At 72.4% G+C, this 57,671-nt stretch carries 52 protein-coding genes (2 of these 52 cut by a window edge); 30 read left to right on the plus strand and 22 right to left on the minus strand.

Going from position 1 to position 57,671, the window contains the following annotated elements; translation table 11 throughout:
- The 3 genes in view from ABD987_RS04790 to ABD987_RS04800 are tightly spaced (at most 20 nt apart) and all read right to left on the minus strand, a layout consistent with a single transcriptional unit that may run on beyond the window.
- Positions 1-341: the 5' end (the start) of an LLM class F420-dependent oxidoreductase gene (locus tag ABD987_RS04790; protein WP_345387322.1), read on the minus strand. The gene continues 616 nt to the left of window position 1, outside the view; only the first 341 of its 957 coding nucleotides appear in the window; its start codon is at positions 339-341; its stop codon lies off the left edge, out of view.
- Entirely contained in the window at positions 338-2,452 is a 2,115-nt protein-coding gene (locus tag ABD987_RS04795) for a S9 family peptidase (protein ID WP_345387324.1), read from the minus strand. Before ABD987_RS04795 ends, ABD987_RS04790 begins: the two co-directional genes overlap by 4 nt.
- 20 nt (positions 2,453-2,472) lie before the next feature.
- Positions 2,473-3,333, minus strand: coding sequence for a PPK2 family polyphosphate kinase (locus ABD987_RS04800; protein ID WP_345387326.1), 861 nt, complete (start codon positions 3,331-3,333; stop codon positions 2,473-2,475).
- A 241-nt stretch (positions 3,334-3,574) separates the two neighbouring features.
- Between ABD987_RS04800 and rocD the strand changes: the two genes are divergently transcribed.
- The 4 genes from rocD to ABD987_RS04820 all read left to right on the plus strand — a co-directional run bounded on the left by rocD (position 3,575) and on the right by ABD987_RS04820 (position 8,333).
- A complete protein-coding gene (gene rocD, locus ABD987_RS04805; protein WP_345387328.1) occupies positions 3,575-4,777 on the plus strand; it encodes an ornithine--oxo-acid transaminase in 1,203 nt (400 codons plus the stop codon).
- Between the two features lie 102 nt (positions 4,778-4,879).
- Positions 4,880-6,247, plus strand: a complete 1,368-nt coding sequence (locus ABD987_RS04810; RefSeq protein WP_345387330.1) for a DUF2252 domain-containing protein — start codon at positions 4,880-4,882, stop codon at positions 6,245-6,247.
- A gap of 90 nt (positions 6,248-6,337) precedes the next feature.
- Positions 6,338-7,717 carry a glycoside hydrolase 5 family protein gene (locus ABD987_RS04815; protein WP_345387332.1) on the plus strand — a complete coding sequence of 460 codons (1,380 nt, stop codon included), beginning with the start codon at positions 6,338-6,340 and terminating at the stop codon, positions 7,715-7,717.
- A gap of 19 nt (positions 7,718-7,736) precedes the next feature.
- A complete protein-coding gene (locus tag ABD987_RS04820; protein ID WP_345387334.1) occupies positions 7,737-8,333 on the plus strand; it encodes a phosphatase PAP2 family protein in 597 nt (198 codons plus the stop codon).
- Here the strand turns inward: ABD987_RS04820 and zapE are convergent.
- Positions 8,287-9,312 carry a cell division protein ZapE gene (gene zapE / locus ABD987_RS04825; RefSeq protein WP_345387336.1) on the minus strand — a complete coding sequence of 342 codons (1,026 nt, stop codon included), beginning with the start codon at positions 9,310-9,312 and terminating at the stop codon, positions 8,287-8,289. The two genes, ABD987_RS04820 and zapE, sit on opposite strands and share 47 nt — an antisense overlap.
- Positions 9,313-9,522: 210 nt before the next feature.
- Between zapE and ABD987_RS04830 the strand changes: the two genes are divergently transcribed.
- Positions 9,523-10,599, plus strand: a complete 1,077-nt coding sequence (locus ABD987_RS04830) for an ATP-dependent DNA ligase (protein WP_345387338.1) — start codon at positions 9,523-9,525, stop codon at positions 10,597-10,599.
- Between the two features lie 68 nt (positions 10,600-10,667).
- Positions 10,668-12,230: an alpha/beta hydrolase gene (locus ABD987_RS04835; protein WP_345387340.1), complete on the plus strand. Its 1,563-nt coding sequence runs from the start codon at positions 10,668-10,670 to the stop codon at positions 12,228-12,230.
- A gap of 8 nt (positions 12,231-12,238) precedes the next feature.
- Here the strand turns inward: ABD987_RS04835 and ABD987_RS04840 are convergent, their stop codons facing one another.
- Positions 12,239-12,481, minus strand: a complete 243-nt coding sequence (locus tag ABD987_RS04840; protein ID WP_345387342.1) for a DUF2630 family protein — start codon at positions 12,479-12,481, stop codon at positions 12,239-12,241.
- Positions 12,482-12,592: 111 nt separating this feature from the next.
- Here ABD987_RS04840 and trxA point away from each other — a divergent pair, with 111 nt between their 5' ends.
- Positions 12,593-12,961, plus strand: a complete 369-nt coding sequence (trxA, locus tag ABD987_RS04845; RefSeq protein ID WP_345387345.1) for a thioredoxin — start codon at positions 12,593-12,595, stop codon at positions 12,959-12,961.
- A gap of 209 nt (positions 12,962-13,170) precedes the next feature.
- On the opposite strand, the gene ABD987_RS04850 is transcribed toward trxA, so the two are convergent.
- The gene (locus ABD987_RS04850; protein WP_345387348.1) at positions 13,171-14,100 is read right to left on the minus strand and encodes a proline dehydrogenase family protein; all 930 of its coding nucleotides are present in this window, start codon (positions 14,098-14,100) and stop codon (positions 13,171-13,173) included.
- A 27-nt stretch (positions 14,101-14,127) separates the two neighbouring features.
- Positions 14,128-15,756, minus strand: coding sequence for an L-glutamate gamma-semialdehyde dehydrogenase (gene pruA / locus ABD987_RS04855; protein WP_345387350.1), 1,629 nt, complete (start codon positions 15,754-15,756; stop codon positions 14,128-14,130).
- Positions 15,757-15,896: 140 nt separating this feature from the next.
- On the opposite strand from pruA, the gene ABD987_RS04860 reads away from it, so the two are divergent.
- From ABD987_RS04860 to ABD987_RS04870, 3 genes are all read left to right on the plus strand, one after another.
- Positions 15,897-17,483 (plus strand): PucR family transcriptional regulator, encoded by a 1,587-nt coding sequence (locus ABD987_RS04860; RefSeq protein ID WP_345387352.1) that lies wholly within the window; start codon positions 15,897-15,899, stop codon positions 17,481-17,483.
- 176 nt (positions 17,484-17,659) lie between these two features.
- Positions 17,660-18,316, plus strand: coding sequence for a maleylpyruvate isomerase N-terminal domain-containing protein (locus ABD987_RS04865; protein ID WP_345387354.1), 657 nt, complete (start codon positions 17,660-17,662; stop codon positions 18,314-18,316).
- On the plus strand, positions 18,313-18,831 hold the full coding sequence (locus ABD987_RS04870; protein ID WP_345387356.1) for a P-loop nucleotide/nucleoside kinase family protein: 519 nt from the start codon (positions 18,313-18,315) through the stop codon (positions 18,829-18,831). The genes ABD987_RS04865 and ABD987_RS04870 overlap by 4 nt, the downstream gene beginning before the upstream one ends.
- A gap of 151 nt (positions 18,832-18,982) precedes the next feature.
- Here ABD987_RS04870 and ABD987_RS04875 read toward each other — a convergent pair whose 3' ends face one another.
- The 4 genes from ABD987_RS04875 to ABD987_RS04890 form a co-directional block, all read right to left on the minus strand.
- The gene (locus ABD987_RS04875; RefSeq protein WP_345387358.1) at positions 18,983-19,987 is read right to left on the minus strand and encodes an MsnO8 family LLM class oxidoreductase; all 1,005 of its coding nucleotides are present in this window, start codon (positions 19,985-19,987) and stop codon (positions 18,983-18,985) included.
- Between the two features lie 36 nt (positions 19,988-20,023).
- Positions 20,024-20,416 carry a DUF6221 family protein gene (locus tag ABD987_RS04880; protein WP_345387360.1) on the minus strand — a complete coding sequence of 131 codons (393 nt, stop codon included), beginning with the start codon at positions 20,414-20,416 and terminating at the stop codon, positions 20,024-20,026.
- A gap of 134 nt (positions 20,417-20,550) precedes the next feature.
- A complete protein-coding gene (locus ABD987_RS04885) occupies positions 20,551-21,564 on the minus strand; it encodes a DNA polymerase domain-containing protein (RefSeq protein ID WP_345387362.1) in 1,014 nt (337 codons plus the stop codon).
- Between the two features lie 20 nt (positions 21,565-21,584).
- Positions 21,585-22,142 (minus strand): GNAT family N-acetyltransferase, encoded by a 558-nt coding sequence (locus tag ABD987_RS04890; protein WP_345387364.1) that lies wholly within the window; start codon positions 22,140-22,142, stop codon positions 21,585-21,587.
- Between the two features lie 68 nt (positions 22,143-22,210).
- Between ABD987_RS04890 and ABD987_RS04895 the strand changes: the two genes are divergently transcribed.
- The 8 genes from ABD987_RS04895 to ABD987_RS04930 all read left to right on the plus strand — a co-directional run bounded on the left by ABD987_RS04895 (position 22,211) and on the right by ABD987_RS04930 (position 29,623).
- A complete protein-coding gene (locus ABD987_RS04895; protein WP_345387366.1) occupies positions 22,211-22,882 on the plus strand; it encodes a TVP38/TMEM64 family protein in 672 nt (223 codons plus the stop codon).
- 116 nt (positions 22,883-22,998) lie between these two features.
- Complete coding sequence (locus ABD987_RS04900) at positions 22,999-24,669, plus strand: serine/threonine-protein kinase (RefSeq protein WP_345388249.1); 1,671 nt, start codon at positions 22,999-23,001, stop codon at positions 24,667-24,669.
- A gap of 684 nt (positions 24,670-25,353) precedes the next feature.
- A complete protein-coding gene (locus ABD987_RS04905; protein ID WP_345387368.1) occupies positions 25,354-25,653 on the plus strand; it encodes a hypothetical protein in 300 nt (99 codons plus the stop codon).
- A 45-nt stretch (positions 25,654-25,698) separates the two neighbouring features.
- Positions 25,699-26,121, plus strand: coding sequence for a peptide-methionine (R)-S-oxide reductase MsrB (gene msrB, locus ABD987_RS04910; protein ID WP_345387370.1), 423 nt, complete (start codon positions 25,699-25,701; stop codon positions 26,119-26,121).
- A gap of 91 nt (positions 26,122-26,212) precedes the next feature.
- Positions 26,213-27,124 (plus strand): TIGR04222 domain-containing membrane protein, encoded by a 912-nt coding sequence (locus tag ABD987_RS04915; RefSeq protein WP_345387372.1) that lies wholly within the window; start codon positions 26,213-26,215, stop codon positions 27,122-27,124.
- Between the two features lie 133 nt (positions 27,125-27,257).
- A complete protein-coding gene (locus ABD987_RS04920; protein WP_345387374.1) occupies positions 27,258-28,175 on the plus strand; it encodes a TIGR04222 domain-containing membrane protein in 918 nt (305 codons plus the stop codon).
- Positions 28,168-28,971 carry an MbnB/TglH/ChrH family RiPP precursor modification enzyme gene (locus ABD987_RS04925; RefSeq protein ID WP_345387376.1) on the plus strand — a complete coding sequence of 268 codons (804 nt, stop codon included), beginning with the start codon at positions 28,168-28,170 and terminating at the stop codon, positions 28,969-28,971. Before ABD987_RS04920 ends, ABD987_RS04925 begins: the two co-directional genes overlap by 8 nt.
- A gap of 265 nt (positions 28,972-29,236) precedes the next feature.
- Positions 29,237-29,623, plus strand: coding sequence for an SCO6045 C-terminal-like domain-containing protein (locus ABD987_RS04930; protein ID WP_345387378.1), 387 nt, complete (start codon positions 29,237-29,239; stop codon positions 29,621-29,623).
- Here the strand turns inward: ABD987_RS04930 and ABD987_RS04935 are convergent.
- The 4 genes from ABD987_RS04935 to hemE form a co-directional block, all read right to left on the minus strand.
- A complete protein-coding gene (locus tag ABD987_RS04935) occupies positions 29,594-30,952 on the minus strand; it encodes a CoA transferase (RefSeq protein ID WP_345387380.1) in 1,359 nt (452 codons plus the stop codon). The two genes, ABD987_RS04930 and ABD987_RS04935, sit on opposite strands and share 30 nt — an antisense overlap.
- 4 nt (positions 30,953-30,956) lie before the next feature.
- Complete coding sequence (gene hemQ, locus ABD987_RS04940) at positions 30,957-31,649, minus strand: hydrogen peroxide-dependent heme synthase (RefSeq protein WP_345387383.1); 693 nt, start codon at positions 31,647-31,649, stop codon at positions 30,957-30,959.
- Positions 31,650-31,749: 100 nt separating this feature from the next.
- Positions 31,750-33,165 carry a protoporphyrinogen oxidase gene (gene hemG / locus ABD987_RS04945; protein WP_345387385.1) on the minus strand — a complete coding sequence of 472 codons (1,416 nt, stop codon included), beginning with the start codon at positions 33,163-33,165 and terminating at the stop codon, positions 31,750-31,752.
- The gene (hemE, locus tag ABD987_RS04950) at positions 33,162-34,256 is read right to left on the minus strand and encodes a uroporphyrinogen decarboxylase (protein WP_345387387.1); all 1,095 of its coding nucleotides are present in this window, start codon (positions 34,254-34,256) and stop codon (positions 33,162-33,164) included. The genes hemG and hemE overlap by 4 nt, the downstream gene beginning before the upstream one ends.
- A gap of 87 nt (positions 34,257-34,343) precedes the next feature.
- Between hemE and ABD987_RS04955 the strand changes: the two genes are divergently transcribed.
- From ABD987_RS04955 to ABD987_RS04965, 3 genes are all read left to right on the plus strand, one after another.
- The gene (locus ABD987_RS04955; protein ID WP_345387389.1) at positions 34,344-34,907 is read left to right on the plus strand and encodes a DUF3000 domain-containing protein; all 564 of its coding nucleotides are present in this window, start codon (positions 34,344-34,346) and stop codon (positions 34,905-34,907) included.
- A 662-nt stretch (positions 34,908-35,569) separates the two neighbouring features.
- The gene (locus ABD987_RS04960; protein WP_345387391.1) at positions 35,570-36,286 is read left to right on the plus strand and encodes a response regulator; all 717 of its coding nucleotides are present in this window, start codon (positions 35,570-35,572) and stop codon (positions 36,284-36,286) included.
- A 69-nt stretch (positions 36,287-36,355) separates the two neighbouring features.
- On the plus strand, positions 36,356-37,612 hold the full coding sequence (locus tag ABD987_RS04965) for an HRDC domain-containing protein (protein WP_345387394.1): 1,257 nt from the start codon (positions 36,356-36,358) through the stop codon (positions 37,610-37,612).
- 294 nt (positions 37,613-37,906) lie between these two features.
- Here ABD987_RS04965 and ABD987_RS04970 read toward each other — a convergent pair whose 3' ends face one another.
- Entirely contained in the window at positions 37,907-38,569 is a 663-nt protein-coding gene (locus ABD987_RS04970; protein WP_345387396.1) for a TetR/AcrR family transcriptional regulator, read from the minus strand.
- 189 nt (positions 38,570-38,758) lie between these two features.
- Here ABD987_RS04970 and ABD987_RS04975 point away from each other — a divergent pair, with 189 nt between their 5' ends.
- The 8 genes from ABD987_RS04975 (at position 38,759) to ABD987_RS05010 (ending at position 51,424) form a co-directional block, all read left to right on the plus strand.
- Positions 38,759-40,258 (plus strand): amino acid permease, encoded by a 1,500-nt coding sequence (locus tag ABD987_RS04975; RefSeq protein WP_345387398.1) that lies wholly within the window; start codon positions 38,759-38,761, stop codon positions 40,256-40,258.
- A gap of 51 nt (positions 40,259-40,309) precedes the next feature.
- Positions 40,310-41,140: an urea amidolyase associated protein UAAP1 gene (locus ABD987_RS04980; protein ID WP_345387401.1), complete on the plus strand. Its 831-nt coding sequence runs from the start codon at positions 40,310-40,312 to the stop codon at positions 41,138-41,140.
- Entirely contained in the window at positions 41,140-41,769 is a 630-nt protein-coding gene (locus ABD987_RS04985) for an urea amidolyase associated protein UAAP2 (RefSeq protein ID WP_345387403.1), read from the plus strand. Before ABD987_RS04980 ends, ABD987_RS04985 begins: the two co-directional genes overlap by 1 nt.
- Positions 41,766-45,323, plus strand: coding sequence for an urea carboxylase (gene uca / locus ABD987_RS04990; protein WP_345387405.1), 3,558 nt, complete (start codon positions 41,766-41,768; stop codon positions 45,321-45,323). Before ABD987_RS04985 ends, uca begins: the two co-directional genes overlap by 4 nt.
- Before the next feature lie 108 nt (positions 45,324-45,431).
- Positions 45,432-47,138 carry an allophanate hydrolase gene (atzF, locus tag ABD987_RS04995; protein WP_345387407.1) on the plus strand — a complete coding sequence of 569 codons (1,707 nt, stop codon included), beginning with the start codon at positions 45,432-45,434 and terminating at the stop codon, positions 47,136-47,138.
- A gap of 155 nt (positions 47,139-47,293) precedes the next feature.
- The gene (locus ABD987_RS05000; RefSeq protein ID WP_345387409.1) at positions 47,294-47,959 is read left to right on the plus strand and encodes a DUF998 domain-containing protein; all 666 of its coding nucleotides are present in this window, start codon (positions 47,294-47,296) and stop codon (positions 47,957-47,959) included.
- A 162-nt stretch (positions 47,960-48,121) separates the two neighbouring features.
- Positions 48,122-49,312, plus strand: coding sequence for a thiolase family protein (locus ABD987_RS05005; RefSeq protein ID WP_345388251.1), 1,191 nt, complete (start codon positions 48,122-48,124; stop codon positions 49,310-49,312).
- Positions 49,313-51,424 carry a 3-hydroxyacyl-CoA dehydrogenase NAD-binding domain-containing protein gene (locus ABD987_RS05010; RefSeq protein ID WP_345387411.1) on the plus strand — a complete coding sequence of 704 codons (2,112 nt, stop codon included), beginning with the start codon at positions 49,313-49,315 and terminating at the stop codon, positions 51,422-51,424.
- Between the two features lie 141 nt (positions 51,425-51,565).
- Here ABD987_RS05010 and ABD987_RS05015 read toward each other — a convergent pair whose 3' ends face one another.
- Positions 51,566-52,099, minus strand: coding sequence for a permease-like cell division protein FtsX (locus ABD987_RS05015; protein ID WP_345387414.1), 534 nt, complete (start codon positions 52,097-52,099; stop codon positions 51,566-51,568).
- Positions 52,100-52,203: 104 nt separating this feature from the next.
- On the opposite strand from ABD987_RS05015, the gene ABD987_RS05020 reads away from it, so the two are divergent.
- On the plus strand, positions 52,204-53,823 hold the full coding sequence (locus ABD987_RS05020) for a PHP domain-containing protein (RefSeq protein WP_345387416.1): 1,620 nt from the start codon (positions 52,204-52,206) through the stop codon (positions 53,821-53,823).
- Positions 53,824-54,356: 533 nt separating this feature from the next.
- On the opposite strand, the gene ABD987_RS05025 is transcribed toward ABD987_RS05020, so the two are convergent.
- The 5 genes from ABD987_RS05025 to ABD987_RS05045 all read right to left on the minus strand — a co-directional run.
- Positions 54,357-54,770: a PIN domain-containing protein gene (locus ABD987_RS05025; protein WP_345387418.1), complete on the minus strand. Its 414-nt coding sequence runs from the start codon at positions 54,768-54,770 to the stop codon at positions 54,357-54,359.
- Positions 54,755-55,042, minus strand: a complete 288-nt coding sequence (locus ABD987_RS05030; protein WP_345387420.1) for a type II toxin-antitoxin system Phd/YefM family antitoxin — start codon at positions 55,040-55,042, stop codon at positions 54,755-54,757. The genes ABD987_RS05025 and ABD987_RS05030 overlap by 16 nt, the downstream gene beginning before the upstream one ends.
- Before the next feature lie 43 nt (positions 55,043-55,085).
- Positions 55,086-56,228: a sensor histidine kinase gene (locus tag ABD987_RS05035; protein ID WP_345388253.1), complete on the minus strand. Its 1,143-nt coding sequence runs from the start codon at positions 56,226-56,228 to the stop codon at positions 55,086-55,088.
- Positions 56,229-56,236: 8 nt separating this feature from the next.
- A complete protein-coding gene (locus ABD987_RS05040) occupies positions 56,237-56,914 on the minus strand; it encodes a response regulator transcription factor (RefSeq protein WP_345387422.1) in 678 nt (225 codons plus the stop codon).
- Positions 56,915-56,989: 75 nt separating this feature from the next.
- On the minus strand, positions 56,990-57,671 hold the final stretch of the coding sequence (locus ABD987_RS05045; RefSeq protein ID WP_345387424.1) for a PucR family transcriptional regulator. Its footprint extends 827 nt past the window's final position; only the last 682 of its 1,509 coding nucleotides appear in the window; its start codon lies beyond the right edge, outside the window — the gene reads right to left on this strand; it ends in the stop codon at positions 56,990-56,992.

Here is a 57,671-nt window from a genome sequence, read left to right on the forward strand (position 1 = left end):
AACGGCGCCTCGAAGGACGCGGCGTTCCAGTTCTCCACGATCACCGGCGACGACGCGCCGATGCCCAGCACGAAGCGGCCCGGCGCCAGCTCCGCCACCGTCGACGCCTGCATCGCCAGCAGCCCCGGCCCGCGCGTGTACACCGGCACGATCGCGGTCCCGAGCCGCAGCGAAGGCGCCCACTGCGACGCGAGCACGAGCGGCGTGAACGCGTCGGTACCCGCGGTCTCGGCCGACCACACGTCGGTGTAACCCAGGTCGGGCAGCCGCTCGACCAGCTCACGGTGCGCGGGCAGCGGCACCCCGGTCAGCGGAATCGTCAGACCCCAGCGGCTCCTCATGAGGCGTCCTCCTTCACGGCGGCGACAGCGGACAGCTCACGCAAGATCCACTCGACCTGCGTGCGCATCATGTTCTCCGCGACCTCCTCGGCCTGCGGCGTCATGTGGGTGGCCCCGGCCAGCGGCAGGAACACGTGCGGGCGCCCCTTGGCCAGCAACGCCGAGGAGAGCCGCAGCGCGTGCGCGACGAACACGTTGTCGTCGGCGAGCCCGTGGATGATCAGCAGCGCCCGGCTCAGCTCCCCGGCGTCCGCGATCAGCGAGTTCTGCTCGTAGCTGTGCGGATTCTCCTGCGGCGTCCCGAGATACCGCTCGGTGTAGTGCGTGTCGTAGAGCGCCCAGTCGGTCACCGGGGCACCCGCGACGGCCGCGTGGAAGACGTCCGGGCGGCGCAGCACCGCCAGCGCGGACAGGTACCCGCCGTAGGACCAGCCCCGGATCGCGACCCGCTCGGTGTCCAGCTCCGGATGCCGCTCGGCGGCCGCGCGCAGCGCGTCGACCTGGTCGGCCAGCGTGACGTCGGCGAGGCGGCCGGAGATCGCCTTCTCCCACTCCGGGCCCCGGCCCGGAGTACCGCGCCCGTCCGCGACGAGCACCGCGAAACCCTGGTCCGCCAGCCACTGCGAGGTCAGGAAGGCGTTGCGGCTCTGCAGCACGCGCTGCGCGTGCGGCCCGCCGTACGGGTCGAGCAGCACGGGCAGCCTGCCCTCGCTCTCCTCGTACCCGCGCGGCAGCAGCAGCGCGGCACGCAGGCCCCGCTCCCCCAGCGTCAGCCAGGTCAGGTTCGGCACCACCTCAGGGTCCACAGTGGACGAAACGACCTCCGCGACGCGCTCGCCGTCACGCAGCACGCACACCTTCGGCCCGCTGTACTCGAGGCTCCACGAGGCGAGCACCGTCAGCGCGGCGGTACCGGCGCCGTGGTGCACACCGTCCGCGGTGGACAGCCGACGCACGGTGCCGTTTTCGGTGCGATACACGTGGATCTGCGTCGGGTCGTCCTCGGACGCGCTGAACAGCACCTCGTCCCCGACGTGCAGCACCGACCGGACCTGCATCCCCGGCGGCGTCACCGCGACCCCGTCGATCACCAGCCGGTGGTCGCCGTCGGCCGCGCTCTCCCGCACCAGTTTCCCGTCCGGCGTCCACGCCGGGACGCCCTGGGTGATCTCCACCCAGCGGCCGTCCACCTCGGCGTGCAGCGTGGCGACCGACCCGTCCGCGACGTCGAGCGCGAGGATCTCCATCCGGCGCTGGTCCCGCGTCTGCACGGTCAGCAGCGGACTGCCCGCGGCCGACCAGTGCACCGAGACCAGGTACTCCCAGTCCCCGCGCGCGACGTCGACGCGGCTGCCGTCCAGCCCGAGCACCGCCAGCGACACCTCGGCGTTCGGGGTGCCCGCGGCCGGGTACGCGACGACGTTGGCCGGATTCTGCGGGTTGGCCGGGTCGGCGATGGTCCAGCGCGGCACCGGCCCCCGGTCGGAGCGCTCGACGAGCAGGCTCCGCCCGTCCGGCGCCCACCAGTAGCCGCGGACGCGGTCCATCTCCTCGGCGGCGATGAACTCCGCGAGGCCCCAGGCGACGTCCTCGCCGTCCTCTTCGACCAGCGCGCGGTCCTCGCCGGTGGCCAGCTCGATCACGCGCAGGCGGCGGTCGCGGACGTAGGCCACGTGTGTCCCGTCCGGGCTGGGCCTCGGGTCGATCACCGAGCCCTCGACCAGCACCGACACGGCGCCGGTGCGCAGGTCGAGCGTGTGGAGCTTGCCCGAGAGCGAGAACGCCGCGACGGTGAACGCGTCGTCGACGGCGTAGCCGACCACCCCGCCGCCCGTCTCGCGGCTGCGCTCGCGCCGCGCCCGCTCCTCGGCGGGCAGCTCCTCCTCGCCGGGCAGCAGCTCGGCGGCGTCGACCAGCTTCGTCTCCTCGCCCGAGGCCAGGTCGAGCGACCACAGGCTGTGCCGGGGATCGGTGCCGGACCCGGCGCGCAGGAAGAGCACGCGCGAACCGTCCGGGGCGACCCGGAACTCCTTGGGCGCGCCCAGGGTGAAGCGCTGGGTACGGGACTGGCGGCGGAGGAACGGGAGGGTGTCAAACGAGCTGTCGGTCACGCCCGCACTCTTTCAGATGGTCAGCCGCCGACGCCAACAGCGGCCAGTTTCGCCAGCTCCGCGTCGACGTCGTAACCCGGCTCCGGGAACTTCGGCGCCATCTCGGCGATGGTCTCGATCAGCAGCTCCGCGACCGCCCAGTTGCGGTACCACTTGCGGTCGGCCGGGACGACGTACCAGGGCGCGGCGGCGGTCGAGGTGCGGCGCAGGACGTCGGCGTAGGCGGCCTGGTAGGCGTCCCACGCGGCACGGGCTTCGAGGTCGGAGGGGTCGAACTTCCAGCGTTTCTCGGGTCGCCGCAACCGGGCGGTGAGCCGTTTGAGCTGTTCTTCCGGCGAGATGTGCAGGAACACCTTGACCACCGTCGTGCCCTCGTCGGCCAGTTCGCGTTCGAAGGCGTTGATCTCGGCGTAGCGCTTGCGCCACTCGGCGGCGGGCACGAGCTTCTGGACGCGCGGGACCAGGATGTCCTCGTAGTGCGACCGGTCGAACACGCCGATCAGCCCCGGCGACGGCAGCTGACGCCGCACGCGCCAGAGGAAGTGGTGACGGCGTTCGGCGGCGGTGGGCTTCTTGAACCCCGCGTAGCGCACCCCCATCGGGTTCACCAGGCCGAGCACGTGCCCGACGGTGCCGCCCTTGCCGGAGGTGTCCATGCCCTGCAGCACGAGCAGCACACTGCGGCCGCCACCGCCGGCGCCCTCGGCGTAAAGCGCTTCCTGCAGTGCCGACAACCGCTCGCCCGCGTTGTCGAACTTCTTCTCCGCCTTGAGTTTCTTCTCCGGCCCCACCGGGGACGAGCCGGGCGCGGGCAGGGTCACGTCCTTGGTCACGCGCAACGCGTCCCGCACCCGGCTCACCGGGTCCTGCTTCTTCGCCATTCCGGGGACGATAACCATGTTCGTGGCCGATCGCCCGGCGAAAGGTGCCAGACCGGCCACGCAGCGTTTCGCTGGTTCCGGGCCGTGACTGCGCAACGATCGAATGGTGGAAGCAACGTTTCCCGGATGAACTCTCCGGGTTCAACGCTTAGCCTGAACGCATGAGCGACGCTTGCGAGCGAATCGAGGACGTCATGCGCCAAAGAGGATTGAACACAGTCTCGCGAAGCGAGGCGACCGCATGAGTACCGCCGACTTCATCGCGCTCGACGAGCAGTGGAGCACGCACAACTACCATCCCCTGCCGGTCGTGATCGCCGAGGCCGAAGGCGCGACGGTCACCGACGTCGAGGGCCGCCGCTACCTCGACTTCCTCTCCGGATACTCCGCGCTCAACTTCGGGCACCGGCACCCGGCGCTGATCGCCGCCGCCACCGAGCAGCTGGGCCGCGTCACGCTGACCTCCCGCGCGTTCCACCACGACCAGCTGGGGCTGTTCTGCCGCGAGCTGGCCGAGCTGACCGGCACCGAGATGGTGCTGCCGATGAACTCCGGCGCCGAGGCCGTCGAATCCGCGGTGAAGGTGGCGCGCAAGTGGGCCCACCAGGTCAAGGGCGTGCCGGACGGCACCGCCGAGATCATCGTGGCCGGCTCGAACTTCCACGGCCGCACCACCACGATCGTGTCGTTCTCGACCGACGAGACCGCGCGGGCCGGGTTCGGCCCGTTCACGCCGGGGTTCGTGACGGTGAAGTACGGCGACGCGGCCGCGCTGCGCGACGCGGTCACCGAGCGCACCGCCGCCGTGCTGCTGGAGCCGATCCAGGGCGAGGCGGGCGTCAACGTGCCGCCCGCCGGGTACTTCGCCGAGGTCCGGCGGCTGTGCGACGAGCACGGCGTGCTGCTCATCGCCGACGAGATCCAGTCCGGTCTGGCCCGCACCGGCACGGTGCTCGCGCTCGACCACGAAGGGGTCCGCGCCGACGTCTACACGCTCGGCAAGGCGCTCGGCGGCGGGATCTTGCCGGTCTCGGCGGTGGTCGGCAGCCGGGCGGTGCTCGGCGTGCTGCGGCCGGGCGAGCACGGATCGACCTTCGGCGGGAACCCCGTCGCGTGCGCGGTCGGGCGCGCGGTGGTGAAGCTGCTGGGGACCGGCGAATTCCAGCAGCGCTCGGCGGAGCTCGGCGCACACCTGCACGAGCGGCTCGGCGCGCTGGTCGGGAACGGGCTGGCCGAGGTCCGCGGCCGGGGCCTGTGGGCCGGGATCGACATCTCCCCCGGCGGCCCGTCCGGCCGCGAGGCGTCCGAGGCGCTGACCGGGCTGGGCGTGCTGTGCAAGGAAACCCACGGCTGCACGCTGCGGCTGGCGCCCCCGCTGGTGATCGGCCGCGCCGACCTGGACCGCGGCGTCGACGCCATCGCCCAGGTGATCCGCGCCTCCTGACCCGGCGTGGTCCGTGAATGCCACATTGAGGGACTCTGAATCCCTCAATGTGGCATTCACGGACTTTGGAACCCGGTGTCCGGTGTGGACGTTGGGGAGGGCATGGGAGCAGGGGAACGGGTGGAGCGGCCGCTGGTCGCCGGGAGTGAGACGCCGGACGAGGCGTACGCGCGGGGCAAGGCGCTGCGGGAACGGGCGCCGGCACGGACCCACGACCACGCGGCGGCCGCCGAAGACCGGCCGACGCCCGACGAGTACTTCGAGGCGAGCAACGCCGGACGGCTGCCGGAGCTGATCGAGCTGCGGCGCGAGCGGATGTCCGCCTCGCCGTTCACGTTCTACCGCGGTGCCGCGGGGCTGATGGCCGCCGACCTGGCGCACACCCCGGTTTCCGGTGTCACGGCGCAGCTCTGCGGCGACGCGCACGCGGCCAACTTCGGGCTCTACGGCACGCCAGAGGGCGGCATCGTGATGGACATCAACGACTTCGACGAGACCGTGCCCGGTCCCTGGGAGTGGGACCTCAAACGGCTCTCGGCGAGCCTCGTGCTGGCCGGGCGCGAGGGCGGGATCGGTGAGTCCGGCTGTCGCGAAGCCGCCGAGGACGCCGTCAAGTCCTACCGGCGGACCATCCGCGCGCTGGCCGAGCTGCCCTTCCTGCGGTCGTGGAGCGCGCTGCCCGACTCGTCGGTGCTGAGCAAGGCGCGGGCGCACGAGCTGATCGACGACTTCGCCGACGCCGCCGAGAAGGCCCGCAAGAACACGAGCAAGAAGGTCGTCGCGAAGTGGACACGGCGCATCGACGATCACGAGACCGGTCTGAGCAGGCACCGGTTCGTCGAGGACCCGCCGGTGCTCACCCACGTCGACGCGGCGACCGCGGCGGCGGTCGCCGCCGGACTGGTGTCCTATGTGGACACCCTGCGTGCGTCACGGCGGACACTGGCCGCCCGCTACCGCGTCGCCGACGTCGCGTTCCGGGTGGTGGGCACGGGCAGCGTCGGGCTGCGCAGCTACGTCGCGCTCCTGCACGGCAACGAGGACGAAGACCTTGTGCTGCAAGTGAAGCAGGCCCAGCCTTCCGCGCTGACCCGGTATCTCGGGCTGCCCGCGCCCGAGCACGAGGGCCGCCGCGTCGTCGAGGGCGCGCGGCTCGTCCAGGCGGAGACCGACATCCTGCTCGGCTGGACCACCATCGAGGGCAGGCCGTTCATCGTGCGCCAGTTCCGGAACCTCAAGGGCGACCTCGACCCCACCGAGCTGGACAAGGGCCACCTCGACGACTACGGCCGCCTCGCGGGCGCGCTGCTCGCCCGCGCGCACACCCGCTCGCTGCACCCGCGCCTGCTGGCGGGCTACTTCGCCGAGGACGAGGATCTCGACGAGGCGATCGGCGCCTACGCCGTCCGCTACGCCGACCAGACCGAAGCCGACCACGCCGCCTTCACCCGTACCCGAAACGCGAGTTGACCGGAACGGGACAGAAATCCCGTCAAGGCTGGAGAACGAATTCCCCGCCGTGCTAGATCTTCGTCAGCGGTTACCGGCGAAGGAGGCGGCATGGCGGACGTTCGGCGGCGCTCGGTGCTCGGCGGCGCGGTGGGCGCGGCACTGGCGGGCACGGCACTGAGCGGCCTCGCGGCACCGGCCGCGGCCGCGCAGGGCACGGCGACACCGGACGCGACGACGTCGGCCGCGGCGGATCCGGTGGCACAGCGGGGAAGGCGGCGCGCGTTCCGGCTCGGCGTCAACTACACGCCCTCGACACGCTGGTTCCACATGTGGCAGGACTGGCGCGAACGCGACCTGCGCCGCGACCTGGACGACATCGCGAAGCTGGGCCTCGACCACATCCGGATGATGCTGCTGTGGTCGGACTTCCAGCCCGAGCCGAACCTGATCAGCGGCGAAAAGCTCGACCGCCTGCACACCTTCCTCGACTACGCCGACGACGCCGGGCTCGACGTCGAGATCACCGTGTTCAACGGGCACATCTCCGCCCGCTACTGGACACCCAACTGGCTTCAAACCACCCCCGAACCGGTCAACTGGTTCGCCGACCCCGCCGCGCTCGAGGCCCAGCGCGCGCTCCTGCGCGCGCTCGCCGAGCGTATCGGGCGGCACCGACGTTTCCTGGGCTTCGACCTGTCGAACGAGCCGTACTACTACTGGGACTCGTTCGCCGGCCTCGACGTCACCGTCGCGCAGGCCGACAACTGGGCGAAAACCCTGCTCGGCACGGCGGAGGAGGTCGCGCCCGGCAAGTGGCACACCGTCGGCTGTGACCGCGCGCCCTGGGACACCCGCGGCGACCGGTACTTCGGCCGCACCACCCTCGCCACGGCGGGCGCGGTCACCGCGATCCACCCGTGGACCTCGTTCTTCGGCATCCTCAAGACCGATCCGCTCGGCGCGTTCGCGACACACAACGCCGAACGTCTCGTGCAACTCGCGCAGGCGTACGCGAACGACCCGGCCTGGCCGTGCTGGATCCAGGAGGACGGCGCCGCGCCGTCGATCCACTTCAGCGACCAGACGCGGCCACAGCTGGGTGAGTGGATCAAGCGCTCGGTGCGCAACGTCGCGAGCGGCGCGCACACCCACGGGTTCACCTGGTGGTGCTCGCACGACGTCTCGCCGTCACTCGTCCCGAAACTGAATCCGCTCGAATACGACCTCGGCCTGTACACGAACGACCGCGAGCTCAAGCCCGCGGGCCGGGCGATCCGCGAGATCGCCGCCGAGTTCGACCGGAATCCCCCGAAACCCGCTTCGCGGACAACGGGAATCGTGATCCCGGACGACGATCCGCAGCGCGGGACGGACACCTTCTTCGCCCTCGCGTCGGAAGGGACACGCGCGGCTTTCGTGCTCCACAGCAGGGCGGGCGACCAGGCCCACCTCAAGGCACGCGGCATCACGAAGCTGGTGACTCCCTAGCCCGCGTTAGAGTCCGGCCATGCGTTCCCGGTGGCCGACGATCATCGCCCTCGCCTGCGCGGTGCTCGCCCTCGCGCTCGGGCTGGTGTACGCGGGCGGCCACGGGCCCGGCGCTCTCGACGCCGCCGCGGAGTCGGCGATCACCGGGTGGCCGCACGGTCTCCTGCGTGCCCTGGTCCTGCCGACCGAGCCGTACGTCCTGCTCCCCGTGCTGGCACTGCTGACCGCCTGGTGCCTGGCCACGCGACGGCGAGGGGACGCGCTGTTCGCCGTCCTCGGGCCCGCCGTCGCGGTTTCCGCGAACACGTGGGTGCTGAAACCGCTGTTCGACCGGTGGAAGGGCGAGACACTCGTCTATCCCAGCGGGCACACGGTGAGCATGGTCGCGACACTCGCCGTGCTGGTCCTGCTGGTCCACGGCCGGGCCAGGACCGTCACCGCGGTCACGGGCGCGGTCGCGCTCGTCGCCGTCGCGCTCGGGATGATCGGGCTCGACTACCACTACCTCACCGACGTCGTCGGCGGAACGTTCTTCGCGATCTTCGCCGTCCTCGCGGTCCGCGGACTGCTTACGCGGCTTGCACCGCGTCTCGCGCGAGCGCGGTCAGACGGCTGACCGCGCGCAGGTACTTCTTGCGGTAACCACCGTTGATCATCTCCTCGGTGAACAGCTCGGGCAGCGGGCGGCCCGAGACGACCACCGGGATGGCGCGGTCGTAGAGCCGGTCGGCGAACGCGACGAGCCGCAGCGCGACGCTCTGGTCGGGTGCCGGGTGGATACCGCGCAGGTGGACGCGGGTGACGCCGTCGAGCATCCGGCCGTACCGCGAGGGATGCAGCTTGCCCAGGTGCGCGCACAACGCGTCGAAGTCGTCCACAGTGGACCCTTCGTGCCGCTCGGCGGACGCGGTGAGCACGTCGTCGGCGACCGGCGGCGGCGCCTCGGGCAGGCCGCGGTGCCGGTAGTCGGGCCCGTCCACGCGCACCACGGTGAACCGCGAGGCCAGCGACTGGATCTCGCGCAGGAAGTCCTCCGCGGCGAAGCGGCCCTCGCCGAGCTTGTCGGGCAGCGTGTTCGACGTCGCCGCGACGTACACCCCGGCCTCGGTCAGCTCGCGCAGCAGGCGGCCGATCAGCATGGTGTCGCCGGGGTCGTCCAGCTCGAACTCGTCGATCGCGAGGAGCCGGTGCCCGGACAGCCGCCGCACCGCCTCGGCGAAGCCGAGCGCGCCGACCAGGTGGGTCAGCTCGACGAAGGTGCCGTACGCCTTGGGGCCGGGCGTGGCGTGCCAGGTCGAGGCGAGCAGGTGGGTCTTGCCGACGCCGAACCCGCCGTCGAGGTAGAGCCCCATCGGCCCGGACGGCGCCTGCGCGCCGCCGAACAGCGACCGCAGTTTCGACTTCTTCGCCGGGGCCTCGATCTTCGCCGCGAACGCCGCGCACGAGGTGACCGCGGCCGCCTGGCTCGGCTCGTCCGGGTTGGGGATGTAGTTGGTGAAGCGGACCGCGTCGAACCGCGGCGGCGGGACCAGGGTGCCGATCAGCTCGTCGGCGCTGAGCTGCGGATCGCGGTCGGTGAGGTGCGCGGCGGGCATGGTCGGGAAGCCTAACGGCCACTTCACGTGACCTGCCCGCTGCCGGGCGAGAGTGTGCCGCACGCCGCTTTCCCCGCTGGCGAGGCCAAGATCCGTGAATGCCACATTGAGGGACTCAGAGTCCCTCAATGTGGCATTCACGGACCACGGAGTAGCCCACGGAATCGCCATTGACGTGCGCGGACGCCGGATTTTCCGCAGAATGCGGGCATGACACCTCCGCGGCCGCCGCTCAAGCCCATGCTCGCCAAACCGGCCAAGACCATCCCGGACTCGGGCGGGCTGCTGTTCGAGCCCAAGTGGGACGGCTTCCGCTGCCTGGTGTTCCGCGATGGCGACGAGCTGATCCTGCAGTCCCGCGCGGAGAAGCCGCTCAACCGGTACTTCCCCGAGGTCGTCGCGCGACTGACGGAGACCCTGCCCGAGCGGATCGTGCTCGACGGCGAACTGGTCGTCGCGCGGGGTGGCAAACTCGACTTCGACGCGCTGACCGAGCGCATCCACCCCGCCGCCAGCCGCGTCACCCTGCTCGCCGAGGAGCAGCCCGCCGAGTTCGTCGCGTTCGACCTGCTCGCCCTCGACGACGAGTCCTTTGTCGACGAACCGACCGCGAAGCGCCGCGAACGGCTCGAACAGGTCGCGGGCGAGGGTATCCACCTCACCCCGGCGACCACCGACCCGGACACCGCGCGGGGATGGTTCGAGCTGTTCGAGGGCGCCGGTCTGGACGGGGTCATCGGCAAACCGCTCGACGAGCCCTACTCCCCCGGCAAGCGCGTGCTGCTCAAGTACAAGCACAAGCGCACGGCCGACTGCGTGCTCGCCGGGCTGCGCTGGCACGTCGACGGCGAGCCCGGCGAGATGGTCGGCTCGTTCCTGCTCGGGCTCTACGACACCGGCGGGCTGCTGCACCACGTCGGCGTCGTCGGCTCGTTCCCGGTCAAACGCCGCCGCGAGCTGGCCGAGGAGCTGGCCCCGCTGGTCACCGACGGCACCGGGCACCCCTGGATCGGCGACGCCGTCCGCGAGGGCCAGCGCATCCCCGGTGGCATCACCCGCTGGCGCGCGACCGAGCAGCCGTGGGTGCCGCTGCGGCTGGAACGCGTCGTCGAGGTGTCCTACGAGCACACCGAGGGCGGTGACCCGGCACGCTTCCGGCACACCGCGCAGTTCGGGCGGTGGCGCCCGGACCGCGAGCCGTCCTCCTGCGGGTACGCGCAGCTCGACGAGGTCGCCCGGTACGACCTGGACGCGGTGTTCCGCGGCGAGGTCCGGCGGACCCGCTAACCACGCCGTCACACCCGCCGTGCCAAGCTCACCGGTGACCCCGGACCCGATCACGTGAGGACCCCGCCGTGCACCGCCGTTCCCGCCGAATTCGCCCGCGATCCCGGCTGGCACTGGCCGTCCTCGCCGCGGCGGCGCTCGCGGGCTGCACGACCGGGCCCTCGGCGCGGCCCGCGGTGGTGGACAACGACGGCTCGAAACAGCCGAAGCCCGCCACCAGCGCCCCCGCCGTCCCGCTGCCGCCGCTGGGCGAGCCCCAGTCGCCCTCGCTCCGGTGGGCCGACTGCGACGAGGAGACGCGCCGGCGGCTCGGCACCCCGGGTGTCCCGGACACCCTGCGCTTCGGCTGCGCCCGGCTGACCACCGCGCTCGACGCGCCGGACCAGCCCCGCCGCGCCATGGTGCGCAGCCTCGTGCTCAAGGTGGGCACCGGGCCGGTGCCGCTGGCCGTGGTCAACGACGTCGAGGGCGAACCCGGCTCGCTCTACGCCGCGCGGCTCGCGGCGAGCCTGCCCGCCGAGTTCCTGCAGAAGTTCACGCTCGTCGGCCTCGACCGGCGCGGGACCGGGATGTCCGGCGCCGCGCAGTGCGTCCCCGGCGACGTGCGCCGCGCCCTGATCGGCGCGGACCCCGCGCAGGGCGACCTCGCGGGCGTGCTGGACGCCGCGCGCACGGCGGGCCAGCAGTGCGCGATCGACCTGGACATCGCGCAGACCGGGCTGGACAGCTGGCGCGCCGCGGGCGACCTCGACGAACTGCGCAAGCAGCTCGGGATGGAACGGCTGTCCGCGCTCGGGCACGGCGACGGGTCGAAGGTGCTCTCGGAGTACGCGGTCCGCTTCCCCGCCCAGGTCGGCAGGATGGTGCTGGACGGGATCCCCGATCCCGGCCAGGACACCGCGGCCGTGCTGGACGCGGTCGCCGCGGGCGCGCAGTCCACACTGGACGCGTTCGGCGCGGACTGCGCCAACCGGCACTGCGCGCTCGGCGATCCGAAGGCCGCGCTGCGGGCGGTCACCGACCGGCTGCGGACGCCGGTCATCACCCCCGACGGCATCCCGGTGAACGCGGGCGTCGCGAGCTACGCGGTCTACTCCGGGCTCGCCCAGCGCGCGCGGTGGCCGGAACTGGCCGACGCGATCGTCGCGGCCCGCGACGGGAACCTCGCCCCGCTCGCGGTGTTCGCCGCCCCCGCGCTGCACGACAGCAGGACCGTCCCGTCCCGTTTGGACGGTGCGATCGCGACGCGCTGCAACGACAGCGCGACCCGGCTGCCCGCCGACGAGATCGACAAGGTCGGCACCGCGATGCGCGGCAAGTACCCGCAGTTCGGCACCGTGGTGGCCCAGCAGCTCGCGTGGTGCGCGCCGTGGCCGACGCGCCGCGAGCCCCTGCCGAAGCCCGGCGTGGCCGGGGTGCCGCCGATCCTGGTCGCCTCGACCGCCGCCGACCCGGTGACCCCGGAGCAGGGCACCACCCGCGCGGCCGACCAGATGCCGACCGCGGTGACGGTCTCGTGGCAGGGCGCCGGACACGGCGCGGTCGGCTCGTCGCCGTGCGTGACCGACGCCGTGCGCGCGTTCCTCGCCGACGGCAAGGTCCCCGGCGACGGGACGCTCTGCCCCGCCTGAGTGAGGCCCTACTGCCGGTAGGACTCGACCTCGTCCTCGGCCCGGACCCGCGCGCCGGACGGGTCCTCGCCGAACTCGGTGTGCGCGCGGCGCTGGCGCAGCAGGTCCCAGCACTGGTCGAGCTGCCGTTCGAGGTCGCCGAGGCGTTCGCGGTCGGCGCTGTTCAGGCCGACGCCGACCGCGCGCGAGCGCAGTTCGTGTTCCTCGGCGACCAGCCGGTCGATGTGGCTGAGAATGTCTCCGTCGGCCATGGCACGTCCTCCTGTGCTCGACGTTCTCCTCGGCTGCCGGATGACGACCCTACGCCGTGCCGGGGGTCACGGCGCGGGAATCTTGGCCGGGTCCCGGCCGTTGACCCCCGTATGAGCACCGTAGAACTGACCGCGGCCACCTTCGACCAGACCGTGACCGACAACGACTTCGTCCTGATCGACTTCTGGGCGAGCTGGTGCGGTCCGTGCCGCCAGTTCGCGCCGGTGTACGAGAAGGTGTCCGAAAAGCACGACGACATCGTGTTCGCCAGCGTGGACACCGAGGCCGAGCAGCAGCTGGCCGCCGCCTTCGACATCCGGTCGATCCCGACGCTCGCGGTGATCCGCGACAAGACGGTGATCTACGCCCAGCCGGGCGCGCTGCCCGAGGCGGCGCTGGAGGATCTGATCCGGCAGGCCCGCGAGGTCGACATGGACGAGGTGCGCCGCGAGGCCGAGCAGGCCGAAAACCAGGCCTGAGCCCACGATGGAAAAGGTCCGTGAATGCCACATTGAGGGACTCTGAATCCCTCGATGTGGCATTCACGGACCCGCGGCTCCCGCAGGACCGCCCGGTTCCGGCGGGAGCCGAGTTCGGTGCCCCAGTGCCGTCAAGACCGTCCCGCGTCGGGGTGCTTCGCCGCGCCCGGCTCCTGGGCGGGCGACCGCGGGACGGTCTTGACGGACCTTTAGCTCTTCGTGGCGAGGCCGCGCAGGAAGAACGTCAGGTTGGCGGGGCGCTCGGCGAGCCGGCGCATGAAGTAGCCGTACCACTCGTCGCCGTAGGGAACATACACGCGCATGGTGTTCCCCTCGCCGGCGAGCCGCCGCTGCTCCTCGGGCCGGATGCCGTACAGCATCTGGAACTCGTGGTCTTCGGCCGTGCGACCCGCGTCCGCGGCCAGCTTCGCCGCGATCGCGATCATCCGGGGGTCGTGCGAGGCGACCATCGGATATCCCTTGCCCGCCATGAGGATCCGCAGGCAGCGCACATAGGACTTGTCCACTTCGGACTTGCCTTGGTAGGCCACCTCCTCCGGTTCCGCGTAGGCGCCCTTGCACAGCCGCACCCGCGAGCCGGGGCCGGACAGCTCGCGGCAGTCCTGCTCGGTGCGGCGCAGGTAGGCCTGCAGGACCGCGCCCACCCACGGGTACTCGGCGCGCAGTTCCCGGAGGATGCCGAGCGTCGAGTCCGTGGTGGTGTGGTCCTCCATGTCCAGGGTGACCGTGGCGCCCACCGCGTCGGCCGCGGCGCAGATCTTCCGCGCGTTCTCCAGCGCGACGTCCTCGCCGTTCGACGGCAGGAACTGCCCGACCGCCGACAGCTTCACCGAAACGTCCGCGCCGGTGGCGAGGCCCTCGGCGCCGAGCGCGTTCAGCAGCGTTTCGTAGGCGCGGACGGTGGCCGACGCCTGTGCCGCGTCGGTGGTGTCCTCACCGAGGTGGTCGAGGGTGATCCGCCTGCCGTCGGCGGCCAGTTCCCTGGCCACCCGCACGGCGTCGGCGGTTTCGGCACCGGCGACGAAGCGGCGCACCACGGATCGCGTGGCGGGCACCGCCTCGACGAGCGAACGCATCCGCCGCGATCGGGCGGCGGCGAGGAGAGAGGCTCGCAACATGGGGATCTCCCGGTGGGGACGAGGGACTCAGCCCTGGTGGGGGTAACGGACGCTGGTCGGCGGCACGAAGGTCTCCTTGACCGAACGCGGGCTGGTCCAGCGGAGCAGGTTGAAGATCGAGCCCGCCTTGTCGTTGGTGCCCGACGCGCGGGCACCGCCGAAGGGCTGCTGGCCGACGACGGCGCCGGTCGGCTTGTCGTTGACGTAGAAGTTGCCCGCGGCGAACCGCAGCGCCTCGAACGCCTTCGCCACCGCGGTACGGTCGTTCGCGATGATCGCGCCGGTCAGCGCGTAGTCGGCGGTCTCGTCGACGAGCTTGAGGACGTCGTCGAACCGGTTGTCCTCGTACACGTGGATCGACAGGATCGGCCCGAAGTACTCGGTGCGGAAGATCTCGTGCTTCGGGTTGTCCGAGACCAGGATCGTCGGCCGGACGAAGAAGCCGACGCTGTCGTCGGCGGTGCCGCCGGTGAGGATCTCCACCTCGGCGTCGGCCTTGGCCCGCTCGAACACCGCGGCGTGCTTGTCGAACGCGCGCCGGTCGATCACCGCGCCGCCGAAGTGGCTCAGGTCGGTGACGTCGCCGTAGCTCAGCGCCTCGGTCTCGGCGACCAGGCCGTCCTTGAGCTTCGTCCAGAGGCTGCGCGGGACGTAGGCGCGCGACGCGGCCGAGCACTTCTGGCCCTGGTACTCGAAGGCGCCGCGGACCAGCGCGGTGCGCAGCACGTCGAGGTCGGCCGAGGGGTGCGCGACGACGAAGTCCTTGCCGCCGGTCTCGCCGACCAGCCGCGGGTAGCTCCGGTAACCGGCGATGTTCGCGCCGACGGTGCCCCACAGGTGCTGGAACGTCGGGGTGGAGCCGGTGAAGTGGATGCCCGCGAGGTCGCGGTGGGTCAGCGCCACCTCGGAGATGTCCTTGCCGTGGCCGGGCAGCAGGTTGATCACGCCCGGCGGCATGCCCGCCTCTTCGAGCAGCCGCATGGTCAGCTGCGCGGCGAAGCTCTGGGTCGGGGACGGCTTCCACACGACGGTGTTCCCCATCAGCGCGGGCGCGGTCGGCAGGTTGCCGGCGATGGCGGTGAAGTTGAACGGCGTGATCGCGTAGACGAAGCCCTCCAGGGGGCGGTGCTCCATCCGGTTCCACACACCGGGCGAGCTGTTCGGCTGCTCGGCCAGGACGCGGCGGCCGTAGTCGACGTTGAAGCGCCAGAAGTCGGCGAGCTCGCAGGCGGAGTCGATCTCGGCCTGGGTCGCGGTCTTGGACTGCCCCAGCATGGTCGCGGCGTTGAGGGTGGCGCGCCACGGGCCGGTGAGCAGGTCGGCGGCGCGCAGCAGGACGGCGGCGCGGTCGTCGTAGGACAGCGCGCGCCACGCCGGGGCGGCCTCGCGGGCCGCGGCGATCGCGTCGGTGGCGTCCTGCTGGGTGGCGCTGTGGATCACGCCGAGCACCGACGCGTGGTTGTGCGGCTGGACGACGTTGATCCGCTCGCCGCCACCGGCGCGCTGCTTGCCGCCGATGGTGGCGGTGATGTCGACGGGATCGGCGTCACCCAGCCGCTTCAGCGCACCCTCGAGCTCGGCGCGCTCGGCGCTGCCCGGTGCGTAGGTCAGCACCGGCTCGTTCTTCGGGGCGGGGGTCTGGGTCACGGCATCCACGGCGGCTCCTCCACGGTGAGACGGCTGACGGGCGAGGGTCTCTCTCTGCCACGAACCGTAACCCCACGATCAGCCCAGCGGTTTGTCCTGACGGATAGAATCAGGCCAGGTACCTTGTCCAACCGACCAATAAGGCGACCATGACCACGGGAACGTCGTTGCGGCACGTGCTCGCGACCCTCGGCGAACCACTCGTCCGGGTGCTGGTCGCCCCGCGTGGGCTCGGCGTGCCGGTGGCCGACGTCGTGCTCCTCGACCCCGAGGACCCGCCCGAGGCGCATCCGGGCGACCTCGTGCTGGTGACGGTCGCGCGGGCCCGCGCGGCCGGGGCGGCGATCCGCGCGGCCGGGCGCGGCGGGGCGGCCGCGGTCGCGGTCAAGGGCGAGCCCGGCGCGGCCGAGGGCATCGCGGCCGACGCCGGCGTCGCGCTGCTGGCCGTCGGGGACGAGGCCCGCTGGGAGCAGGTCGAGGCGCTGGCACGCGGCGTCGTCGACGCGGCGCGCGCGGGCGGCGAGGCGGAAAGCGGCGAGGTGCTGGGCGATCTGTTCTCCCTCGCGCAGACGATCGCGACGCTGACCGGTGGTCTGGTGAGCATCGAGGACACCGCGAGCCGGGTGCTCGCCTACTCGCGGTCGTCGGACGAGGTCGACGAGTTGCGGCGGCTGTCCATCCTCGGCCGCGAGGGGCCGGAACGGTATCTCGCGATGCTGCGCGAATGGGGCGTCTACCAGCGGCTACGCGCGGGCGAGGGCATCGTCCGGATCGACGAGCGGCCCGAGCTCGGGATCCGGCGGCGCATCGCGGCCGGCGTGCACGCGGGATCCCAGCCGCTGGGCACCATCTGGGTCCAGGAGGGCGCGGCCCCGCTGACCGAACAGGCCGAGGTCGCGCTGCTCGGCGCGAGCCGGACGCTGGTACCCCGGCTGATCCGCGCGCGGACGTTGCCGACGCCGGAACTGCGGCTGCGCGAGGACCTGCTGGTCAGCCTGCTCGACGGGCGCCTGGACGCGGAGTCGGTCGCCGACGACATCGGCGCCGACCCCGCCAGGGCCGCGGTGGTGGTCGCGTTCGCGCTGACCGGGGAGCGGACCCAGGCCGACCGGCAGCTGCACCGCGCGGAGCTGGTGCACCTCATCGCGGTGCACACCGCGGCGTACCGGCGCAGCGCGCTGGTGAGCGTCGTCGGCGGCCGCGTGTACGCGCTGCTGCCGGATCTTCCCGGGACCACCGGGCACGCCGAGGGCCGGATCGTCGCGCTGGCCAAGGAAATCGTGGCCGCGGCGCGGCGTCATCTCGACGTCGGCGTGCGCGCGGCACTGGGCGGGGTGGTCCCCCGGCTGTCGGACGCGGCGGCCTCGCGCGGCGACGCCGACCGCGTCCTGGCGGCGATGGTGCGCGGCCGATGGGACTCCGACATCGCGTCGCTGGCCGACGTCCGCGCCGAGGTCCTGCTGTCGGAGATTCTGGCCTATCTCACCGAACAGCCGCGTATCCGCGACCCGCGGCTGGCCGTGCTCGTCGCGCACGACGCCGAGCACGGCGGCATTCTCGTGCCCGCGGTGCTGGCCTACCTCGACGCCTTCGGCGACGTCCGCGCCGCCGCCCGGGCGCTGAACATCCACCCCAACACCGTCCGCTACCGCGTCCGCCGCGCCGCCGAGGTCTCCGGCCTCTCCTTCGCCGACCCCACCGAACGCCTCCTCACCCACCTGCTGTTACGCCTCTGATCACGCGAGTTCTCCGCCTGATCACGCGAGTTCCGCGTTCAATCACGGCGAACCGACCCTCCAGGCACACGAGTCGTCCCTCCAGGTACGCGAGCCGACCGTCTGGGTACGCGAGTCGTCCCTCCAGGTACGCAAATCCGCTTGTCCCCCTCCCGGCCCCTCGCTACCTTGCCGCTGTGGATCTCTTCTCCCGTTCCTGGGCGGCGTTGCGCGAAGCGGTCGCCGGACTCGCCGACAAGGACTTCGAGCAGCCGTCGGGCTGCACCGGCTGGCTCGTGCGCGATCTGGCGTGTCACCTGGTCATCGACGCGCAGGACGTCCTGATCACCCTCGTCACCCCCGCCGAAACCGCGCCGACCGTGGACGCGGTGAGCTACTGGAAGGTCGCGGAGACCCCGCCGACCGGCGACGACCCGCTCGACGCGCTGATCGTCCGGCTCGCCGCCGCGTACGAGGACCCGGCCCTGCTCAAGTTCCACCTCGACGACGTCGGTGCCGCCGCCGGGCGCGCCGCCGAGCTCGCGGACCCGGCCACCAGGGTCGCCACCCAGGACATGGTGCTCACCGCGGGCGACTACCTGTCCGCGTACGTCCTGGAATGGACGCTGCACCACCTCGACCTCGTCGCCCACCTCCCGCACGTGGCCGGGCCGCCCGCCGAAGGGCTCGCCCGCACGCGCGCGATGCTGGAGCGGATCGCGGGCACCGCGTTCCCCGCGTCGTTCACCGACACCGACGCGCTGCTGGTCGGCACCGGACGTCGCGCGCCGACCGGCACGGAGAAGGCCGAGCTGGGCGAGTTGGCCGCGAAACTCCCGCTCGTCCTCGGGTGATCGTCTGGCTGAACGGCACCTTCGGCGCGGGCAAGACGACGACCGCGCGGGAGCTCGTCGCCCGGCTCCCCGAAGCGCGGATCTTCGACGCCGAACACGTCGGATTCCTCTTGCGCACCGTGCTTCCCGAACCGCCGGGCGACTTCCAGCACCTGCCGCCGTGGCGGCCGCTCGTGGTGGAGACGGCCACCCGGATCCTGCGGTACGCGGGCGGCACGCTGATCGTGCCGCAGACCGTGCTCGTCGAGGCCTACGCGCGCGAGATCTTCGACGGGCTGGCGGAAAACGACGTCCCGGTGCGGCATTTCGCGTTGCACGCCGACCGGCCCGAACTCGTCCGCCGGATCGAGGGCGACACCGTCGAACCCGAGCACGCGCGGCAGTGGCGGCTGGAGCATCTCGACCGCTACACCGAGGCACTGCCCTGGCTGCGCCGGTCGGCCACGATCGTGGACACACAGGGAAAAACGGCCGAGGTCGTCGCGGCGGAGATCGCGGCACAGCTCATCGGATGAGGTCCGCCCGGGCGGGCTCGCGTACCTGGACGGGCAACTCGCGTACCCGGACGGTCGGCTCGTGTACCGGGATGGACGACTCGCGTACCTGGACGGTCGGCTCGCGTGATTGGGCGCGGAACTCGCGTGATGGGACGGCGAACTCGCGTGATCAGGCGGAGAACTCGGGGGTTCCGGCGAGGGCTCGGTAGGTGGCGAGGCGGTCGGCGGGGTCGTGGGTGGCGGTGGTGAAGAGGAACTCGTCGGCGCCGGTGCGGGCGGCCAGGCCCGCGAGCCGGGACCGGACCTCGGCGGCGGTGCCGTGGACCTGGGCGTCCAGGGCCGCGTCGAGGCGTTCGCGTTCGCGGGCGGTCATCGGGAGCGCGAGGATCTCGTCCGGCGGGGACAGCGGCGGGAAAACGCCGTGGCCGCGCGAATAGACCGTCGACCACGCCTCGGGCACGAGCAGCCGCCGGGCCGCCGCGGCCGTCTCGCCCACCGCGACCGCGGTCGACACCACGACGTAGGGCGCGGGCGCGAAATCCGAGGGGCGGAACCCGTCCCGGTACCGGGTGATCGCGTCGATCATCGCCGCCTCGCCCCGGATCTGCCCGATCACCAGCGGTAACCCCAGTTCCGCGGCGAGGCCGGCGCCCGCCCCGGTCGCCAGCAGGAACGGCGGCACCCGCAGCCCCTCGGCCGGGACCGCGTGCACCCCGGGATACGCCCGCTGCGTGCCGTCGAAGAACCCCAGCAGTTCCCGGACCCGCGCCCCGAACTCCGCCGCGGCCTCCTTGCCCTGCCCGAGCGCGTGGCGGACGCCGTCGGTGAACCCGACCGAACGGCCCAGCCCCATGTCGATCCGGCCGGGGAACAGCGATTCCAGCACCCCGAACTGCTCGGCGACGACCAGCGGACGGTGGTTCGGCAGCATCACGCCGCCGGTGCCGACGCGGATCCGCGAGGTCGCCGACGCGACGGCGGCGGCGAGCACGGTCGGCGCCGCCCCGGCGACACCGGGCACGCTGTGGTGCTCGGAGACCCAGAACCGGTGGTATCCCAGCGTTTCCGCCGCACGCGCGAACGCGACCGTCTCCCGCAGCGCGGCGGCGCTGTCGGCGTCACGGCGGATCGGTGACCGGTCGAGGACCGAGATCCGGGCAGGCAGTACGCTCACCCCGGGTTCAACGCGCGGGACGCACCGCGATTCCCGTCAGGGCCGCCACCGTTCGCTGTAGTCGGGGTGATCGGCGTAGGGCAGCGCGAGAAGGCGCAGCGTGACGCACCAGTTGGAGCCGGCCTCGTCACCGGGCACGTGGCAGGTCTCACACCAGTATTCGCTGCCGTACAACGGGAACCCCGGCACCTTCTCCGACACCGTGGTGCGGTGGGCGAGCAGGATGCGCCGCGTCGCCTCGACCTCGTTGGCCATCTGGTTGACGACGTCGAGCTCCACATCGGACAACGCGCGGATCCGTTGCTCGACAAGGACTCTCGTCTCTCCCCTGCCGAGCGGCTCCCCCGCCTGAGCCTTGTCGACCGCCTGCATGATCAGCGCCTGCCGCTGCCCGACACGTGCCGCGAGAAACGCGATCAGGTCGTCCACGAAAGGCCCTCCCTCCTGCTCGCTCCCCAGCCCCGGTCCGGGGAAGGTCGCCGGTCAGGGCCAGGACGTTACGCCTCCTTTTGCCTCGTCACCGCCCTGCGAGGCCGTGAATGACCCACTGCGGTCACCCGTCGCTACGACCGGGCCCGGCTCGGCTGGACGCGTTTCGGCTCGCCCGGCATCTTCGGGTAGTCCGGCGGATACGGCAGGTCACCGAGGCCGCGCTCACGCTCGTCGCGGGCATACCACTCCAGCAGCGTCTCGATGCCGAACGCCCGCTCGTCCATCGGCGCGTGGAGATCCCCGTGCTCGGCGAGGAAGTCCGGGATGGTGAGGACGTCGAAGTCGTCGGGGTGCACCTCGCCCAGCAGGTCCCAGGTCAGCGGCGTCGACACGGTCGCGCGCCGGGTGCCGCGCACCGACCAGGACGAGGCGACCGTGCGGTCCCGCGCGGCCTGGTTGTAGTCGAGGAACACGCGCCCGCCGCGTTCCTCCTTCCACCACGAGACCGTCGCCCGCTCCGGGATCCGCCGCTCGACCTCCCGCCCGAGCGCGATCACCGCGTGCCGCACGGCGACGAAGTCCCACTCCGGCCGGATGCGGACCAGCACGTGCACGCCGCGCCCGCCGGAGGTCTTCGGGTAACCGGTCAGCCCCGCGTCGTCCAGCACCTCGCGCACGACCCCGGCCACCGCGACGGCGTCGGCGAACCCGGCCTCGTCCGGCGGGTCGACGTCGACGCGGAGTTCGTCCGGGTGATCGAGGTCGGGACGGCGCACCGGCCACGGGTGGAAGTCGAACGTGCCGAGGTTGGCCGCCCAGGCGAACACCGCGGGCTCGGTCGGGCAGACCTCCGCCGCCTTCCGCCCGGACGGGAAGGTGATCTCGGCCGTCTCCACCCACTCGGGCGCGCCCTTCGGGACGCGTTTGGCGTAGAAGACGTCCCCCTCGACGCCGTCGACGTAGCGTTTCAGCGTGGTCGGACGCCCGCCGATCGCCCGCAGCAGCGGGCCGCCCACCGTGAGGTAGTGCTCGACGACCTGGCGCTTCGTGATCCCGCGTTCGGGGAAGTAGACCTTGTCCGGGCTCGACACGCGGACGGTGCGCTCCCCCACCTGGTATTCGACCGGCTCACCGTTCTTGGGCATATGCCCACCGTAACGGGGTTTCAGCGCCGCCGGTCGCCCGCGAGCACACCCATCCGGATCACGTCGTGCCACTCGCCGTCCCAGCGCAGCGCCTCCCGCAGCACGCCCTCGGCGGTGAAGCCGCACTTCTCGTACACTCGCCGCGCGCGGGTGTTGAAGTCGAACACCTCCAGCCCGACCCGGTGCAGGCCGACGACGTCGAAGGCGTAATCGAGCAGGAGCCGGGTGGCCTCGGTGCCGTAGCCCCTGCCGAACTCGGCGGCCGCCGAAAGCGCGATCCGGAAGCCCGCGGAAGCGTTGTCCGCGTCGATCTCGGTGAGCGCGGCGTCGCCGACATAGGCCCGGTCCGCGGCGCGCAGGATCGCCCAGTCCGCGCGGTCGGTCAGGCCGGGGCGGCTCGCGTTCCACCGGCGGATCTGCTCGTGGGTGAAGGTCGCGTGCGTGCCGGTGAACCGCATGACCTCCTGATCACGCAGCGCCGCCCACGAGTCCTCGAGGTGCGACTCGTCGAGCTGGGTCAGCACCACCTTCTCGCCGGTCAGCTCGGGTTGCACGCGGACGGCCTCGATGTCGATCACCCGCCGAGCGAAGCACGCCGGGTGGCGCACGTCATCCGGTTTTCGGCGTGCCCGCTACCGTGGACAGGGTGTCCGGCCGTACCAAGCTGTTCCTCGCGCTCGCCGTGCTCGCCCTGCTCGGGGCGGCCGCGGCGTTCCTGCCGATCCCCGGCCCGGCGCAGTTGCGGGCGTGGGCGGCCGAAACCGGGTCCGCGACACCGCTGGTGCTGTTCGTCGCCTATGCCGTGCTCACCGTGGCGCCGATCCCGCGCACGGTGTTCAACCTGGCCGCCGGGCTGCTCGTGGGCACCGTGGCCGGGATCGCCATCGGCCTGGCCGCCACCACGGTCGCCTCGGCGCTGTCCTTCGGGCTCGCCCGGCTGCTCGGCCGCGACCTGGTGACCCGGCACCTGCACCGCAGCGCCGTCCGCACGGTCAACGAGCGGCTTTCCGACGGCGGCGTGCTGGCGGTCACCTCGCTGCGGCTCATCCCCGTGGTGCCGTTCGCGCCGTTCAGCTACGTCTGCGGCGTGTCGGGCGTCCGGGTTGTGCCGTATCTCATCGGCACCCTGCTGGGCAGTGTCCCCGGCACGGTCGCGGTGGTGGTGCTCGGGGACGCGCTGACCGGCGGGACGCCGCCCGCTCTCCTGCTCTGTTACGGCGTTTTCGCGGCGATCGGCGCCGTCGGGCTGGTCCGGGTGTTCCGAAAACGGCGCAGTGGCCAGGAGACCGGGAAACCGGTCTCGACACCCGCTGGCTGACGGCGGCCGCGAAGTACGGACCGCTACACTCGAACGGGTCCGCGCGGGGAGTTCGCGCTGAGTACGGCCACCATCAACCGGATTTTCGAGGAGCAGGCGCCATCGACACCGGGCAGCTGATCGCGGGGCACTACCGTCTCGCCGAGCACATTGGTAGCGGCGCCATGGGCGTGGTGTGGCGCGCCGTCGACGTGCGGCTGGAGCGGTCGGTGGCGATCAAGCAGATCCTGCCGCAGCCCGGCACGTCCGAGGCCGAGCGCGACAACCTGCGCCAGCGCGCCATGCGCGAGGCGAAGAACGCCGCCCGCTTCCAGCACCCCAACGCGATCGTCGTGTTCGACATCGCCGAGGACGGCGGCGATCCGTGCCTGGTGATGGAGTTCCTCAACGGCCCGAGCCTGTCCGCGATCCTCTCCGATCGCGGCACCATGCCGCTGGGCGAGGTCGCCCGCATCGGCGAGCAGGTGGCCTCGGCGCTGGTCGCCGCGCACCGCGCCGGGATCGTGCACCGCGACGTCAAGCCGGGCAACATCCTCATCGACGAGACCGGCACCGCGAAGATCACCGACTTCGGCATCTCGCGCGCGGCCGGGGACATGACGCTCACCGCAACCGGGCTGATCGGCGGCACCCCCGCCTACCTCGCGCCCGAGCTGGCCCGCGGCGCCGACCCGGTGCCCAGCTCCGACGTCTTCGCGCTGGGCGCGACGCTGTACCAGGCCATCGAGGGCACCACGCCCTACGGGAACACGACCAACCAGCTGGCGCTGCTGTACGCGGCCGCGAACGGCCAGATCAACCCGCCTCAGCAGGCGGGCGCCGCGACGGCGCTGCTGATGAGCCTGCTCAGAGCCGAGCCCGAGGAGCGGCCGTCCATGGCCGAGGCGCGGGACCGGCTCGCCGCGCTGGCCGCCAAGGACCCGGCCGCCCCGGGCACGCAGGTCTCGCCCCCGCTCTACGGCGGTGGCGCGGTGGCCGGGGGCCGCAGGCCCGCCGGCCTCGACGGTCCGGCCACCCCGGGCCGCGGTGGCGAACGCCCACCGTGGCAGCGCACCGACTCGCCACCCTCGGCCCCGATCCCGGCGCAGGCCCCGCCGCCCGCCGGTCCGCCGCGCTCGCAGACCGCGTTCGCGGCGCCCCCACAGCCCCAGCACCCGCGCACCCCGCCGCGTCCGATACCGGCGCAGGCCCCGCCGCCGCGCCCCGCCGGGTCCGGTTCCGCCATGTCCGACACGAAGCGACGGGCCGCGATCCTGGCCGGCGCGGGTGCCGCCGTGGTGGTCATCGCCGTCGTGGTGTTCCTGGTCCTGAACACGAGCAGCGGCACCAAGGGCTCCTCCTCCGGCACCCAGGCGCCGCAGAACCCGCCCGCCTCCTCGGCGAGCAAGCCCGCCAGCAAGCCGAACTCGCCCTCGCCGAGCCCGGTGGTGTCCAACGGGGTCGTGCAGTGGGGGCCCGCTGGAACCAAGGTCATCGACTTCTACAACGCCGCGCTCCGGGGCGACGCGGGTACCGCACAGGGCATGCTCACTCCGCAGGCCCAGGCGTTCTACGGCGCGAGCGGGCTGCCGGGGTACTGGTCCCAGCACGAATTGAAGGACATCGGCCGGGCCGAGGTGTACAAGCGGGCCAACAACGACGACGGCTCCGTCGATGTCCAGGTCGGGCTGACGTTCAAGGACGGCCACACCGAGCAGAAGATCCTCCGGGTCATCGACGCCGGGAGCGGTCGGCTCCTGCTCGACGGCGACACCCGCAGCCAGAACGTGGGCGGCACCGGCCAGTAAGGCTAGACCAGAAGTTACGAACCGAAAACAAGCAGGGTTGCGAACCATCGCTTGATTCGCAACCCTGCCACTCTATTTTAAATAGCTAATGCTAGCACGTACCAATAAAATCCCCGCGAATCCAAACACCTAAGGCACCACCCCACAGATCACCCTGATTCCATACGTAGCCATCAGGTGCCCGAACTGCCCCAACCAGGTTAAAGCCTTGTCCGCGGTTCACAGTGCCCAGCCACTGGAAGTCCTGCCCAGGGCCGACTCGATAGTTAACACCATCTTCTATCACGCACGTGTAGCTTTTAAGTCGAACTCCCGTAGCTGAAATGCCGGAAAGCTCAACGGAATTGGCTACCGAAGCATTCAGCGACAACAATGACCCAACCGAAATCGCCAACGCGGCAATTACCGATATTCTTTTGCCAAACTTCACATTTACCCCTCGTAAATGAAGTATGCCACCGGTCACGCAGAGTTAATACGTAATCACGGTACACTAACACTTGCCCACAGGCAAGGAGGTACGTTGCGCTATCAATTCGTTCCTTGCTCGCAGTCGTTCACGGCTGTCGGGCCCATGAGCCGCCCCAAACAGACCTAAGCCTAGGACCTCACTTGCGCGCCAACACAGTGAGACGTAGGGCGCGGACGCTGTCCAGCACCGGTCCAGTGGCTTACTGTGGTCCCATGGCCGAAATCGGACAACCCGGCCAGCATCCTCGGTTCCACGAGGACCTGGTCGGTCTCGATCCGGACGATCCGGAGGCTCGCGCGTTCGCCGAGCACCTGGACCGGATCGAGCGCTGCGGGCCGAACTTCACCATCGAGGCCTGCCTCGACGGCGTGTCCGACTTCGCCGACTCCAGCAGCCGCCTCGGCGGCCTCCGGTACTGGGTCTCCGCGCTGATCGCGGTGCTCATCATCGTCGGCGTGATCGTCGCCGCGTGGGACATCGTGACGCGGGCCGTGGCGTGGCTCGCGCAGTGACCTCTCCCGGCGGCCTCGCGGGGTAACGTGGAACCGGTGAAAGGTATGAAACCCGTTGTGGGAGCCACCCCACGCGTCGTGAAGTCCGAGCAGGAGTGGCGCGAGGAGCTTTCGCCCGAGGAGTACGCGGTGCTCCGCCAGGCCGGGACCGAGCGGCCGTTCACCGGCGAGTACACCGACGCCAAGACCACCGGCGTCTACGAGTGCCGCGCGTGCGGTGCCGAGCTGTTCCGCAGCGACACGAAGTTCGAAAGCCACTGCGGCTGGCCGTCCTTCTACGACCCCGCCGACTCCGACGCCGTCCTCCTGCGGGAAGACCGCACCATGGGCATGAAGCGCATCGAGGTGCTCTGCGGCTCCTGCCACAGTCACCTCGGGCACGTCTTCGAGGGCGAGGGGTACCCCACCCCGACCGACCAGCGCTACTGCATCAACTCGATCTCGCTGAAGCTCGTGCCCGAGTCGTAACCTCCCACCGGCCAACCCGCGCCCTCCCTCGCACGTGCTCACCGACACGGCCCTCCGGCCGTGGCTTTTCCGGACGAGGGAGGGCGAGCTCATGACCGACACCTGGGGAATCCCCGGCCCCGTCTTTCTCGCGCTCTACCTGGGCCTGGCGCTGATCCCGCTCGCGGTGACCCAGCTAGGGCTGCTCCGTCTCCGCACCGGCCCGCGCACGACGGCCCCGCTCACGAACGGCTACCAGGTGGCCGCGCTGGCGGGCGGCGTCGAGCGGGTCGCGGACACCGTGCTCGCGGCGATGCTCGAACGCGAACAGGTCCGCGTCGACAGCGCGGGCAGGCTGTACGTCACGCCTTCGCGGCCCGCCGACGCGCTCGGGCGGGCCGCGGCGGCCTCGATCGGGTCACGGGCGCTTTCGCTGCCGAGTTCCCTGCGCCGGGCGCTGGCCGCCGACCCGGCCATGACCGCGCTGCACGGCGAGCTGGCCGGGGAGGGGCTGCTCGTCGACGAGGGCAGGCGGCGCCGGACCTGGCTGGCGGCGACCACGGCCTATGCCCTGCTCCTGGTGTTCGGTCTCGTGCGGCTGGCCGCCGGACGCGGACAGGCCAGACCGGCGTGGTTCCTGGTGGGCGCGATGGTCGTCGTGCTCGGTGTCCTCGTCACCACCGCGGTGTTCGGGTTCACCCGCATGCCCGCGCGGGCCACCGCCGCCGGACACCGGGCGCTGGCCTCCGCGTACGCGGACCGGAGCCTGCTGCACGGCGCCGCGGGCGAGGTCGCCCGGCACGGGCTGGCCGCCTACCCCGACGAACGGCTCCGCAAGGTCCTGGTGCCGGTCCGGACACCACCGCGGGCGGGCGGGACCGGCGCGTCCCACGGCGGTTACGCGGCGGGCGGGGCCTACTTCGGCGGCGCGTCGTGTGGCGGGGGTTCGTCGTGCGGCGGCGGCTCCTCGTGCGGGGGCGGGAGTTCGTCGTGCGGCGGGGGCGGCGGAGGCTGCGGCGGCTGAGGTGGACGGGAACGGGATGGACGGTCCGGCCATCCCAGTACGCGACGCGGGACACCCGCCGGAGTCGGCCGAAATGCCCTCCCCGCCCCGGGTGTCCCGGCTACGGTAGGCGCATTCGTGGAGGGGAGCGGACATGAAGGACCTGTGGGGCGTTTCCGGCCCGGAGTACCTGGCACTGCACGCGGGTTTGCTCGGCATCGTGCTGCTCACCCGCCTGCTCGCGCCGGTGCTGTCCCGGCAGGGGCGGGCAGGCGTGACCGGGCAGCCGGACGCGACGCTGTCGGTATACCAGCTCGCCTGTCTGGCTGGCGGCCCGGACCGGGTCGTCGACGCGGCGATCGCCGCGCTGGTCGAACGCGGCGAGCTGCGCGTCAACAGCGCGAAGAAGGTCACGTCGACGACCACCAAGGTCCCGGCGGACCCGATCGAACGCGTGGTCGCGGAGGCCGCCCGCAGCGCCAAGTCGACGGCGACCATCCGGGCCAGGGCCCGCATCACGGAGCCGATCCGGACGATGACGGCCGACCTCGAACAGCGCGGTCTGCTCCAGCCCGTGTCGCGGATGAAGACGCTCCGCATGGGGATCTGGCTGTTCTCCCTCGCCGTGCTGGCACTGGGGATCGTCCGGTTCGTGGCGGGCATCGGAGCGGGACACTCGGTCGGCTACCTGGCGTTCCTGATCATCGTCACGGTCTTCATCGTCGTCGTGACCAGCGCCGACCGGCGCAAGGCCGGGACGCGGCTGCCGACCGCCGCCGGGAACGCCGCGCTCGGCCGCGCCAACGCGGAACTGCGCGACGGCGCCGCGACCGTGTCCGGCGGGGTGCCCGCCGGGGCGATCCTCGTCGGGGCGGCGGCGGCCGTGGCGCTGGGCGGGCTGGCGATGTACCCCGACGAGGAGATCAGCGCCGCGCTGATGCCACCGGCCACCTCGGGCTTCGGTGGTGGCGGCTCGTCCGGTGGTTCGTCGTGCAGCAGTGGTTCCTCCTGCAGCAGCGGATCTTCGTGCGGCGGTGGCGGCGGGTGCGGTGGCGGGGGCTGTGGTGGCTGACCGGCTCGGCGTCGGCATCGGCTGGCGCGAGGAGCTGGACCTGTCGATCGCGCGGATGCCGGGCGTGGACTGGGTCGAGGTGGTCGCCGAGAACCTGCACGCCCCGCATCTGCCCGAATCGCTGATCTCCTTGCGGGACAAGGGGATCCCCGTGCTGCCGCACGCGGTGTCGCTGTCGCTGGGCGGGGCCGAGCCGCTGGAGACGAGCCGGGTCGAGCACCTGGCGGAGGTGGCCCGCGCCCTCGACGCGCCGCTGGTGAGCGACCACGTGTGCTTCGTCCGGGCGGGCGGGCTCGACTCCGGGCACCTGATGCCGCTGCCGCGGACCAGGGAGGCGCTGGACGTGCTCGTCGCCAACGTCCGGCTCGCCCAGTCCATCGTGGAGGTCCCGCTCGCGCTGGAGAACATCGCCGCGCTGCTGGAATGGCCGGACGCGGAGATGTCCGAGGAGCGGTTCCTCACCGAGCTCACCGAGCGCACCGGCTGCGGGCTGATCATCGACGTCGCGAACCTCTACGCCAACGCGCGCAACATCGGCACCGATCCGGTGGCGTTCCTCGACGGCGTCCCGTGGGAGCGGCTGGCCTACGTGCACATGGCGGGCGGCGTGGAACGCGACGGCGTCTACCACGACACGCACGCGCATCCGGTGCTGCCGGAGGTGCTCGACCTGCTCGCCGAGCTGTGCCGCCGCACCGACCCGCCCGGCGTGCTGCTGGAACGCGACGACGACTACCCCACCGACACCGAACTCACCGCCGAACTGGCCGCGCTGCGCGCCGTGGTGACCCGGTGAGCACGCCCGCCGGGCCCGGCGTGGCACCCCCGCACGCTCCGAAGGCCACCTTGAGGGACCCTAACGCCCTCAAGGTGACCTTCGGAGCCCTGAAGTCCTTTGTAGACAGCGAGCAACCCCGCCCCCACTGTGAGGGTGTCCCCCACTGTGAGGGTGTCCCCCACCCTCTCCGGGGGGCGACCCCAACACCATTCTATCGCGTGCCCCCGACGGGAACCCGGCGATGAGTGACTCCAGCCGGAGTTGTCCACAGTCGGAGACGGCTGTGGACAACAGAGACAAAAAGGCCACGCCGGAACGGGAAACCGCAGGCCGGGAGCGCCTGGCCGCTCGGCAGGCGGAGCTGCTGCGGGCGCTGCTCACCGGTGGCGGGGCGCCGGAGGGGTTCGACGGTGCACGGCTGCGGATCGAGTCGGATGTGTTGCTGCGCAAGCGAAGCAGGCTCGTCGCCTACCTCCGGCCGGATATCGCGGAGACACTCGGCCCGAAATTCCACCCGCTGTTCCTCGCCTACGCCGCCGAGCACCCCAAATCCACCGGTACCCGCGCCCGTGGGTACGCCGACGAGTTCGGCGCATGGCTCATCGCCCGCGGCGACCTGCCCCGGCCGAAGCGCCGGTGGCTACCACGTCGGCGTGCCACTGCCCGGTAGCGGCGCCGCGTCCGTCCACTGTGGAGGGGAACCGGGCAGCACGCCCGCCATCCGCACCCTGGTGAGCCTGCCGAACCCGCTGCCGACGTCCTCCAGCAGATCGTCGTAGGACACCTCGGCCGCCGCGGAATCCTTGCGCCCCAGGGAATCCAGCCACCGGCCGGTACCGGCGAGGGACAGCCGGACGTGCCAGGTGCCACCGTCGGTGACCGTGCGGCGCAGCGCCGTCATGATCCCGGCCGCGGTGAGCCAGCCGGTGGCGTGGTCGAGCGCCTGCACCGGCAGCGGCCGGGGCTCGTCGGTGCCCGCCACTTCGGCGCCCTCGTGCGCGATCCCCGAGGCCATCTGGACGAGGCTGTCGAAGCCCCGGCGCCGCGCCCACGGCCCGTCCCAGCCGTAGGCGGACAGGTCGGCCACGACGAGTCCCGGCCGCAGCTCGGCCATGTCCTGGGGACCGAACCCCTTGCGCGCCAACGACTCCGGGCGGAACGACTGGAGGACGACGTCGGCGCGGGCGATCAGCTTCCGCAGTTTCGCGCGGCCGCCCTCGGTGTCGAGCGCGACGAACGCCGAGCGCTTGCCCATCCCGGTGTCCATCGTCAGCGGCGCGATCCTCGGCAGGTGCGCGGCACCGACGTGCAGCACGTTCGCCCCGTGCGCAGCCAGCACCCGGCCCGCGACCGGACCGGCGATGACGTGGGTCAGCTCCAGCACCCGCACCCCACCCAGCGGGCGGTCCGAGTCGAACAGCCGGCGCGGCGGCGCTTCGCCGAGCGGCGTCAGCTCCACCATCGGCAACGTCGCGACGGCCTGCCCCTGCGGATGCGCCAGCCAGTCCTCGCGCGAACGCAGCAGCGCGGCGGCCCCGCCCGCGGTGACCACCGCGGATTCGACCTCGTGGGCGCGCTTCGCCGCGACGGTCTTCGCGACCGCCTCCCGGGTGGCGGGCACGCCGAGGCCCCAGCACACCGCGGACTCGTGCCGCCGGGTGTTGGCGTGCAGCCTGACCCAGCCGTCGGCGGCCCGGTAGTCCCCGGCGATCGGGCCCCAGACCTCCCCCGGCGTTCCGCCGTCGAGCCGCAGCAGCCGTTCGCTGTGGAAGGCCGCGGCCGCGTGCCGGGTGTCGATGCCGACGACGCCCGGCTCGATCCCGCGCAGCCGCAGCATTTCGGCGGCGGACAGGGTCGCGGCGGCGATGCTCGACGTCGCGGCGGCCGCTACCCGGAACGGGCCGGGCAGCACGTTCTCCTCGCCGGTCAGCTCGGCGGCGCCGGGCGCGAGGGTGTCCCCGGTGAGCGTGTGCCAGAGCCCGGTCAGCGCGTCCCGCACGGCGTTACGGGAGAGCCGCGACGAGCTCGGCGGGCGGCACGCGGGTGCCGGTGTAGAACGGGATCTCCTCGCGCACGTGCAGCCGGGCCTCGGTGCCGCGCAGGTGCCGCATCAGATCGACGATGCGGTGCAGCTCGTCGGCCTCGAAGGCGAGGATCCACTCGTAGTCGCCCAGCGCGAACGACGCGACGGTGTTGGCGCGCACGTCCGGGTAATCGCGGGCCTCCTTGCCGTGGTCGGCGAGCATCTTGCGGCGCTCGTCGTCGGGCAGCAGGTACCACTCGTAGGACCGCACGAACGGGTACACGCAGATGTACTTGCGCGCTTCCTCACCGGCGAGGAACGCCGGGACGTGGCTCTTGTTGAACTCGGCGGGCCGGTGCAGCGCGGTCTGGCTCCAGACCGGCGTCGAGGCGCGCCCGAGCGGGGTGCGGCGGAATCCGGCGTAGGCGGCCTGGACCTGTTCGATCTCCTCGGCGTGCCACCAGATCATGTAGTCGGCGTCGGCGCGCAGCGCGGACAGGTCGTACACGCCGCGAACCACCACGCCCTTGCCCGCCAGCGCGTCCAGGTACTCGGTGGTCTCCCGTGCCGCAGCACCGCGGTCCTCACCGAGCCGCCCGGGTTCGACCCGGAAGACCGACCAGGTCGTGTAGCGGATCGTGTCGTTCAGCTCGTTGTAGTTCAGCCGCGCCATGACTCCATCTTGGCACTGCCCGCGCCGTGTCGTCCGCCCAGGTACGCGTGATCTCCGTCCAGGCACGCGAGATCTCCCTCAGCGCACGCGAGAGCGCCGTTCAGGCACGCGAGATCGCCGAAAGGTGCCCAGCGACGCGGCGCGCGGCGGCGTCCGCGGTGGCCACGCACGCGGGGAGCCCGACGCCGTGCAGCGTGGCACCGGCGACCGCGAGCCCCGGCAGGTCCGCCACCGCGGACTCGATGCGCCCGACCCGCTCCAGATGCCCGGAGCCGTACTGCGGCAGCCCACCGCCCCAGCGCGTCACGAGCGTGTCGACCGGCGCCGCCGTGACACCGGAAAGCCGCGCGAGGTCCTCGCGCACGACCCGCACCAGCTCGTCGTCGTCGGCGTGCAGCGCGCCCGGCTCGCCGAACCGGCCGACCGAACCGCGCACCAGCACCGGCCCGCCCTCCGGCGCGAGGTGCGCCCACTTCCGGCTGGAGAAGGTGAACGCCTTGACCGCGTACGGGACGCCCGAAGCGTCCCGCTCCCCCGCGCCGATCAGCACGCCCGACGCCCCTGGCAGTTCGGTCCCCGGTGGCAGCGCGAGCGCCACCACCGCCATCGACGCCAGTTCGACCTCGCCGAACGCCGCCGCCGCGACGGGGGCGACCTCGGCCAGTAGCCGCCGCGCGGACGGCGCGGGCACCGCGAGCACCACCGCGTCGGCCTCGGCCGGGGTGTCCGCTGGCGCGTGCGCGGCGGCGGCCGCGCCCAGGTCCAGCCGCCAGCCCGTGGCGGTCCTGGCCAGCGCGCGCACCGGCGCACCGGTCCGGACCTCGGCGCCGGACAGCGCGGCCAGCCGGTCCGGCAGCGTGCCCAGCCCGCCGGTGAGCGTGCCGAACACCGGCGCCTTCCCCGGCGTCCTGGGCAGCAGCGAAGCGGCGGCTTCGGTCAGCGACCGCGCGCCCGCCGAGGCCAGCCCCGGCATGGTCGCGCGCAGGCCGAGCCCGTCCGCGCCCCCGGCGTAGACACCGCCCAGGAGCGGGTCGACCAGCCGGTCCACGAGTTCGTCGCCGAACCGCTCCCGCAGCAGCGGCCCGAGCGGCACGTCTGTGGAAGGCAACGACACCGGCGGAAGCGACCGCTCGGCCTCGACGGCGCGCCGTCCCTCGGGCGAAAGCACCTCCGCGACCGCGTCCGAGGAGGCCGGCACGCCCATCACCGTGCCGGGCGGCAGGCCGAGCACGGTCCCCCCGGCGTGGATCTTCGCCCGCGCTCCGGTGGGATGCGCCAGCCGGTCGCCGAGCCCGATCTCCCCGGCCAGCGCCGTCATCTCGGGGCGCCGCACGAGGAACGCCTCGGCACCGACGTCATAGCGCTGCCCGCCCACTTCGGCCGTGCGCAGTTTCCCGCCGAGCGCCCCGGCCGTCTCGAACACGGTGATCGCGACGGACTCCCCGAGCAGCGTCCGCAGCCGGTAGGCGGCGGCGAGCCCGGAGATCCCGCCACCGACGACGGCGACGCGGGTCACAGCTCGTGGACCAGCCCGGCGACGCGGGTCAGCACGTCCGGGTCGACACCGGGCAGCACGCCGTGCCCGAGGTTGAAAACGTGCCCCGCGGCGGCGCGGCCCTCGCCGACGATCCGGCGGACCTCGGCCTCCAGCACCGGCCACGGCGCGTACAGCAGCGCCGGATCCAGATTGCCCTGCACGACCGGGGCCGCCGTGCCCGCCGCGGCCAGCCGCCGCGCGGCCTCGTCCAGGGGGACCCGCCAGTCCACGCCGACGACGTCCGCGCCCGCCTCGCGCATCGCGACCAGCAGCTCACCGGTGCCGACGCCGAAGTGGATACGGGGCACCCCGTACCCGGCCACCCCGGCCAGCACCTTCGCCGAATGCGGGAGGACGAACTCGCGGTAGTCCCGCTCGGAGAGCGCGCCCGCCCACGAGTCGAACAGCTGGATCGCGTCGACCCCGGCGTCGAGCTGCGCGCGCAGGAAGGTGAGGGCGACGTCGGCGAGACGATCGGCCAGCTCGTGCCACAGCGCGGGCTCGGCGTGCATGAGCGCCTTGGTGTGCTCGTGGTTGCGGCTCGGCCCGCCCTCGATGAGGTAGCTGGCCAGCGTGAACGGCGCGCCGGCGAACCCGATCAGCGGGGTCTCGCCGAGCCGCTCGACCAGCAGCCGTACCCCGTCGGCCACCTTCGCGACCTGTCCCGTCTCCAGGACGGGCAGCGCGCGCACCGCGGCGAGGTCGCGGATCGGCTCCGCCACCACCGGGCCGGTGCCGGGCACGATGTCGATGTCGACCCCGGCCGCCTTCAGCGGTACGACGATGTCGCTGAACAGGATCGCCGCGTCGACGCCGTGGCGGCGCACCGGCTGCAGCGTGATCTCGGCGAGCATCTCCGGGTCGAAGCAGGCGTCGAGCATGGGCACGCCCTCGCGCAGCGCGCGGTACTCGGGCAGCGACCGCCCGGCCTGGCGCATGAACCAGACCGGGGTGCGCGCCGGACGCTCTCCCCTGGCGGCGGCCAGCAGCGGCGAGGACGGCAGCGCGCGCCGGGCGGCCGTGGCGGCGGGCGACGGGGAAGCGGGCGAAGGAGACAGCGAGGAAGACATCGTCTTCATCGTGCCACGGCCCCGGATGGGCCCGTTCTTCGGCGCGCCTGCCGCCGCATCCGGGCGCGCCCGCCTTAAAGTCGAAGCGTGACCGCGATGACGCCAGTGCCCGAACTCTTCCGCGAAGCCGTCGCGGCGCTGCAGTCCGTCCGGCCGCGCCCCGAGGTGACGCTGGAGACCATGCGCGCTCCCCAGCGGCTCGCCCCGTGGTCCTACGCGTTGAGCTGTGAGGTGTCCGGGCCCGCCGACGTGCTGGCGTCCGGGCGGCTGGTCCTGCTGCACGACCCGGACGGGCAGGAGGGCTGGGACGGCGTCCTGCGGCTGGTGATGTACGTCCGCGCGGAACTGGACCGCGAACTGGCCACCGATCCGTTCCTGCCCGCCGTCGGCTGGTCGTGGCTGACCGACGCGCTGGAGGCCTCCGGCGCGGCGTGGCGGGCGCTGGGCGGCACGGTCACCGAGACCTCTTCCGCGCGCTTCGGCGACATCTCCGGTCCGGCCAGGACCGACGACCTCGAACTCCGGGCCTCCTGGACGCCGGTCGACGCCGGGCTCCGGTCCCACGGGAACGCCTTCTGCCAGGTGATGGCGAGCGTCGTCGGGCTGCCCCCGGTCGGCGTCACGCTGTTCGGGCAGCGCCAGAGCTCCTGATCCGTTCCTTCCCGGCCCTGAGCGCGCCGCTGCGCGCCTGAATGGTCCAGACAAGTGCGCTCACCCGCGCGCGGCCCCGTGCCGCCGCTGAGGCCTTTTCACGTCCGCGCGGACGTGACCGGGTAGCACATCCGGACGACCACGTTCGGGACCCTCAGACATCACACAGCGCAACAAGATCAACACCGGGGCGGAACCCGGATCCGACGGAAGTCGGGTGCCGTTCACGATGGGCGGGACGTTCCGGAACACTGAGATCGTCGCTCTCCGCTACCGCCGGGCGGTGACGAGGAGAGTTGATCATGCCCCGGCCAAGGCCCGATTCCGGCTCCGGAAAGCCCTGCTGAAGACCCCGGCGCCGACCAGCACCGGCAGGTGCACGACCCATCTGCACAGCCGTTTCGATGCCGATAACCAGGGAGCATCGCGTTCGCTGAGCGATCTGTTAGCCACCGGGCGTGTACTAGCCCGATCGTGTTACAACGAACCCCCTGAGTGACCAGACGTTTCAGATAGATACCCGTTCGATCCCCCCGCGGAAGCCTCCGGGCGGCTACAGTGCCTTTCGACGACACCACTTTCGGTCTAAAGCTGGCGCGGCTGAACGGCCGAAGGTCCCGGTGCCGGTCGGGGGGCACGACCGACTCCAGGGAGGTAGTGACGTGGCTACCGTCGGCTTATCTCAGGCCGTTCGATCCACGCCAGCCGGTGCCTTGCCGGCGAGCATGGTTCCGCACCCGCGGGAAGAGCTCTTTTCCGTATTGGTGGTCGACGACCACCCGCTGTTGAGGGAGGCGATCGCAGCACGACTCGCACAAATGGGTGCGGGCACTGTCCACGAGGCCGCCACGGTGGCCGAGGCGAGGGCGCGAGCCACGGCCACCGGGCCGTGCGACCTGGCGATTCTCGATCTCGGACTGCCGGACGGCAGCGGCATCGAGCTGGTTACGGAACTCCGTAGCCACGGCTGGCCGCGTGTGGTGGTGCTGGCGTCCTCCGACGACCCCTACGCCGTCAGATCGGCCTTCCAGGCCGGTGCGCAGGCGTACCTGCTGAAGTCCGCGTCGCCGGTGGTCGTCACCGACGGCGTGCGCAGGGTCCTCGAGGGCGGCGTCTACGCCGACCCGAGTGTGGCGCCGGTGCTGGCCACCGGCACCCGGGTCGCGGGCACCGACAACACCCCGCGCGAGCTGTCCGCTCGCGAGGTCGAGGTGTTGCAGCTCGTGGCGGACGGGCAGTCGAACAAGGAAATCGGCGAGGAACTGTCCCTCTCCGCGCTCACCGTCAAGTCGCACCTGTCCCGGATCGGGCGCAAGCTCGGCACCGGCGACCGGGCGCAGATGGTGGCGCTGGCGATGCGGGCAGGCGTGATCCGATAGCGAAAGGCGAACACCCCTGCGGGGCGGGCGGACCAGGCGCGGTACGCCCGTCCCGTAGGGTCCTTACCCATGGGAAATGAACAGGCCGACAGGACCGGACTCGACGTGACGACCGAACCTGACGGACCTGTACTCCTTCGTGAGCCCGCCGAGGGCACTCCCCCGGTGATCGCCGACGCCACCGCGCTCGCCGAGGCGTGCGCGCGGCTGGCCGAGGGCACCGGCGCGATCGCGGTCGACACCGAACGCGCGTCGGGCTACCGGTACTGGCCCAAGGCCTATCTCGTCCAGATCCGCCGGGAGGGCGCGGGCTCGATGCTCGTCGACCCGATCGCGGTGGCCGGCGAGCTGGCACCGCTGCGGGCGGTCCTCAACGACGCCGAGTGGGTGCTGCACGCCGCGTCGCAGGATCTGCCCTGCCTGGCCGAACTGGATCTGCGCCCCGCGGCGTTGTTCGACACCGAGCTGGCCGGACGGCTGGCCGGGTACGAGCGCGTCGCGCTCGGCACGCTGGTCGAGCTGCTGCTCGGGTACCAGCTGGAGAAGGGGCACAGCGCGGCCGACTGGTCGAAGCGGCCGCTGCCGGTCGACTGGCTCAACTACGCCGCGCTCGACGTCGAACTGCTGATCCCGCTGCGCGAGAAGCTCGAAGCCGAGCTGGACGCGCAGGGCAAGCTGGAATGGGCCCGCCAGGAGTTCGAGACGGTCCGCCTCGCGCCGCCGCCCGCGCCGAGGGCCGAGCCGTGGCGCCGGACCTCGGGCGTGCACAAGATCCGCAGCCCGCGCGGGCTCGCGGCGGTGCGGGAGCTGTGGCAGGCACGCGACGAGCTGGCCCGCAAGCGCGACCGCGCGCCGAGCCGGATCCTGCCGGACAGCGCGATCATCAACGCCGTCACCGCCGACCCGAAGACGGTCGAGGAGCTCCAGGCGCTGCCGGTGTTCGGCGGGCGCGTACAGCGGCGCTACAGCGCGAACTGGCTGCGGCACCTCCAAGCCGCCCGCGCACTGCCAACGAGTTCCCTGCCCACCCCGGCGCAGCCGACCGACGGCCCGCCGCCGGTGAACCGCTGGGCCGACAAGGACCCCGACGCCGCCGCGCGGCTCGCCGCCGCGCGCGCCTCGCTGGCCTCGATAGCCGAACACCACCGGCTGCCGGTGGAGAACCTGCTGCTGCCGGATCTGGTCCGTCGCACCTGCTGGCGTCCCCCCGCCGATCTGTCCGACGAGGGCGTCGCCGCGACGCTCGTCGCCGGTGGCGCGCGGCCATGGCAGATCGAGCTGACCCTGGCCGCGCTCGGCAAGGCCCTGCACACCACCGCTTCCTGACGCCACGGCCGTCATGTCCTGAAGGCGTCCTTCGGGACGTTCAGCGTCCTCAAGGGAGCCTTCGGGACGTCACCGAGACCACGCGCGGCCCGCGTCACGAACGGGGCGTTGGGCGTCCGGCGGCACGACAATGCGCCGAACGCGGGATCAAGGATTTCCGCGCCCCGAACGCCGTTCGGCACATTCCCCTTTTTCGGACACCCGCGTGTCCCGCATACCCGTCCCGAATGACATATCGGGCACGCGTGTCACAGGAATTCTCCCGGACGCTTTCCCGGGGCGGATTTCGCGGATTCAGGAACGGGTCAGCAACGCGCGGGCGGTGGTCCGCAGGGCGGCGCCGGGCTCGGGCAGACCGGCGAGCCGCAGCACGCCGTCGGCGCCCTCCACCGCGTGCGCCTCGACGTCCAGCACCGGATCGTCCCGCCGGATGATCGCGACGCTCTCCACGAGACCGAAAACCAGGTTCGCCCGCACGCCGATGCTTTCGGCCGGGGCGCCGGTCTCGGCGACGAGGTCGCGGTACACCGACTTGAGCTGCGCGCGCTCGGCGCGGAACGGGGCGAGGTTCGGCGAGGCGATCTCGGGCAGCAGGTAGAGCGCGCCCAGGTTGTGCCGCGCGCCGCCCAGCAACCGGATGTCCGCGTAGGCCAGCGCCCACAGCCGCGCCGCGGCGGGCGCCTCCCCGCCGGAGAGGCCGCCCGCGACGTCCAGCGACGGCCGGACCGTCGCGGCCAGCAGCGCCGCGAGAATGTCCTCTTTGGACGGAAAATGGTAGTACAGCGAGGCCTGGCGCAGGCCGGCCCGCTCGGCGATGGCGCGGGTGGTGGTCGCCGCGTATCCGGCGCCGGTGAACAGCTCACCCGCCGCTTCGAGCACCGCCTCCCGCGCGCTCCGACTGCTCGCCGCCGCCCCACTGGCCCTCGGCCTGCCGACCCCGGTCACGTTTTTCCCCACCCCGTCGATCTTGCCAGGCGCCGCCGTCCCCGCCACGCTATCCGAGGCATGTTACGGCGCCGCCACGGAATTCGTTACGCGGCCCGCTCACCGAAACCCGGCGCCCATGCCGAAGTGACCGGCCGGAAACACGATCACCCTATTTTCGGTCGGTCGACCGAAAAATTGTCCGACAGTACGGGAGCCCCGATGTCCCCACCCACCGTCGCCCCCGACGACCTCGCCGAATTCGGCTACCGGCAGGAACTCCGCCGGTCGCTCGGCGGCTTTTCCGCGTTCGCCGCCGGCTTCTCGTTCGTCTCCGTCCTCACCACCGTGTTCCAGCTCTTCGGGCTCGGCTACACCTTCGGCGGACCGCTGTTCTTCTGGACCTGGCCCGTGGTGCTCGGCGGCCAGCTGCTCGTCGCGCTCGTGTTCGCCGAACTCGCCGCGCGGTTCCCGCTGGCCGGGTCGGTGTACCAATGGTCGAGACGTCTCACCCGCGGATTCGCGGGCTGGCTCGCGGGCTGGATGATGCTGCTCGGCTGCGTGGTCGCGCTGGCGGGCGCGGCGATCGCGCTCCAGGTCGTGCTCCCCTCGGTGTGGCACGGCTTCCAGTTCGTCGGCGGCGATCCCTCGGTCACCTCGCCGACCGGCGCGGCCAACGCCGTCCTGCTCGGCTCGCTGCTGATCCTGTTCACCACCGCGGTCAACGCGGCGGGCGTGCGGATCATGGCCAGGATCAACGACATCGGCGTCGCGGCCGAACTGGCCGGTGTCGTGGTGCTCGTCGCGGGGCTGGCGCTGTTCGCGGTCCGCGGCCCGCAGGTCGTGCTCCGGAGCGTGCCCATCGACGGGACCGGCCCGTCGCCGGGGATCGCCGGAGTGCTCGCCTCCGCGCTCGCGGCCGCGTACGTGCTCTACGGATTCGACACCGCCGCGTCGGTGGCCGAGGAAACCCGCGACGCGCGGCGCAAGGCACCCCGCGCCGTGCTGCGCGCGGTGCTCGTCGCCGGAGTGGCCGGGCTCGTGGTCGTGCTCGCCGCGCTCATGGCCGCCCCGAGCCTCACCGACGGGCAGCTCGCCGGGCACGGCCTGCCGTACGTGATCACCGTGGTCTTCGGCGACACGCTCGGCCGCGTCTTCCTCGCCGACGTCGCGATCGCGGTGGTGGTCTGCACCCTGACCATCCAGACCGGGACCGTCCGGCTGATCTACGCGATGGCCCGCGACGGCGCCCTGCCCGGCGCCGCCCGGCTCGCCGCGGTCACCCCGCGCACCGGGACCCCGATCGCCCCGGCGATCCTCTCCGGCGCGCTGGCGATCGGTCTGCTGCTGCTCAACGTCGGCAACCCGACGGTGTTCAGCACGATCACCGGCACCTCGGTGGTCGTGGTCTACCTCGCCTACCTGCTCGTCACCGTGCCGCTGCTCGCCGCCCGGCTGCGCGGCCGGTTCCCCGCCGAGCCCGGCCGGTTCTCCCTGGGCCGCTGGGCGATCCCGGTCAACGTCGCCGCCGTCGCCTACGGCGTCGCGATGGTCGTGAACATCGCCTGGCCACGCCCGGAGATCTACGACGCCGGTGGCACCGGCTCGCCAGGGATGCTGCTGTTCCCGATCGAGTTCACCGGCGCGGCGCTGGTGATCGGCCTGGTCTGCTGGCTCCGGATGCGCCGCCGGGCGGAGCCCGTCGCCGAGCCCGCCGTGTAGTCCCGCCGGGTAATCCCCTTCCGAACACCCACACCGAAACGGAGGACCTCGATGAGTACCACCGCCACCACCCACGGCGCGCGCGAGCACGCCCGCGCGCAGGCGGGCACGGTCGTCGACACCATGCCCACCATCCCCGCGCACACCCACCCCGCCCCGCCCGCCGGTGTCGCGGCGGCCGACCTCACCTGGGCCGAGACCGTCGCCGGCGGCGGGTACACGCACAAGGTGCTCGCGCGCGGGACCCGGCTGCGGCTGACCGACCCGACCGGCGACGCCTGCGCGCACCTGCTGCTGTACAACGCCGACGCGCCGTGGGAGCGGCTGAACGTGGCGGACACGGTGAAGGTGCAGTGGAACGCCTATCTCGGCACGTCGGTGGCCCTGCTTTCGGACCAGGCCAGGGTGCTCGCCACCGTAGTCGCCGACAGCGGCGGCAGGCACGACGCGCTGTGCGGGACGTCCACAGTGGACGGGAACACCGAGCGGTACGGCGACGGCGCGCCCCAGGGCCCCTCCCCCGCCGGGCTGGCCCTGTTCACCCTGGCCGCGGCGAAGCACGGGCTCACCCCGCGCGATCTGCCGCCGAGCCTGTCGTTCTTCCAGGGTGTGCGGGTCGGCGGCGACGGCGCGCTGGAGTTCACCGGCTCGGCCGGGCCGGGGCACACCGTCGAACTGCGGACCGAACTGCCCGTCGTCGTGCTGATCGCCAACGTCGCGCATCCGCTGGATCCCCGGCCGGACTACGTGAGCGGCCCGCTGGAGGTGCTGGCCTGGCGGGATCATCCCGCCACTCCGGACAGTCCGGAGTGGACACACACGCCGGAGGCACGGCGCGCGTTCGAGAACACCGCCGACTACCTCACCGCACGGGAGCTGTGATGACCACCGCGAAGACCACCGTCCTGGACACCGTCGTCCCCGCGCGGGCGCCGTTCTCCGCCGTGCTCCGCACCGGGCAGGAACTGGCGATCATCGACACCGGCGGCAACCAGGCCGTCGACTTCCTCTGCTACGACGCGGCCGACCCGGCCAAGCGCTACAGCGCGGCCGCCACGATCACCGCGCAGCGCAACATCTTCCTCACCACCGGCAGTGTGCTGCGCACCGGGGAGGGCGCGCCGCTGCTGACCGTGGTCGCCGACACCTGCGGGCGGCACGACACGCTCGGCGGGGCCTGCAGCAAGGAGTCCAACAGCCTGCGCTACGGCCAGCACACCCGGCACCAGCACGCCTGCGTGGAGAACTTCCTGGCCGAGGGCGCCAAATGGGGGCTGGGCAAACGGGACCTGGTGAGCAACGTCAACTGGTACATGAACGTGCCGGTGGAGGCCGACGGCACGCTCGGCATCGTGGACGGCATCTCCGCGCCGGGCCTGGAGGTCCGGCTGCGCGCGGAAACCGGTGTGCTGGTGCTGATCTCGAACTGCCCGCAGATCAACAACCCGTGCAACGGTTTCGACCCGACCCCGATCCGCGTCGTGATCACCGAGCCGGGGAGCCAGGCGTGAAGCTGCTGGTCGCCAACCGCGGGGAGATCGCGGTCCGGATCCTGCGCGGCGCGCGGGCGCTGGACGTGCCGACCGTCGCCGTGTACTCCGACGCCGACCGGACCGCCCCGCACGTCCGGCTCGCGGGCGAGGCCGTCCGGCTGGGCCCCGCGCCCGCCGCCGAAAGCTACCTGCGCGCGGACGCGATCATCGAGGCGGCGCTGGCCACCGGGGCGGACGCGATCCACCCCGGCTACGGTTTCCTGTCCGAGGACGCCGCGTTCGCCCGCGCGGCCGAGGACGCCGGGATCACGTTCGTCGGCCCCTCCCCCGGGCACCTGGAGGTGTTCGGCGCCAAGCACACCGCCCGCGCGGCGGCGGCCGCCGCCGGGGTCCCGCTGCTGCCGGGTACCGGCCTGCTCGCCGGCCTCGACGAGGCGCTGGAAGCCGCCGGGCGGATCGGGTACCCGGTGATGCTCAAGGCGACCGGCGGGGGCGGCGGCATCGGCATGCGGGCGTGCGCCTCGGCCGGGGAACTGGCCGGGGCGTGGGACTCCGTCGGCGCGGTGGCGGCGAAGAGTTTCGGCGGTTCCGGGGTGTTCCTCGAACGGCTCGTCCGGCACGCGCGGCACGTCGAGGTCCAGGTGTTCGGCGACGGCGAGGGCGGGGTCCTCGCGCTGGGCACCCGGGACTGCTCGCTCCAGCGGCGCAACCAGAAGGTCGTCGAGGAGTGCCCGGCGCCCGGTATCCCGGGCCCAGTGGCCGAGCGGCTGACCCAGGCGGCGGTCGCGCTGTGCGCCTCGGTGCGGTACCGCTCGGCGGGGACGGTCGAGTTCGTCTACGACCCGGAACGCGAGGAGGCCGCGTTCCTGGAGGTCAACACGCGGCTGCAGGTCGAGCACCCGGTGACCGAGGCGGTGTACGGCCTCGACCTGGTGGCCTGGATGCTGCGGCTCGCCAGGGGCGATCGCGGGATGTTCGGCGCCACGCCGGAACCACGCGGCCACGCCGTCGAAGCGCGCGTGTACGCCGAGGATCCGAGTGCGGGGCACCGGCCGAGCGCCGGGCTGGTCACCGGGGTCACGCTGCCGCGCGGGACCAGGGTGGACACCTGGATCGAGCCGGGCGCGGCCGTGACCACGCACTACGATCCGTTGCTGGCCAAGGTGATCTGCACCGGGACGGACCGCGCGGCGGCACTGGCCGCGCTGCGGGACGCACTGGCCGCGACCCGCGTCGACGGCGTCCGCACCAACCTCGGGCAGCTGCGGGCCGCGGTGGCCGACACCCGGTTCCACGCGGTCGCCCACGACACCGCGACGCTGGAGCGGGTCACCGACGACGAGCCTCGGATCGAGGTGCTACGCGGCGGCACGATGACCACCGTGCAGGAGTGGCCGGGCCGCACCGGGTTCTGGCACGTCGGGGTGCCGCCGAACGGGCCGATGGACGACCGGTCGTTCCGGCTGGGCAACACCGCGCTCGGCAACCCCGAGGGCGCCGCCGGGCTGGAGTCCACTGTGGATGGTGTGCGCCTCCGGTTCGCACGGGCCGCCGAGGTCTGCGTCACCGGCGCCCCCGCCACGGTCACCCTCGACGGCGCCGAGATTCCCTTGTGGACACCCGTCACCGTCCCGGCGGGCGGCGAACTCGACGTCGGCGCGTGCACGGCGGGGCTGCGCGGGTACGTCCTCGTGCGCGGCGGCGTCGACGTCCCGGCGTTCCTTGGCAGCGCGGCGACGTTCACGCTCGGGAGGTTCGGCGGGCACGGCGGGCGGGCGCTCGCCGCGGGCGACGTCCTGTATCCCGGCCCGGAGCCCGCCGACGAGGTCGCCGGGCCGGTCCCCTCGGCCGACCGGCCGGAGTTCCCCGCGCACTGGGAGATCGGGGCGCTGGAGGGACCGCACGCGGCGCCGGAGTTCTTCACCGCCGAAGACATCGAGACGTTCTACCGCACCGGCTGGCGGGTGCACTTCAACTCGGCGCGCACCGGCGTCCGCCTGGTCGGGCCCCGGCCGTCGTGGGCGCGCGCGGACGGCGGAGAGGCCGGGCTGCACCCGTCCAACATCCACGACACGCCGTACGCGATCGGCGCCGTCGACTACACCGGTGACCTGCCGATCCTGCTCGGCCCGGACGGGCCCAGCCTCGGCGGGTTCGTCTGCCCCGCCACGGTCGCCACCGGCGAGCGCTGGAAACTCGGGCAGCTGCGTCCCGGCGACACCGTCCGGTTCGTGCCGATCACCACCGAGCACGCCGCCGAGCTCCGGCGGAAACCCGCCACCTCGCCGACGCCGGGCCGTCCGGTGCTCGGCGACGGCGGCGTCCTGGGTCGTCTGTCCACATCGGACGACGAGCCGCCGGTGACCTACCGGCGCGGCGGGGACGACAACCTGCTGGTCGAGTACGGCGAGATGAAACTCGACCTCGCGCTGCGGATGCGGGTGCACGCGCTGGCCGAGCGGCTGGCCGGCGAGGGCGTGCCGGGCATCGTGGACCTGACGCCGGGGATCCGGTCGCTGCAGGTGCACGTGGACCCGGACGCGCTGCCGGTGGCGAAGGCGCTCGGCCTGGTCCGCGAGCTGGAGCGGGACCTGCCCGGCACCGCGGACCTGGTGGTGCCGAGCCGCTCGGTGCGGCTGCCGCTGTCCTGGGACGACCCGGCGACGCGGGAGGCGATCGAGCGGTACATGACCGGGGTGCGCGACGACGCGCCGTGGTGCCCGTGGAACATCGAGTTCATCCGCCGCGTCAACGGACTGTCCAGTGTGGACGAGGTGTACCGGACCGTGTTCGACGCGGAGTACCTGGTGCTCGGCCTCGGCGACGTCTACCTCGGCGCCCCGGTCGCGACCCCGCTGGACCCGCGGCACCGGCTGGTGACCACGAAGTACAACCCGGCGCGGACCTGGACCGCGGAGAACTCGGTCGGCATCGGCGGGTCCTACCTGTGTGTCTACGGGATGGAGGGTCCCGGCGGCTACCAGTTCGTCGGGCGCACCGTGCAGGTGTGGAGCGGCTGGCACCAGCGCGGGTCGTTCGAGCCGGGTTCGCCGTGGCTGCTGCGGTTCTTCGACCGGATCTCGTGGTATCCCGTGTCCGCCGGAGAACTGCTCGAGCTGCGGGCGCGGAACGCGGCCGGGCAGCTGGAGCTGGACATCACCGACGGTGAGTTCGCGCTCGCGGACTACCGGCGTTTCCTGGCCGAAAACGCGGAAAGCATCGCGGAGTTCCGGGCCGGGCAGTCGGCGGCGTTCGAGGCGGAACGCCGGGCGTGGGCGGCGGCGGGCGAGTTCGACCCGAAGCCGGAACCGGACCTCACCGCCGTCGCGCCGGTACGGGCCGAGGCCCCGCCGGGCGGGCAGGTCGTCGAGGCGCCCTTCGCCGCGACGGTGTGGCGGGTCGACGTCCGGCCCGGCGAGCGGGTCACCGGGACACAGCCGCTCGTGACGCTGGAGGCGATGAAGACCGAGGCGCCGATCCCGGCGCCCGCGGCCGGGGAGGTGGCCGAGGTGCTGGTGTCCCCCGGTGACCAGGTCGTGCCGGGCACACCACTGGTGGTGCTGGCGCCATGAGCGAAGCTTGCGAGCGAATCATGGACATCATGCGCCAAAAGGAGTTCGACGCTGCCTCGCGAAGCGAGTCGATCGCATGAGCGAGCTCGCGAGCGAATCGAAGATGCCATGCGCCAAAGAATCGAACACAGTCTCGCGAAGCGAGGCGATCGCATGAGTGTCGTGGAACGGGTGCGTGCCACGTACGCGCGGATCGCGGCGGTGGACCGGCCGGAGGTCTGGATCGAGCTGCGTCCCGAGGCCGACGTACTCGCGGACGCGGCGGCGCTGGAGGCTCGCCGCGCGGCGGGCGAGGCACTGCCGCTGTACGGGAAACTGGCCGCGGTCAAGGGAAACATCGACGTCGCGGGGCTGCCGACGACCGCGGGCTGCCCGGCCTACGCCTACCGTCCCGCCCGGGACGCGCCGGTGGTGGCCCGCCTGCGCGCGGCGGGGGCGCTGATCCTCGGCACGACCAACCTCGACCAGTTCGCGACCGGTCTGGTGGGGACCCGCAGCCCGTACGGCGCGGTGCGCAACGCGGTCGACCCGTCCCGGATCTCCGGCGGGTCGAGTTCGGGGTCGGCGGTGGCGGTCGCGCTGGGCGTGGCCGATCTGGCGCTGGGCACCGACACCGCCGGGTCGGGACGGGTTCCGGCCGCGCTCAACGGGATCGTCGGGCTCAAGCCGACCAGGGGCCTGGTGCCGACGCGCGGGGTGGTGCCCGCGTGCCGGAGCCTCGACTGCGTCAGCGTGTTCGCGCGGACCGTCGAGGAGGCCACGCTCGCGCTGGACTGCCTGGCCGGGCCGGACGCGGACGACCCCACCTCCCGTACCGCCCCCTCCGCCCGGCGCGCCCCGGGCCGGGTGCGGCTCGGGATCCCGCGTCCGGACCGGCTCGGGGAACTCCGGGCGGGCTGGGCGGAAGCGTTCGCGCACGCAGCGGAGGCGTACGCGGCGGCGGGTGCCGAACCGGTGACCGTCGATCTCGAACCGTTCCTGGCGGCGGCGCGGCTGTTGTACGAAGGCGCGTTCGTGGCCGAGCGGTACACCGCGGTCGGCGCCTTCCTGGACGAGCACCCCGGCGACGTCGATCCGACGGTGTTCTCGATCATCTCCGGTGCGCGGGACCTGCCCGCGCACCGGGTGTTCGCGGACTTCGCGGCGCTGGACCGGCTGCGGCTCCACGCGGACATGGTGTTGTCCACAGTGGACGTCCTGCTGCTGCCGACGACCACGGACCACCCCGCCCTGGCCGAGGTGGCGGCGGATCCGGTCGGGGTGAACTCCCGGCTCGGGCGGTTCACGAACTTCGCCAACCTGCTCGACCTGTGCGCGCTCGCGGTCCCGGCCGGCGAGGTGGCCGGGCTGCCGTTCGGGGTGATGCTCGTCGGGCGCGCGTTCTCCGACGCGCTGCTCGCCGACCTCGCGCGCCGTGTCCCGGAGCGGACCCGGATCGTCGTGGTGGGCGCGCACCTGCGTGGCCAGCCGCTGAACCACGAGCTGACGTCGCGGGGCGGCCGGTTCGTCACGGCGGCCGTCACCTCACCGGAATACCGGCTGTACGCGCTCGGCACGACGCCGCCGAAACCCGGGCTGGTCCGGGTCGCCGAGGGCGGCGCGGCGATCGCGGCGGAGGTGTGGGAACTGCCCGTGCGCGGTTTCGGCGAATTCGTCGGAGGCGTCCCGGCGCCGCTGGTGATCGGGAAGGTCCGGCTCGACGGCGGCGAGGTCGTGCCGGGGTTCCTCTGCGAACCGGCCGCGCTCGAAGGCGCTGTCGACATCACCGGGCACGGCGGGTGGCTGCCCTATCGGGCGACGCTCACCGGAACGTAACCGTTTCGCCGCCCAGCCGTGTGATCCGAACGGTTGAGCCGTGATCGTCCCCCAGCCGATAACTAGAGGGAGAAAGCGATTCCCCGCGACCCGGTGCGCCGGTGCGTCCCCGCACCGGGCCGCGGGGACGTCCCGCACGGCATCGGAGGCGGCCCATGACCCCGGCGACCCCATCCCCGCAGAGCACCCTCGTGCACTCGTACCTGTTTCTGCGCCGCGCGATCGGCGTCATCGGCCTGGCCCTGCCGGTGGTGCTGATCCTCGGCAAGATCGCCGTGGACGGGAGCGGGTTGCTGAATTCGATCAGCGGCTACTACTACACCTCGGTGCGCGATGTGTTCGTCGGCAGTATGTGCGCGGTCGGCGTCTTCCTGTTGTCCTACCACGGTTACACCCGCCTCGACGACGTCGCGGGCAACCTCGCGGCGGGCGCGGCGATCGGGCTGGCGGTGTGCCCGACCACGCCCGCGAACCCGACGTCCACGGACCGGACGCTGGGCGTGCTGCACCTCGTGTTCGCCTCGGTGTTCTTCCTGGCGCTGGCGTTCTTCTGCCTGTTCCTGTTCACCAGGTCCGGCAGCGCGGAACCGACGCCGCGCAAGGTGGACCGCAACCGCGTCTACGTCGCGTGCGGGGTGGTGATCCTGGCCTCGCTCGCGCTCATCGTGGTCACGAGCCTGGTCCCCGTCGCCGCGTCGCTGCACCCCGCGCTGTGGCTGGAGACGGCCGCGATCCTCGCGTTCGGCCTGGCGTGGCTGACGAAGGGCGAGGCGATCCTGGCCGACGTGGTCCCGGCGGAGGTCAGTCCCGCGGTCGCCTAGGCGGGCGCGGCCACCCGGGAGTGTGCCGTGTCCCACTCGACCGGGCCACTCCCCTGGTTACCCACGGGTAACAAGGGCTATCGTGCGGGCAGGATTTCTCTGCCGACATCAGGAGCATTCGTGGCCGCACCAGCAACGCCGCTCGCGCCGAACGCGCGAGGCGTGCGCAACGTCGTCTTCGTCGAGGGGGTACGCACCCCGTTCGGCAAGGCGGGCGACAAGGGCATCTACGCCGGGACCCGTGCCGACGACCTCGTCGTCAACGCCATCCGGGAGCTGCTGCGGCGGCACCCCGAACTGCCGGGCGAGCGTGTCGACGAGGTGGCCATCGCGGCCACCACTCAGATCGGCGACCAGGGCCTGACCATCGGCCGCACCGCCGCGCTGCTGGCCGGGCTGCCCAAGTCCGTGCCCGGCTTCGCCCTCGACCGCATGTGCGCGGGCGCGATGACCGCGGTCACCACCACCGCGTCCGGGATCGGGTTCGGCGCCTACGACATCGCCATCGCCGGTGGCGTCGAGCACATGGGCCGTCACCCGATGGGCGAGGGTGTCGACCCGAACCCGCGGATCATCGCCGACAAGCTCGTCGACCCGACCGCGCTGGTCATGGGCCAGACCGCGGAGAACCTGCACGACCGGTTCCCCGCGATCACCAAGCAGCGCACCGACGCCTTCGCCGCGCGCAGCCAGGAAAAGTACGCCGAGGCCGTCAAGACCGGCAAGATCGGCCCCGAGCTGGTCCCGGTCGCCACCCGCTCGGCCGAGCTGGGCTGGGGCCTGGCCACCGAGGACGAGCCGCCGCGGCCGGGTACCACGGTCGAGCAGCTCGCCGGGCTGAAGACGCCGTTCCGCCCGCACGGCCGGGTCACCGCGGGCAACGCGGCGGGCCTCAACGACGGTGCCACCGCGGCGCTGCTCGCCGACGAGGACACCGCCCGCGAACTGGGCCTGCCGGTCGGGATGCGCCTGGTGGGCTACTCCTTCGCCGGGGTCGAGCCGGAGGTCATGGGCATCGGCCCGGTCCCCGCCACCGAGAAGCTGTTCAAGCGCACCGGACTGTCGATCGACGACATCGGGCTGTTCGAGATCAACGAGGCGTTCGCCGTGCAGGTGCTCGCCTTCCTCGACCACTTCGGCATCGCCGACGACGACCCGCGCGTCAACCAGTGGGGCGGCGCGATCGCGTGCGGCCACCCGCTCGCCTCGTCCGGGGTCCGGCTGATGACGCAGTTGTCGCGCCAGTTCGCCGAGCGGCCCGACGTGCGCTACGGCCTGACCACCATGTGCATCGGCATCGGCATGGGCGGCACCGTGCTCTGGGAGAACCCGGCTTTCGAGGGAGCCAAGTAAATGACTTTCACCGCTGAAGAAGCCAAAGCCGCCTTCCCCGACGAGGTCGTCACCGTCGCGAAGACCCGGCTGGTCAAGGTGCCGGGGCTGGACAAGCCGGTCGCACTGATCACCCTGGACAACGGCCACGACCACACCCGGCCGAACACCTTCGGACCGCAGGGCCTGGTGTCGCTGAACTCCGCACTGGACGAGGCGTTCGCCGCCGCGCCCGCCGCGATCGCGGTCACCGGCAAGCCGTTCATCTTCGCCGTCGGCGCCGACCTTTCCGGCGTCGAGGCCGTGTCGGACCCGAAGCTCGCGCGCGAGATCGCGCAGACCGGGCACGACGTGTTCCGGCGGCTCACCGAAACCGAGATCCCGACCTTCGGATTCGTCAACGGCGCGGTGATGGGCGGCGGGCTCGAACTCGCGCTGTCCTGTCACTACCGGACGCTGTCGGAGAACACCGCGGCCATCGCGTTCCCCGAGGTCTTCCTCGGCCTGTTCCCCGGCTGGGGCGGCACGCAGCTGCTGCCGAACCTGATCGGCCCGGACGCCGCGGTGACCGTGATCATCGAGAACGCCTTGGCGCAGAACAAGATGCTGAAGGTGCGCCAGGCCGCCGAGCTGGGCATCGTCGACGCCGTCTTCGGTTCCGCCGACTACCTGGAGCAGTCCCTGCTGTGGCTGGCCAAGGTGGTCCGCGGCGAGATCGTCCCGGAGCGCCGCGAGATCGACCGCGGCGCGGCGTGGGACGCGGCCGTCGCGCGCGCCAAGTCCATCGTGGACGGTCGCACGCACGGCGCGTCGCCGGGCGCGACCAAGGCCGTCGAGCTGCTGGAGCTGGCGCGGGAGAACGATCTCGACCGCGGCTACGCCGCCGAGACCGACGGGCTCGCCGAGCTGCTCATGTCCGACGTCCTGCGCGCCGGGCTGTACTCGTTCAACCTGGTCAACAAGCGGGCCAAGCGCCCGGCGGGCGCGCCGGACAGGTCCTTGGCGCGCAAGGTGAACAAGGTCGGCATCGTCGGCGCGGGCCTGATGGCCAGCCAGCTGGCGCTGCTGTTCGTCCGCCGTCTCAAGGTGCCGGTGGTGCTCACCGACGTCGACCAGGCCCGCGTCGACAAGGGCGTCGGGTACGTCCACGACGAGATCGACAAGCTCCTGGCCAAGAAGCGGGTCTCCCCGGACGGCGCGAACCGGCTCAAGGCGCTGGTGACCGGCTCGCTCGACAAGGCCGCCTTCGCCGACGCCGACTTCGTCATCGAGGCGGTGTTCGAGGAGCTGGGCGTCAAGCAGCAGGTGTTCGCCGAGCTGGAGCAGCACGTCTCGCCCGAGGCGATCCTGGCGACCAACACCTCGTCGCTGTCGATCACCGCGATGGCCTCGAAGCTCCAGCACCCGGAGCGCGTGGTCGGGTTCCACTTCTTCAACCCGGTCGCCGTGCTGCCACTGCTGGAGATCGTGCGCGGCGAGAAGACCGACGACGCCTCCCTCGCGACGGCGTTCGCGGTCGGCAAGCAGCTCAAGAAGTCCAGCGTGCTGGTGAAGGACGCGTCGGCGTTCGTGGTCAACCGGCTGCTGCTGCGCTTCCTCGGCGAGGTGCTCGTCGCCGTCGACGAGGGCACCCCGTTCGAGGTCGCGGACTCGGCGCTGGAGCCGCTCGGCCTGCCGATGAGCCCGCTGACGCTGATGCAGCTGGTCGGCCCGGCGATCGCGCTGCACGTCGGCGAGACGCTGCACGAATCGTTCCCGGACCGCTTCACCGTCAGCGAGAACCTGCGGAAGTTCGTGCAGGCCGGCAAGCGGGGCGTCTGGGTCTGGGACGACAAGGGGAACCAGTCCGCCGACCCGGAGGTCGTCGAGCTGTGGACGCGGGGCGACCAGCCGTCCACCGCGGAGCAGGTGCGGGAGCGCGCCCTCGGCGCGATCGCCGAGGAGATCCGGATCATGCTCGACGAGGGCGTGGTCGCCGAGGCGCAGGACATCGACCTGTGCCTGATCCTCGGCGCGGGCTGGCCGTTCTGGCTGGGCGGCATCACGCCCTACCTGGACCGCTCCGGCGTCTCCGAGCGTGTCAACGGCAAGCCGTTCCTGGCCCCGGGCGTCGCCTCGGTCCCGGTGGCCTAGAGCCGGACGAGCGCCCCAATGTGGCATTGGGTGCGCTGGACGCACCCAATGTGGCGTTCGGTGCGTTGGACGCACCGAACGCCACATTGGGGCGCATGACCACCGCGACGGGACCAGGGAACAGCCGGGGCACGTGGCCGGTCAGTACTCGCCGCTGGGTGGGCAGGACGGCATCGTGGCCGGAGTGGGCAGGCCGGGCGGCAGGTGCGCGAGGTCGAGCACGTCGACCTTCTTGGCCTCCGGGTAACGCCCGCGCAGTTCGGCGGCCCACTCCTCCAGGTTCACGCCGCGCTGCGGTAGCAGGTCCAGCGACGCGGGCAAGGTGTCCGGGCGCGTCAGCCGCAGGGTCTCCGGATGTTCGGCGAAGATGCGCTTGAAACGTTCGTAGGCTTCGGCCTTGGTCTCGGTGAACACCCGGCGGGTTTTCGGATCGCCGTGGAAACTGCCCGAGGCACGCGTCATCTGCTCGTCGGTTTCGAAGTACACCACCACCGAGGATCCGCACACGTTCCGTCCCGCCGCGGGCACCGGGCCGGTGTCGACCGGCAACGGGTCGGGTTCGGCGAGGTGCGCGACCAGCAACGCCACGCCCACTCCGATGGCCGCCGCCAGCACGAACGCCGGGATAAGGATCTTGATCAGTTTCGGTCCCGTCCGGACCGGTCTGCCACTCACGGGACGATCATCACACAACGGCGGCCGTTGGCCGCCGGGACACCGTCCGTTCACCGGCGCCTTCTAGCGTCCTGCCGACTCGGCACCACCCAGGCAGGAGCAGGATGAGCACCACCGACAGACCCGGCGTCGACCGCCGCGGCTTCCTCAAGCGCGCCGGCCTCGCCGGCGCCGCGGCCGCAGGCGCGCCGATGCTCGCGCCGGCGCGGGCGGACGCCGCGGGGATCGACCTCGACCTCGATCTGGACCTCGACATCAGCCTCGACCGGCTCTTCGGCCGCGGCCGCTACCAGTGGCTGGTCGGCGACCACCACACGCACAGCCAGTACTCGTACGACGCGATGTACACGATCGACCGGATCGCCGCCGGCGCGCGCGAACACGGCGCGAACTGGATCGTGTTCACCGACCACGGCCACGCCGAGCACGAGCGCTCCTCGGTCGAGCCGACCGGCCGGGACGTCCTCGCCGCGCAGCGCCGGTACCCGGATCTGCTGCTGTGGCAGGGAATGGAGTGGAACGTGCCGGGCGCGGAGCACGCCACGGTGTTCTTCCGGGCCGGGAAGGACCAGGCCCCGGTGCTCCGCGAATTCGAGCGGAACTTCGACTGGCGGCTGACCGGCACGGAGGCGTCGAGCCCGGAGAACGAGGCGCTGGCGCTCAAGGCCCTGCGATGGCTCGCCGAGCAGGAACGCCGCCGCCGGATCCACGCGCCGGTCGTGTTCGTCAACCACCCGCTGCGCAACGGCCGCGTCTCGCCACACGAACTGCGCGCCTACCGCGACACCGCGCCGGGCATCGTGATCGGCATGGAGGGCGCGCCCGGCGCGCAGGCCGACGGCTTCCCGAAACCGCGGGGCAACGGCGGCGCGCGCGGCGGCTACGGGAACAACCCCGGCGAGAACTCGTGGCCGGGTTTCCCGGCCGAGGCCTACCGGACCTTCGGCGGCTGGGACTGGACCACCGCGAAGGTCGGCGGGCTCTGGGACTCGATGCTCGCCGAGGGCAAGCCGTGGTGGATCACCACGAACTCCGACTCGCACTACAACCGCGGCGACACACTGGTCCGCCCGCAGGTGCCCGACGGCTGGTACGACCGCACCGGCAAGTACCCGGACCCGGTCGACTCCGGCGTCCCGCAGCTCACCGCGCCGTACGCGGACTTCTACCCCGGCGAGTTCAGCCGCACGGTGGTCGGGACGCGGCGGCGCGGGTTCGACGGGGTGCTGGAAGGGCTGCGCGCGGGCCGGATCTGGCTCTGCCACGGCGGTCTGGCGCGGCAGCTGGAGGTCGGGGTGTACGGCGGCGGGGACGCCGAGACCTTCGGCGGGCGGCTGCGGGTGCGCCGAGGGGAGAACGTCACGGTCGTGGTCTCCGCGGTGACCGCGGACCGGCCCAACGGCTCCGGCGCGGTGCCCCGGCTCGCCCGGCTCGACGTCATCGCCGGCCCGGTCACCGGACCGGCCGCGGACCGCGACACGATGACCGCGCCGGGCACCCGGGTGGTGCGGTCGTTCGAACCGCGCCGGGGCACCGGCCACCGGGTGAGCTTCCGGCACACCTTCCGGAACGTGCGGGAGCCGTTCTACGTCCGGGTCCGCGGCACCGACGGCAGGCGGCACGTGCCCGGCGGCATCGAACCGGCCATGGACGTCATCGGCCAGGCCGACCCGTTCGAGGATCTGTGGCTCTACGGCAACCCGATCTTCGTCGACGTCCGCTGAACGACGCTTTCGGCCCCGCGTGGCCGCGTCTGAGGCGCGCCGAGTAGTCGCCGGGGTGTCCCGAACGGGTCGTTCGGGACGTTCGGTGATGCTGTTGGCTTTCCTCGGAGCAAGGTGGGTGCTGAAGGACGCTTTCAGTGCGTTGGGCGCGCTGAAGGACGCCTTCAGTGCACCGAGCGCACCTAAGGCGTCCTTCAGGGCAGGGAGTCTTCTGGGGCTGTGCCCGGTGTGTGCCGAGGGACGCCTTCGGTGCATCCAACGCAGCGAGGGACGCCCTTGGTGCATCCAACGCACCCAGGGCGTCCCTCGGGCGCCGCGCCGACGGAGTACGTACACAAATGACAGGTCCCGAAGGCGTCCTTCAACACACCCGGGCACCGGAACTCGACACCAGCATCGTTGGTGTCCCGTCCGCGTCGTTCGCGACGTGGCACCGGACGGGGAGCGGCGCGGAGTGTCCCGAACGACCCGTACGAGACGCTCAACGTCGCGAACGGGTCGTTCGGGACGTGTCCACTGAGGACGGTGCCGCCTCACACCTCGATGACCTCGACGAGCCGCTCCAGCCCGCCGAAGTCCTTGGCGTTGTGGGTGAGCACCGGGATCCGGTACGCGGCGGCCGTGGCGGCGATCTGCAGATCAAGCCGCCGCGGCCGCGGGTCCCGCCCGGCCCGGCGGACCAGTGCGGCCAGGGTGCCGTACTGTTTCGCCGCCGCGGTGTCGAACGGCAGCACCTCGAACCGGTCGAGCACCGCGTAGTACCGCTCGGTCCGGGCGGCGCGGGCGACCACGTCGTCGACGTCCAGCCCGTAGCCCAATTCCGCGACCGTCACCGCGCTCACCGCCGGGACGGCGGCGGCCAGCTCGCCGAGATCCAGGCGCTCCAGATCGATCACGACGCAGGTGTCGAGCAGCACCTGCCCCGGCGGGTTCACCGGCGTGCCCACGGATCCGCCGGATCGTCCGGCCCGAACACGGCGTCTTGGTCGGCGCGCTCGCGCCGCCACGCGGCGCTGTCCATCGGCGGCAGGCCACGGAAGGACTCCTGCACCTCGCCGAGGGTGCGCCGGGCCTGCTGCTCGTGCTCGGCGCACAACGGCACCAGGTTGGCCACCGGCTTGCCGTTGCGGGTGACCGTGAAGCTCTCGCCCCGCTCGACACGCCGCATGATCTCCGCGTTGTCGTTGCGCAGGTCGCGCTGGCTGATCGCTGAGGTCATGCCCCGAGGGTAGCACTTCTCGCCGGAAAATGCTACGGGCGTGCTACACCCGGGAGGCCGGTGCGACGGCGGGGAGGTGCACGGTGACGGACAGGCCGCCGCCGACGACGGGTTCGGCCGACACCGCGCCGCCGTGCGCCTGGACCGCGGCGCGCACGATGGACAGCCCGAGCCCGGCGCCCGAGCGGGCGGTGCGGGCGGTGCCGGCGCGCTCGAAGGGTTCGAACAGCTCGCTCACCGTGGCCGGGTCGATCAGCCCGCCCGAGGAGCGCACCCGCAGCACCGACCACTGGGGACCGGCCTGGGTGCGCACCTCCAGCCAGCCGCCCTCGACGTTGTGCCGCACGGCGTTCTCCAGCAGGTTGCCCGCGATCCGTTCCAGCAGCGCGGGATCCCCGGTGACCGCGACGCCCGGTGTGCTGATGTCGACGCGGACGCCCCGCTGCTCGGCCTCCTTCCGCACCGCGCGCCAGGCCTGACCGACGAGGGTGGCGAGGTCGACCCGCTCACGCACCACCAGCCCGGAGCCGTCGGTCTTCGCGAGCAGCAGCAGGGAGTTGACGAGCCGCCCGGCCCGGTCGGTGGCGTCGCGGACGACCTCGGCCATCCGGCGCAGCTCGGTCTCGTCGGCGTGCTCGTCGGCGAGCGTGACGTCGAGTTCGGTGCGGATCACCGAAAGCGGGGTCCGCAGCTCGTGGCTGGCGTTGGCCACGAAGTGGCGCTGGGCGTCGAAGGCGGCCTGCAGCCGGTCGAGCATGTCGTCGAAGGTCCCGGCCAGCTCCGCCAGCTCGTCCTTCGAGCGCACCTCGCCGATCCGCTCCCCCAGCGACTCCACCGACAGCCGCCGCGCGGTCGCGGTGACCTCGCGCAGCGGCAGCAGCACCCGGGAGGTGAAGGTCCAGGCGAGGATCGCGGCGGCCGCGACCACGAAGCAGAACGCGGCCGAGCCGAAGACCAGCACCCGGATCCGCGCGTGCTCGCGGAGGTGCTCGGCCAGCGTCGACGCGTCGACGTCGACCCCGTCGACCCGCACGCTCGTGCCGGGCGGCATCTGCGGCACGGTGTTCACCGCGTCGCGCACCAGCGTCCACGCCAGCCACAGCAGCAGCAGGCTGACCGCGGCGACCAGCACGGTCGCGAGCAGGGTGACCCTGGCCCGCAGGCTGCGCGCGCCCGGCAGGCTCAGTGCCCGCCTCACCCCGCGCCGGCCCCCTGCTCGGGCACGCGGTACCCCGAACCGACCACGGTCTCGATGATCCCGGGCTCGCCCAGCTTCTTGCGCAGGGTCATCACGGTGACCCGGACGGTGGTGGTGAACGGGTCGGCGTTCTCGTCCCACACCCGTTCGAGCAGTTCCTCGCTGCTCACCACGGATCCCGCCGCGGACAGCAGCACCTCCAGCACGCCGAACTCCTTGCGGGTCAGCTCGACCGGCCCGCCCGCGCGGCGCACGGTGCGCCGGGCCGGGTCCAGCTCGACGTCCCCGGCGGTCAGCAGCGGCGGCGCGGCCGGGGTCGCGCGGCGGCCCAGCGCACGCACCCGCGCGACGAGTTCGGGGAAGGCGAACGGCTTGGCGAGGTAGTCGTCGGCGCCAAGGGACAACCCGTCCACCCGGTCGGAGACCGAACCACTCGCGGTCAGCATCAGCACCCGGGTCAGCTCACCGGAGGTGACGATCTCGCGGCACAGCTCGTCCCCGGACATGCCGGGCAGATCGCGGTCGAGCAGGACCACGTCGTAGCGCGTCACCGCCGACTTCTCGTGTCCGTCGTCGCCGGTCAGCGCGACGTCCACGGCCATCCCCTCCCGCCGCAGGCCACGCGCGATCGCGTCGGCGAGGGGCTCCTCGTCTTCCACCACCAGAATTCTCACGGCGTCCACACTTCCACAGTTTCCTGAGAGCCAGCTATACGCGCAGTGACGGCTCCACCGGTCTTTGTGGACGGTTCAGCCCACCCACCGCAGGGCGAACCACAGCCGCATCCGGACCTCCGGATCGGCGAGGTCCACGCCGAGCACGCGCTCGATCTGGCCGATCCGGTGCCGGACGCTGTTGCGGTGCACGCCGAGCCCGGCCGCGGCGCGGTCCCAGCCGCCGTGACAGGCCAGCCAGGTACGCAACGTGGTCACCAGTTCCCGGCCCTGTGCCCGGTCGAGCCCGGTCAGCGGCGCCAGCACCCGGTCGGCGAAACCCCTTGCCGCGTCCGGATCCAGCAGCGCGTCGAAGTCGAGGGGACCCGATCCGGCGAGTACCGGACGGCCGAGCGACCCCGCCCGGTCGAGCAGGACCTCGGTCTCCGCGACGGCGTCGCGGAGCCGGTCCGCGGCGACCGGCGAGCCGCCGACCGCGAGCCAGCCGTGCTCGCGCAGCCGTTCCAGCGCCGCCAGGTCGGGCCCGGCACCGACGATCGCCAGGAAACGGGGGCCGGGCAGCACCTGGACGAGCGGGGTGTCGAGCCGCGCGCGCAGCCAGTCGGGGCGCGCGGCGACCTCGTCCGGCCCGCGCCGGTGGGCGATCCCGGCGACGAGGCGGGGCCGGTCGGTGCCCGCGAGCGCGGTGGCGACGTCCGCGGGCGCGCTCCGGCCGAGCAGCAGCCCGGTGGCCGCGGCGCCGAGGGCGGCGGTGTCC

Origin of the sequence: Amycolatopsis samaneae, from assembly GCF_039541975.1 — a bacterium.
Taxonomy (GTDB): domain Bacteria; phylum Actinomycetota; class Actinomycetes; order Mycobacteriales; family Pseudonocardiaceae; genus Amycolatopsis; species Amycolatopsis samaneae.

Coding starts and splice junctions, on each gene's coding strand:
- ABD987_RS04800 (WP_345387326.1), bottom strand. CDS start 3,333: ATGGCGAAGAAGCAGGACCCGGTGAGCCGGGTGCGGGACGCGTTGCGC.
- rocD (WP_345387328.1), top strand. CDS start 3,575: ATGAGTACCGCCGACTTCATCGCGCTCGACGAGCAGTGGAGCACGCAC.
- ABD987_RS04810 (WP_345387330.1), top strand. CDS start 4,880: ATGGGAGCAGGGGAACGGGTGGAGCGGCCGCTGGTCGCCGGGAGTGAG.
- ABD987_RS04815 (WP_345387332.1), top strand. CDS start 6,338: ATGGCGGACGTTCGGCGGCGCTCGGTGCTCGGCGGCGCGGTGGGCGCG.
- ABD987_RS04820 (WP_345387334.1), top strand. CDS start 7,737: ATGCGTTCCCGGTGGCCGACGATCATCGCCCTCGCCTGCGCGGTGCTC.
- zapE (WP_345387336.1), bottom strand. CDS start 9,312: ATGCCCGCCGCGCACCTCACCGACCGCGATCCGCAGCTCAGCGCCGAC.
- ABD987_RS04830 (WP_345387338.1), top strand. CDS start 9,523: ATGACACCTCCGCGGCCGCCGCTCAAGCCCATGCTCGCCAAACCGGCC.
- ABD987_RS04840 (WP_345387342.1), bottom strand. CDS start 12,481: ATGGCCGACGGAGACATTCTCAGCCACATCGACCGGCTGGTCGCCGAG.
- trxA (WP_345387345.1), top strand. CDS start 12,593: ATGAGCACCGTAGAACTGACCGCGGCCACCTTCGACCAGACCGTGACC.
- ABD987_RS04850 (WP_345387348.1), bottom strand. CDS start 14,100: ATGTTGCGAGCCTCTCTCCTCGCCGCCGCCCGATCGCGGCGGATGCGT.
- ABD987_RS04860 (WP_345387352.1), top strand. CDS start 15,897: ATGACCACGGGAACGTCGTTGCGGCACGTGCTCGCGACCCTCGGCGAA.
- ABD987_RS04885 (WP_345387362.1), bottom strand. CDS start 21,564: ATGCCCAAGAACGGTGAGCCGGTCGAATACCAGGTGGGGGAGCGCACC.
- ABD987_RS04905 (WP_345387368.1), top strand. CDS start 25,354: ATGGCCGAAATCGGACAACCCGGCCAGCATCCTCGGTTCCACGAGGAC.
- msrB (WP_345387370.1), top strand. CDS start 25,699: ATGAAACCCGTTGTGGGAGCCACCCCACGCGTCGTGAAGTCCGAGCAG.
- ABD987_RS04915 (WP_345387372.1), top strand. CDS start 26,213: ATGACCGACACCTGGGGAATCCCCGGCCCCGTCTTTCTCGCGCTCTAC.
- ABD987_RS04920 (WP_345387374.1), top strand. CDS start 27,258: ATGAAGGACCTGTGGGGCGTTTCCGGCCCGGAGTACCTGGCACTGCAC.
- hemQ (WP_345387383.1), bottom strand. CDS start 31,649: ATGGCGCGGCTGAACTACAACGAGCTGAACGACACGATCCGCTACACG.
- hemE (WP_345387387.1), bottom strand. CDS start 34,256: ATGTCTTCCTCGCTGTCTCCTTCGCCCGCTTCCCCGTCGCCCGCCGCC.
- ABD987_RS04965 (WP_345387394.1), top strand. CDS start 36,356: ATGGGAAATGAACAGGCCGACAGGACCGGACTCGACGTGACGACCGAA.
- ABD987_RS04975 (WP_345387398.1), top strand. CDS start 38,759: ATGTCCCCACCCACCGTCGCCCCCGACGACCTCGCCGAATTCGGCTAC.
- ABD987_RS04980 (WP_345387401.1), top strand. CDS start 40,310: ATGAGTACCACCGCCACCACCCACGGCGCGCGCGAGCACGCCCGCGCG.
- ABD987_RS04985 (WP_345387403.1), top strand. CDS start 41,140: ATGACCACCGCGAAGACCACCGTCCTGGACACCGTCGTCCCCGCGCGG.
- atzF (WP_345387407.1), top strand. CDS start 45,432: ATGCGCCAAAGAATCGAACACAGTCTCGCGAAGCGAGGCGATCGCATG.
- ABD987_RS05000 (WP_345387409.1), top strand. CDS start 47,294: ATGACCCCGGCGACCCCATCCCCGCAGAGCACCCTCGTGCACTCGTAC.
- ABD987_RS05010 (WP_345387411.1), top strand. CDS start 49,313: ATGACTTTCACCGCTGAAGAAGCCAAAGCCGCCTTCCCCGACGAGGTC.
- ABD987_RS05020 (WP_345387416.1), top strand. CDS start 52,204: ATGAGCACCACCGACAGACCCGGCGTCGACCGCCGCGGCTTCCTCAAG.
- ABD987_RS05030 (WP_345387420.1), bottom strand. CDS start 55,042: ATGACCTCAGCGATCAGCCAGCGCGACCTGCGCAACGACAACGCGGAG.